This window comes from Thermococcus sp. JCM 11816 (genome assembly GCF_055396515.1).
In genome coordinates this window covers 1,638,682-1,695,122 of sequence record NZ_AP043741.1, presented here as the reverse complement: position 1 = coordinate 1,695,122, position 56,441 = coordinate 1,638,682, and the positions used below count along the sequence as shown (strand labels likewise).

Annotated in this window: 56 protein-coding genes and 4 tRNA genes (2 of these 60 only partly in view); 28 read left to right on the top strand and 32 right to left on the bottom strand. The window is 48.1% G+C overall.

Translation table 11 applies throughout. The features are described 5' to 3' along the window. On the bottom strand, positions 1-586 hold the 5' portion of the coding sequence (gene twy1, locus ACZ5TN_RS09385) for a 4-demethylwyosine synthase TYW1 (protein ID WP_011250622.1). Its footprint begins 416 nt before the window's first position; only the first 586 of its 1,002 coding nucleotides appear in the window; its start codon is at positions 584-586; its stop codon lies off the left edge, out of view. Between the two features lie 168 nt (positions 587-754). Here twy1 and ACZ5TN_RS09380 point away from each other — a divergent pair, with 168 nt between their 5' ends. Then, on the top strand, positions 755-892 hold the full coding sequence (locus ACZ5TN_RS09380) for a hypothetical protein (RefSeq protein WP_011250623.1): 138 nt from the start codon (positions 755-757) through the stop codon (positions 890-892). On the opposite strand, the gene ACZ5TN_RS09375 is transcribed toward ACZ5TN_RS09380, so the two are convergent. Beyond that, positions 877-1,461 carry a HemK2/MTQ2 family protein methyltransferase gene (locus tag ACZ5TN_RS09375; RefSeq protein WP_011250624.1) on the bottom strand — a complete coding sequence of 195 codons (585 nt, stop codon included), beginning with the start codon at positions 1,459-1,461 and terminating at the stop codon, positions 877-879. The two genes, ACZ5TN_RS09380 and ACZ5TN_RS09375, sit on opposite strands and share 16 nt — an antisense overlap. Positions 1,462-1,483: 22 nt before the next feature. Then, complete coding sequence (locus tag ACZ5TN_RS09370) at positions 1,484-2,005, bottom strand: flavin reductase family protein (protein WP_011250625.1); 522 nt, start codon at positions 2,003-2,005, stop codon at positions 1,484-1,486. 245 nt (positions 2,006-2,250) lie between these two features. Here ACZ5TN_RS09370 and ACZ5TN_RS09365 point away from each other — a divergent pair, with 245 nt between their 5' ends. Continuing rightward, positions 2,251-3,519, top strand: a complete 1,269-nt coding sequence (locus ACZ5TN_RS09365; protein ID WP_011250626.1) for a S8 family peptidase — start codon at positions 2,251-2,253, stop codon at positions 3,517-3,519. A gap of 75 nt (positions 3,520-3,594) precedes the next feature. On the opposite strand, the gene ACZ5TN_RS09360 is transcribed toward ACZ5TN_RS09365, so the two are convergent. Continuing rightward, positions 3,595-4,767 (bottom strand): nicotinate phosphoribosyltransferase, encoded by a 1,173-nt coding sequence (locus ACZ5TN_RS09360; protein WP_464917603.1) that lies wholly within the window; start codon positions 4,765-4,767, stop codon positions 3,595-3,597. A gap of 101 nt (positions 4,768-4,868) precedes the next feature. Here ACZ5TN_RS09360 and ACZ5TN_RS09355 point away from each other — a divergent pair, with 101 nt between their 5' ends. Beyond that, positions 4,869-5,660 carry an SDR family NAD(P)-dependent oxidoreductase gene (locus ACZ5TN_RS09355; protein WP_011250628.1) on the top strand — a complete coding sequence of 264 codons (792 nt, stop codon included), beginning with the start codon at positions 4,869-4,871 and terminating at the stop codon, positions 5,658-5,660. Positions 5,661-5,698: 38 nt separating this feature from the next. Here the strand turns inward: ACZ5TN_RS09355 and ACZ5TN_RS09350 are convergent, their stop codons facing one another. The 3 genes from ACZ5TN_RS09350 to ACZ5TN_RS09340 all read right to left on the bottom strand — a co-directional run bounded on the left by ACZ5TN_RS09350 (position 5,699) and on the right by ACZ5TN_RS09340 (position 8,957). Next, on the bottom strand, positions 5,699-7,189 hold the full coding sequence (locus ACZ5TN_RS09350) for a hypothetical protein (RefSeq protein WP_464916592.1): 1,491 nt from the start codon (positions 7,187-7,189) through the stop codon (positions 5,699-5,701). 527 nt (positions 7,190-7,716) lie between these two features. Then, on the bottom strand, positions 7,717-7,848 hold the full coding sequence (locus ACZ5TN_RS09345; protein WP_464916591.1) for a hypothetical protein: 132 nt from the start codon (positions 7,846-7,848) through the stop codon (positions 7,717-7,719). A 209-nt stretch (positions 7,849-8,057) separates the two neighbouring features. Next, positions 8,058-8,957 carry an MBL fold metallo-hydrolase gene (locus tag ACZ5TN_RS09340; protein ID WP_464916590.1) on the bottom strand — a complete coding sequence of 300 codons (900 nt, stop codon included), beginning with the start codon at positions 8,955-8,957 and terminating at the stop codon, positions 8,058-8,060. Between the two features lie 130 nt (positions 8,958-9,087). Here ACZ5TN_RS09340 and ACZ5TN_RS09335 point away from each other — a divergent pair, with 130 nt between their 5' ends. Together ACZ5TN_RS09335 and ACZ5TN_RS09330 are read left to right on the top strand one after the other, a co-directional pair. Continuing rightward, complete coding sequence (locus tag ACZ5TN_RS09335) at positions 9,088-10,017, top strand: hypothetical protein (protein WP_464916589.1); 930 nt, start codon at positions 9,088-9,090, stop codon at positions 10,015-10,017. 75 nt (positions 10,018-10,092) lie between these two features. Beyond that, positions 10,093-10,560 (top strand): hypothetical protein, encoded by a 468-nt coding sequence (locus ACZ5TN_RS09330; RefSeq protein ID WP_464916588.1) that lies wholly within the window; start codon positions 10,093-10,095, stop codon positions 10,558-10,560. 9 nt (positions 10,561-10,569) lie between these two features. Here the strand turns inward: ACZ5TN_RS09330 and gltA are convergent, their stop codons facing one another. Together gltA and ACZ5TN_RS09320 are read right to left on the bottom strand one after the other, a co-directional pair. Then, a complete protein-coding gene (gene gltA, locus ACZ5TN_RS09325) occupies positions 10,570-12,015 on the bottom strand; it encodes an NADPH-dependent glutamate synthase (RefSeq protein WP_464916587.1) in 1,446 nt (481 codons plus the stop codon). Further along, a complete protein-coding gene (locus ACZ5TN_RS09320; RefSeq protein ID WP_011250636.1) occupies positions 12,016-12,870 on the bottom strand; it encodes a sulfide/dihydroorotate dehydrogenase-like FAD/NAD-binding protein in 855 nt (284 codons plus the stop codon). A 203-nt stretch (positions 12,871-13,073) separates the two neighbouring features. On the opposite strand from ACZ5TN_RS09320, the gene ACZ5TN_RS09315 reads away from it, so the two are divergent. Then, positions 13,074-13,859 carry a 4-phosphopantoate--beta-alanine ligase gene (locus tag ACZ5TN_RS09315; protein ID WP_011250637.1) on the top strand — a complete coding sequence of 262 codons (786 nt, stop codon included), beginning with the start codon at positions 13,074-13,076 and terminating at the stop codon, positions 13,857-13,859. A gap of 86 nt (positions 13,860-13,945) precedes the next feature. Here ACZ5TN_RS09315 and ACZ5TN_RS09310 read toward each other — a convergent pair whose 3' ends face one another. The 4 genes from ACZ5TN_RS09310 to ACZ5TN_RS09295 all read right to left on the bottom strand — a co-directional run bounded on the left by ACZ5TN_RS09310 (position 13,946) and on the right by ACZ5TN_RS09295 (position 17,004). Next, positions 13,946-14,767, bottom strand: a complete 822-nt coding sequence (locus ACZ5TN_RS09310; RefSeq protein ID WP_011250638.1) for a cysteine synthase family protein — start codon at positions 14,765-14,767, stop codon at positions 13,946-13,948. Positions 14,768-15,034: 267 nt separating this feature from the next. Further along, complete coding sequence (locus ACZ5TN_RS09305) at positions 15,035-15,766, bottom strand: helix-turn-helix domain-containing protein (RefSeq protein ID WP_464916586.1); 732 nt, start codon at positions 15,764-15,766, stop codon at positions 15,035-15,037. A gap of 1,069 nt (positions 15,767-16,835) precedes the next feature. Next, a tRNA-Ile gene (locus ACZ5TN_RS09300) sits at positions 16,836-16,913 on the bottom strand. Positions 16,914-16,926: 13 nt separating this feature from the next. After that, a tRNA-Glu gene (locus ACZ5TN_RS09295) sits at positions 16,927-17,004 on the bottom strand. Positions 17,005-17,411: 407 nt separating this feature from the next. Here ACZ5TN_RS09295 and ACZ5TN_RS09290 point away from each other — a divergent pair. After that, positions 17,412-19,403: a S8 family serine peptidase gene (locus tag ACZ5TN_RS09290; RefSeq protein WP_464916585.1), complete on the top strand. Its 1,992-nt coding sequence runs from the start codon at positions 17,412-17,414 to the stop codon at positions 19,401-19,403. A gap of 43 nt (positions 19,404-19,446) precedes the next feature. Then, entirely contained in the window at positions 19,447-21,201 is a 1,755-nt protein-coding gene (locus ACZ5TN_RS09285; RefSeq protein WP_464917602.1) for a prenyltransferase/squalene oxidase repeat-containing protein, read from the top strand. Positions 21,202-21,242: 41 nt separating this feature from the next. Here ACZ5TN_RS09285 and bpsA read toward each other — a convergent pair whose 3' ends face one another. Beyond that, positions 21,243-22,298: a N(4)-bis(aminopropyl)spermidine synthase gene (bpsA, locus tag ACZ5TN_RS09280; protein WP_011250642.1), complete on the bottom strand. Its 1,056-nt coding sequence runs from the start codon at positions 22,296-22,298 to the stop codon at positions 21,243-21,245. Positions 22,299-22,406: 108 nt separating this feature from the next. Here bpsA and ACZ5TN_RS09275 point away from each other — a divergent pair, with 108 nt between their 5' ends. From ACZ5TN_RS09275 to ACZ5TN_RS09265, 3 genes are all read left to right on the top strand, one after another. Beyond that, positions 22,407-23,147: an ATPase gene (locus ACZ5TN_RS09275; RefSeq protein ID WP_011250643.1), complete on the top strand. Its 741-nt coding sequence runs from the start codon at positions 22,407-22,409 to the stop codon at positions 23,145-23,147. Between the two features lie 62 nt (positions 23,148-23,209). Continuing rightward, positions 23,210-23,743: a metal-sulfur cluster assembly factor gene (locus tag ACZ5TN_RS09270; RefSeq protein WP_464917601.1), complete on the top strand. Its 534-nt coding sequence runs from the start codon at positions 23,210-23,212 to the stop codon at positions 23,741-23,743. A 142-nt stretch (positions 23,744-23,885) separates the two neighbouring features. Then, a complete protein-coding gene (locus ACZ5TN_RS09265) occupies positions 23,886-24,077 on the top strand; it encodes a ferredoxin (protein WP_011250645.1) in 192 nt (63 codons plus the stop codon). Positions 24,078-24,211: 134 nt separating this feature from the next. On the opposite strand, the gene ACZ5TN_RS09260 is transcribed toward ACZ5TN_RS09265, so the two are convergent. The 14 genes from ACZ5TN_RS09260 to ACZ5TN_RS09195 form a co-directional block, all read right to left on the bottom strand. Further along, positions 24,212-24,385, bottom strand: a complete 174-nt coding sequence (locus tag ACZ5TN_RS09260) for a 30S ribosomal protein S27ae (RefSeq protein WP_054840496.1) — start codon at positions 24,383-24,385, stop codon at positions 24,212-24,214. 10 nt (positions 24,386-24,395) lie between these two features. Next, a complete protein-coding gene (locus tag ACZ5TN_RS09255; protein ID WP_464916584.1) occupies positions 24,396-24,692 on the bottom strand; it encodes a 30S ribosomal protein S24e in 297 nt (98 codons plus the stop codon). Further along, positions 24,682-25,209 carry a GTP-dependent dephospho-CoA kinase gene (locus ACZ5TN_RS09250; RefSeq protein WP_048053746.1) on the bottom strand — a complete coding sequence of 176 codons (528 nt, stop codon included), beginning with the start codon at positions 25,207-25,209 and terminating at the stop codon, positions 24,682-24,684. Before ACZ5TN_RS09250 ends, ACZ5TN_RS09255 begins: the two co-directional genes overlap by 11 nt. 2 nt (positions 25,210-25,211) lie before the next feature. Next, positions 25,212-25,415, bottom strand: a complete 204-nt coding sequence (gene spt4 / locus ACZ5TN_RS09245) for a transcription elongation factor subunit Spt4 (protein ID WP_011250649.1) — start codon at positions 25,413-25,415, stop codon at positions 25,212-25,214. Positions 25,416-25,417: 2 nt separating this feature from the next. Next, on the bottom strand, positions 25,418-25,990 hold the full coding sequence (locus ACZ5TN_RS09240; RefSeq protein ID WP_464916583.1) for a DNA-directed RNA polymerase: 573 nt from the start codon (positions 25,988-25,990) through the stop codon (positions 25,418-25,420). A 36-nt stretch (positions 25,991-26,026) separates the two neighbouring features. Then, positions 26,027-26,563 (bottom strand): inorganic diphosphatase, encoded by a 537-nt coding sequence (locus ACZ5TN_RS09235; RefSeq protein ID WP_464916582.1) that lies wholly within the window; start codon positions 26,561-26,563, stop codon positions 26,027-26,029. A gap of 57 nt (positions 26,564-26,620) precedes the next feature. Further along, positions 26,621-27,583: a DUF5305 family protein gene (locus ACZ5TN_RS09230; RefSeq protein WP_464916581.1), complete on the bottom strand. Its 963-nt coding sequence runs from the start codon at positions 27,581-27,583 to the stop codon at positions 26,621-26,623. Positions 27,584-27,602: 19 nt separating this feature from the next. Beyond that, entirely contained in the window at positions 27,603-28,550 is a 948-nt protein-coding gene (locus ACZ5TN_RS09225; RefSeq protein ID WP_464916580.1) for a hypothetical protein, read from the bottom strand. Continuing rightward, positions 28,547-29,614: a signal peptidase I gene (locus ACZ5TN_RS09220; protein WP_464916579.1), complete on the bottom strand. Its 1,068-nt coding sequence runs from the start codon at positions 29,612-29,614 to the stop codon at positions 28,547-28,549. The genes ACZ5TN_RS09225 and ACZ5TN_RS09220 overlap by 4 nt, the downstream gene beginning before the upstream one ends. Before the next feature lie 52 nt (positions 29,615-29,666). Next, the gene (locus ACZ5TN_RS09215; RefSeq protein WP_464916578.1) at positions 29,667-30,206 is read right to left on the bottom strand and encodes a DUF1102 domain-containing protein; all 540 of its coding nucleotides are present in this window, start codon (positions 30,204-30,206) and stop codon (positions 29,667-29,669) included. Positions 30,207-30,220: 14 nt separating this feature from the next. Next, positions 30,221-30,817, bottom strand: coding sequence for a DUF1102 domain-containing protein (locus tag ACZ5TN_RS09210; RefSeq protein WP_011250656.1), 597 nt, complete (start codon positions 30,815-30,817; stop codon positions 30,221-30,223). Positions 30,818-31,003: 186 nt separating this feature from the next. After that, positions 31,004-31,495: a DUF7344 domain-containing protein gene (locus ACZ5TN_RS09205; protein WP_464916577.1), complete on the bottom strand. Its 492-nt coding sequence runs from the start codon at positions 31,493-31,495 to the stop codon at positions 31,004-31,006. Between the two features lie 6 nt (positions 31,496-31,501). Beyond that, a complete protein-coding gene (locus ACZ5TN_RS09200) occupies positions 31,502-31,723 on the bottom strand; it encodes a hypothetical protein (protein ID WP_011250658.1) in 222 nt (73 codons plus the stop codon). A gap of 399 nt (positions 31,724-32,122) precedes the next feature. Then, positions 32,123-32,198: transfer RNA gene (locus tag ACZ5TN_RS09195), tRNA-Gln, on the bottom strand. A 92-nt stretch (positions 32,199-32,290) separates the two neighbouring features. Between ACZ5TN_RS09195 and ACZ5TN_RS09190 the strand changes: the two genes are divergently transcribed. Further along, a tRNA-Arg gene (locus ACZ5TN_RS09190) sits at positions 32,291-32,368 on the top strand. A 424-nt stretch (positions 32,369-32,792) separates the two neighbouring features. On the opposite strand, the gene ACZ5TN_RS09185 is transcribed toward ACZ5TN_RS09190, so the two are convergent. Then, positions 32,793-33,743, bottom strand: a complete 951-nt coding sequence (locus ACZ5TN_RS09185) for an NAD-dependent epimerase/dehydratase family protein (protein ID WP_464917600.1) — start codon at positions 33,741-33,743, stop codon at positions 32,793-32,795. An 83-nt stretch (positions 33,744-33,826) separates the two neighbouring features. On the opposite strand from ACZ5TN_RS09185, the gene mntA reads away from it, so the two are divergent. The 4 genes from mntA to ACZ5TN_RS09165 are packed head-to-tail and all read left to right on the top strand — an operon-like array spanning position 33,827 to position 36,929. Then, complete coding sequence (mntA, locus tag ACZ5TN_RS09180; protein ID WP_011250660.1) at positions 33,827-34,234, top strand: type VII toxin-antitoxin system MntA family adenylyltransferase antitoxin; 408 nt, start codon at positions 33,827-33,829, stop codon at positions 34,232-34,234. Next, a complete protein-coding gene (hepT, locus tag ACZ5TN_RS09175) occupies positions 34,224-34,655 on the top strand; it encodes a type VII toxin-antitoxin system HepT family RNase toxin (protein ID WP_011250661.1) in 432 nt (143 codons plus the stop codon). Before mntA ends, hepT begins: the two co-directional genes overlap by 11 nt. Continuing rightward, the gene (locus ACZ5TN_RS09170) at positions 34,652-35,647 is read left to right on the top strand and encodes a sugar phosphate nucleotidyltransferase (protein ID WP_464916576.1); all 996 of its coding nucleotides are present in this window, start codon (positions 34,652-34,654) and stop codon (positions 35,645-35,647) included. The genes hepT and ACZ5TN_RS09170 overlap by 4 nt, the downstream gene beginning before the upstream one ends. Positions 35,648-35,681: 34 nt before the next feature. Then, positions 35,682-36,929, top strand: coding sequence for a flippase (locus tag ACZ5TN_RS09165; protein WP_464916575.1), 1,248 nt, complete (start codon positions 35,682-35,684; stop codon positions 36,927-36,929). A 355-nt stretch (positions 36,930-37,284) separates the two neighbouring features. Here the strand turns inward: ACZ5TN_RS09165 and ACZ5TN_RS09160 are convergent, their stop codons facing one another. Further along, positions 37,285-38,358 carry a glycosyltransferase family 4 protein gene (locus ACZ5TN_RS09160; RefSeq protein ID WP_464916574.1) on the bottom strand — a complete coding sequence of 358 codons (1,074 nt, stop codon included), beginning with the start codon at positions 38,356-38,358 and terminating at the stop codon, positions 37,285-37,287. Next, entirely contained in the window at positions 38,355-39,326 is a 972-nt protein-coding gene (locus tag ACZ5TN_RS09155) for a glycosyltransferase family 2 protein (RefSeq protein WP_464916573.1), read from the bottom strand. The genes ACZ5TN_RS09160 and ACZ5TN_RS09155 overlap by 4 nt, the downstream gene beginning before the upstream one ends. A gap of 69 nt (positions 39,327-39,395) precedes the next feature. Between ACZ5TN_RS09155 and ACZ5TN_RS09150 the strand changes: the two genes are divergently transcribed. From ACZ5TN_RS09150 to ACZ5TN_RS09140, 3 genes are read left to right on the top strand one after another with little or no spacing between them, the layout of a single operon-like run. Then, a complete protein-coding gene (locus ACZ5TN_RS09150) occupies positions 39,396-40,583 on the top strand; it encodes a CDP-glycerol glycerophosphotransferase family protein (protein ID WP_232500645.1) in 1,188 nt (395 codons plus the stop codon). Beyond that, complete coding sequence (locus tag ACZ5TN_RS09145) at positions 40,580-41,269, top strand: IspD/TarI family cytidylyltransferase (RefSeq protein WP_011250667.1); 690 nt, start codon at positions 40,580-40,582, stop codon at positions 41,267-41,269. The genes ACZ5TN_RS09150 and ACZ5TN_RS09145 overlap by 4 nt, the downstream gene beginning before the upstream one ends. Beyond that, on the top strand, positions 41,266-42,150 hold the full coding sequence (locus ACZ5TN_RS09140; protein WP_011250668.1) for a glycosyltransferase: 885 nt from the start codon (positions 41,266-41,268) through the stop codon (positions 42,148-42,150). The genes ACZ5TN_RS09145 and ACZ5TN_RS09140 overlap by 4 nt, the downstream gene beginning before the upstream one ends. 22 nt (positions 42,151-42,172) lie before the next feature. Here ACZ5TN_RS09140 and ACZ5TN_RS09135 read toward each other — a convergent pair whose 3' ends face one another. Further along, positions 42,173-44,473 (bottom strand): oligosaccharyl transferase, STT3 subunit, encoded by a 2,301-nt coding sequence (locus tag ACZ5TN_RS09135; RefSeq protein WP_464916572.1) that lies wholly within the window; start codon positions 44,471-44,473, stop codon positions 42,173-42,175. Between the two features lie 263 nt (positions 44,474-44,736). Here ACZ5TN_RS09135 and ACZ5TN_RS09130 point away from each other — a divergent pair, with 263 nt between their 5' ends. From ACZ5TN_RS09130 to ACZ5TN_RS09090, 9 genes are all read left to right on the top strand, one after another. Beyond that, positions 44,737-45,960, top strand: a complete 1,224-nt coding sequence (locus ACZ5TN_RS09130) for an oligosaccharide flippase family protein (RefSeq protein ID WP_464916571.1) — start codon at positions 44,737-44,739, stop codon at positions 45,958-45,960. Continuing rightward, positions 45,923-46,702: a glycosyltransferase family 2 protein gene (locus tag ACZ5TN_RS09125; protein WP_464916570.1), complete on the top strand. Its 780-nt coding sequence runs from the start codon at positions 45,923-45,925 to the stop codon at positions 46,700-46,702. Before ACZ5TN_RS09130 ends, ACZ5TN_RS09125 begins: the two co-directional genes overlap by 38 nt. Beyond that, positions 46,644-47,720: a glycosyltransferase family 4 protein gene (locus tag ACZ5TN_RS09120; protein WP_464916569.1), complete on the top strand. Its 1,077-nt coding sequence runs from the start codon at positions 46,644-46,646 to the stop codon at positions 47,718-47,720. Before ACZ5TN_RS09125 ends, ACZ5TN_RS09120 begins: the two co-directional genes overlap by 59 nt. Next, the gene (locus tag ACZ5TN_RS09115) at positions 47,720-48,379 is read left to right on the top strand and encodes a hypothetical protein (protein WP_464916568.1); all 660 of its coding nucleotides are present in this window, start codon (positions 47,720-47,722) and stop codon (positions 48,377-48,379) included. Before ACZ5TN_RS09120 ends, ACZ5TN_RS09115 begins: the two co-directional genes overlap by 1 nt. Positions 48,380-48,405: 26 nt before the next feature. Next, on the top strand, positions 48,406-49,161 hold the full coding sequence (locus tag ACZ5TN_RS09110) for a glycosyltransferase family 2 protein (RefSeq protein WP_464917599.1): 756 nt from the start codon (positions 48,406-48,408) through the stop codon (positions 49,159-49,161). Between the two features lie 66 nt (positions 49,162-49,227). Further along, complete coding sequence (locus ACZ5TN_RS09105) at positions 49,228-50,346, top strand: glycosyltransferase (RefSeq protein WP_464916567.1); 1,119 nt, start codon at positions 49,228-49,230, stop codon at positions 50,344-50,346. Beyond that, complete coding sequence (locus ACZ5TN_RS09100) at positions 50,328-53,981, top strand: hypothetical protein (protein WP_464916566.1); 3,654 nt, start codon at positions 50,328-50,330, stop codon at positions 53,979-53,981. The genes ACZ5TN_RS09105 and ACZ5TN_RS09100 overlap by 19 nt, the downstream gene beginning before the upstream one ends. Before the next feature lie 134 nt (positions 53,982-54,115). Then, positions 54,116-55,180 carry a DUF8203 domain-containing protein gene (locus tag ACZ5TN_RS09095; protein WP_464916565.1) on the top strand — a complete coding sequence of 355 codons (1,065 nt, stop codon included), beginning with the start codon at positions 54,116-54,118 and terminating at the stop codon, positions 55,178-55,180. A gap of 421 nt (positions 55,181-55,601) precedes the next feature. Further along, a protein-coding gene (locus tag ACZ5TN_RS09090; protein WP_464916564.1) for a hypothetical protein crosses the window boundary here: on the top strand, positions 55,602-56,441 show its 5' portion. Its footprint extends 609 nt past the window's final position; only the first 840 of its 1,449 coding nucleotides appear in the window; the start codon lies at positions 55,602-55,604; its stop codon lies beyond the right edge, outside the window.

Genomic DNA, 56,441 nt, shown 5'->3' with positions numbered 1-56,441 from the left:
GGGCGGTAAGCGAGACGTAGAGCTGGGTCGGGAGCTTATCTTCTCTCTTCATTTCCTCAAGCCTCTCGGGGAGGGTTCCGTTGGTGACTATGAATGTTGTGAAGCCCCTCTTGTGGAACTCCTCGACGAGATCACCCATATAGGGGTAAAGCATCGGCTCGCCAGAGAGGCTTATGGCCGCGTGCTTCGGATTCCAGGCCTCCTCGAACTTCTCCTTTGGGACGTTAGGGTTGCCCTTGTAACCCACGAGGAGCTTCCTCTGAGCCTTTATGCTCTCCTCAACTATGAAAGCCGGATCATCCCAGGGCTGGGGAAGCTCGGTTCCCAGGAAGCCTTCCATCGGGCGCCAGCAAAAGATGCAGTTGTGGGTGCACCAGGCCAAAACGGGCGTCATCTGGAGGCAGCGGTGGCTCGCTATACCGTAGAACTTCTGCTTGTAGCAGAAGCGGCCCTTTGTAAGGCTCTCCTTGAGCCAGTGGCAGAGCTTGACGCCGCTGTGGTGGCCCACTATCGCGTAGTGCTGTTTTTTGAACAGCTCGGCTATCTCCTCGGGCATGTTGGGGGTTGATACGAAAGTTATCGCCATTAGCCTCACCTAATTCCTCTCTCTAGGTTCAACTCAGGGGAGGTTTTTAAAAATGTGATGGGTCAGAGGTGGCCAATTGAGAGATTAATTTTTGCCCAATATTTTATCGTCGAAAAATACTTCGTCAATTTGCGAAAGGTTTAAAAGCAGTCCCTTCCTTCTTCCCCCATGTTCGAGAGAATAAAGCCAACTGGAGAGCTGAAAGCAAGGGAGATTAAAATTGAGTTTTTCGAGGACGATGCCAGCGACGCCGAAAGGCCGAAGGTAAAACTCCTTCACGAGATAAAGCGCTACTCCTTGGCATAAGCGTTTATCAGCACGATGTCCTCAAAGAAGATGTGCCTCTTAGCAACAACCTCAGCGGTTAGTCCCGCTTTTTCCAGCCTTTTAAGAGTCTCTTCCACCCCCGTTATTGAACTCTGGACTATCTGAACCACTCCACCCGGCTTTAGGTAACAGGGAACCTCATCTATGAACCTGTCGAGGACTTCTCTGCCAGTTTCTCCACCAACCAGGGCAAGGTCTATCGGTTCTTCAGGTTCGCCGGGCAGATAGGGGGCGTTGAACGTTATAACGTCGAACTCACCCGAAACGTTCTCAAATAGGTCGCTGAGTCGGAATTCAACGTTGATTATACCGTTTATCCTCGCGTTTTCTCTGGCCAGTTCAACAGCTAGGGGATTAATATCAACCCCAAGGACCCAGCGGGCTTTCCTCGCCAGGAGGAGGGCGATTATTCCCGTTCCCGTGCCCATATCAAGGGCTATGTCCCCTACTTTGACGGCGAGGTTTTCAGCGAGCAGGAAGGTGTCCTCAGCGGGCTCGTACACCTGGGGATGAAGCTTTATCCTGAGGCCTTGATATTCTAGGAACATAGTGAAAAAAAGAAGGGAGAAGTTAAAGCCTTTCCGCCGGCTTGTAAATGCGCTTCTCAAAGGTGACGAAATCTGCCCAGGAAACGTGGGCGAGAAGGCCCGCCTCAAGGTTGACGCTCCTCGGGCTGAAGACGTTCTCATCGTAGGTGTAGTCCACAACTTCACCGACGAAGAAAGTGTGGTCACCGTAGTCCCTCGCATCAACGACCCTGCACTCAAGGTTGGCAGCGGCTTCCTTTATGCTTGGAACAGAGACCTTTTTTGATGGAACCAGTGTGATACTCATTTCCTTCAGCTTTGAGGGGCCGCTTTTAGTTCCCGCGATCCACACGTCATCGAGCATCTTCAGGGTCGGCACGCTGATCACGAACTCCCCGTACTTTTTGATAAGCCCGTGAGTGTACCTTCTTGGGGACACAGCAACGCCCACCATGAAGGGCCGGTGAGAGAGCACCGTAACCCAGTCCGCCGCCATAACGTTGGCTTCCTCGTCCTTTCCAGAGATCACAAGGTAGGTGCGCATGGGGTAGAGCAGACGGTACATTGGAATGCACCTCCTTTAGTTCATATCTGTTATACTCCTGCCTCAAACTTAAAACTTAATCTCACACATGCAGTCAAAATTATTCGGAAGTAATTTGAAATTATGAACAATTTTTGCCAAAGTTCAGGTCAGAATAATGAATTTTCTGGATTGATATTGACAATAGTCCCAAAAGAAAAACAAAAAGCTTATTAGATGTTCTTAAATGTATTTTGTTGCACACTTTAGAACGGAGGTGTCTATAGATGAAGAAATCAATTGCCCTGGTGCTGTCTATAGTGTTGCTGGCGGCGCTCTTTGCAGTCCCTGCAAGTGCCGGAGAGCAGAATACAATAAGGGTTATAGTCAGCGTCGACAAGGCCAAGTTCAACCCGCACGAAGTTCTCGGGATAGGGGGGCACATAGTCTACCAGTTCAAGCTGATTCCAGCGGTCGTCGTTGACGTGCCGGCGAACGCCGTCGGAAAGCTCAAGAAGATGCCCGGTGTTGAGAAGGTCGAGTTCGACCACCAGGCGGTTCTCCTTGGGAAGCCGTCATGGCTAGGAGGCGGAAGCACCCAGCCAGCACAGACCATCCCCTGGGGAATCGAGCGCGTTAAGGCCCCGAGCGTGTGGAGCATAACCGACGGCTCCGTTAGCGTCATCCAGGTTGCCGTTCTTGACACTGGCGTCGACTACGACCACCCCGACCTGGCTGCCAACATAGCCTGGTGCGTCAGCACGCTTCGCGGTAAGGTCTCAACGAAGCTCAGGGACTGTGCGGACCAGAACGGCCATGGAACCCACGTTATCGGAACAATCGCGGCCCTCAACAACGACATAGGTGTTGTTGGCGTCGCCCCTGGAGTCCAGATCTACTCGGTAAGGGTTCTCGATGCGAGGGGAAGCGGCTCCTACAGCGACATAGCCATTGGAATTGAGCAGGCCATCCTCGGTCCGGACGGGGTTGCCGACAAGGACGGAGATGGAATAATCGCCGGCGACCCGGACGACGATGCAGCCGAGGTCATAAGCATGTCCCTTGGAGGCCCTGCCGACGACAGCTACCTCTACGATATGATAATCCAGGCCTACAACGCTGGCATAGTCATCGTTGCTGCCAGCGGTAACGAGGGTGCCCCAAGCCCAAGCTACCCGGCTGCCTATCCGGAGGTTATTGCGGTTGGCGCGATTGACAGCAACGACAACATCGCGAGCTTTAGCAACCGCCAGCCAGAGGTAAGCGCTCCGGGCGTTGACATACTCAGCACCTACCCGGACGACAGCTACGAGACCCTCATGGGAACCAGCATGGCCACTCCGCACGTGAGCGGTGTGGTTGCACTCATTCAGGCGGCATACTACCAGAAGTACGGAAAGATTCTACCTGTTGGAACCTTTGACGACATAAGCAAGAACACCGTGAGGGGAATTCTCCACATAACCGCTGATGACCTTGGTCCGACAGGATGGGACGCCGACTACGGTTACGGTGTTGTGAGGGCTGCCCTTGCCGTCCAGGCCGCCCTGGGCTGATTTAAAACACTTTTTACCCTTTTCTCCATTTACTTTCCTTCCAAAAAGAGATAAAGAAAACAAGAAAGAAGACGCTCAATCAATGCTCAAGTTGAACTTCTTCGCCTGCTCCAGCACGTACTCTCTTATCTCCTTCGCCTTTGGAAGCTCCGCCACTATCTTGCCGTTCTCTATGAGCGGCTTGAGGAGCGGCTCGACCTTTGCACCGCAGACGGGACATTTCTCAAGCTTCTTCTCCACGGGAACGCGGTGGTAGTGGCCGTTCTCACAGCGGTATATCTGCTTCCTGCCGCTGAGCTTACCGCGCTTGGTTATGGGCCTTCCTTCGACTTCCACGATATCAAGGGAGAAGTCAACCGGCTTAGCGCTCGCTATTGCACTGCCCACACCAAAGGCATCGGCCACATCCGCCAGCTCCTTCAGGCTTTCCTCGTTCAGTCCTCCGCTGAGGAATATTTTGACGTGGTTGTACCCCCTTAAATCTAGCTCCCAGCGGACTTCCTCGACGATCTTCCTGAAGTTGCCCCTTCTTGAGCTGGGAGTGTCGAGCCTTACCGCGTTGAGCCTCTCTCCAAGGGCCTCTGCCGCCATTAAGGCCTCAAACTTCTCGTCGCATAGGGTATCCACAAGCGCCGTCCTCGGGACTTCTGGGGGCATAACCTCGTCGTAGTATTTCCAGGCCTTCACCTGGTCGCCGATTGTTAAGATCAATGCGTGGGGCATCGTACCAACGGGCTTTTCGCCTATCATCTCCGCTCCCAGTACTCCCGAAACGCCGTCACACCCGCCGATGAAGGCCGAGCGGTCTATCATTGGGGCTATCGCCGGGTGCATGTGCCTTATCCCGAAGGAGTAGACGGGCTTAAACTTGGCAGCTATCTTGATCCTGAGGGCGGCGGTGGCTATGCCGCTCGCTTGACTGAGCATGCCAAGCAAAGCCGTCTCGTAGATGCCAAACTCGTCGTAGTAGCCCTCTATCTGCAGAACCGGTTCGTAGGGGTGGAATATCGTTCCTTCAGGCATCGCATAGACGTTCACAGGGAGCCCCTCGAGGAGCTTTGCAACCTCTTCTATCCCCGCTAAAACTCCCCACTTCCAGCCGTGCGGAAGTGAAGTCGTTGAAACGTCGGCGAAGACCTTCTTCTTTATCCCTTTCTCTTGAAGGATTTTCTGGGTTCGGATGAAGTAAACGTCGGTCGTTTTGCCCGCCTTTATATCCTCCTCATGGGCAATGTAGAAGTCTCTCATGGCTCTCACCTTGGAAAATAGTTAAGCCCCTCAATATAAGGGATTTTTGGTCTCCACAGACCTTATGAGGGACGAGTTCGTAATAACCCGTGGGGATTCCTATGAGAGATCCCATCTCCAAACTCGTATCCCTCACTGGAAAGAGGGCCCTTATCACGGGAGCGGCCTCTGGGATAGGGAAGGCAACAGCACTCCGCTTCGCCGAGGCAGGGGCTGCACTTGAGCTGGTTGACATAGACGAGCTGGGCCTCAAAGGCGTCAAGAAGGAGGCCGAAGAGTTCGGCGTCGAGGTGAATACCCACCGCGTTGACATCTCGCGTAAGGTCGAGATCGATGCCCTCTGGAAGGCCCTTGAGGGGAGAGAACCCAACATCCTCGTCAACAACGCGGGCGTCTACTGGTTCAAGGACTTTACCGAAGTTAATGAGGACTTCTATGAGAGGGTGATGAACATCAACCTCCACTCCGTCTTCTGGACGTGCCAGCACTTCGTGAGGGCAAGGAAAGATGAAGGCGGCGTTATCGTCAACGTGAGTTCAATCGAGGCATTCCTGCCCTTCGCGAGGGGTCTCGTCCACTACGACGTTGCGAAGCTCGGGGTCGTCGCCCTCACGAGGGCCATAGCCAGGGAGTACGGAAAGAAAATAAGGGCCAACGTCGTCGTCCCAGGGGGTATAGAGACGGAGGGTGTAAAGAGACTCAAAAAGGAGGCGATAATGAAGTTCGACACCGAAAAGATTGGCATATCCTTCCACTTTAACGCACGCCTTCCGATGGGCCGCTTCGGAGAACCCGACGAGGTTGCAAGGGTAATCCTCTTCCTCGCTAGCGATTTAGCAAGCTACGTGAACGGGGCTATAGTTCCGGTGGACGGGGGCTTTCTGTCCACATAGAGAGCACACAGCCAATTATGACACACCACAACTCAGTGTCATCGCTTCCCATCGTTTCTCCGTCTAAGGATGGCGACCGCCACCAACGCGGCAATAGTAGCAAGACCGCTCTTGATAACTGCCCCCAGCGGAATGCCACTCCTTGGTTTTTTATACAGCGCCAAAAGCATCTCCCGAGTTAAGTCGCTGAACTGACCGTTCTTAAAGGCGTACACGCTATCATCGCCGAACACTAACCACTCTCCACAGCAAAACGCCACTTTATACTCACGCCCTTTGAGAGAACCCGGCAGCTCAACGCCCTTCCCCGATGTGAGGTTAAAGACGTGGGTTAGATTAAAAAAGAGAACCGAACTTCCGCCGGAGACCACAAGAGGGAATCCCGGTTCGACTTTCAATCCTGATAGAGTCCACCAGGGCCAGGTCGCTCCGAAACTGCCGTAATCCCTCACGTAAGCTATCCTGACAAACGAATCGTTGACGCTAAGGGAGTTTACCGGATCGAGCGAGAGGTTCCTGAGCTCGAACAGCTCAAGCCTTAGGCTGGCCCCCTCGGAATTCCCGAAAATCGGGGTGGTCGATAGGATGTAGCCCTTATTGGAGGTCACTAACGCGTGGAGTTCATTGTAGTCGTTTTCGTCTTCAAAAGTGCGAATTTTGGCGAAGTCCGTGCCGTTGAACACCCAGACTGTCACAGAGGAATCGTTTTGAGATTCTCTAAAGAGTATCGGGCTCCCGATCCAGAAATCGGGTAGATAAATTCCCGCGTTTTCTGGAGTCCTGTTTTCTAGCCTCCTATTGTAAGTCAACACCAGCGACGAATTCTCTATGGTGAACATTCTAACCCATCCACCGTCAGCCGAGACTACCAGGAAGGTTCTGTTACCATCGACGGCTATTTCAGTTGAGTACCAGCCTGTTTCGCTAATTTTGCGCTTCGTGAGAACATTGCCATTCTCATCAACCAGATAGATCCAGGAATCAGCGAGGACCAACCAGGCGTTGAGCTGGGGCACCCATCTCTCAAGCCCCGTGACGTTGAGGGGTATGAGGGTTCCATCCTTCAGGAGGTAGTCCCTGAACTCGTAGGAACACTCCCCGTGCGCGAGGTCGTCGTTTGGTCCTGCCCCCAGGAAGGTGATGTAGTACTCCCTGCCGTTCCAGGTGATATCAAGGTCGTTGTCGGTGCACGCACTTCCCCCACGGAAGGTGTGTACGAGCTCAAACTTGCCGTGGCGGTAGAGATAGATCTTCACTGTTACGGTGTCCCCCTTCTGAAGGAGCCAGTATTTTCCATTCCAGTGCCTCACGATGTACTCCCTGCCGAAGGGGAGCTTCTCGGCCTCGAAGGAGCGGCCGTCGTAAACCACGCCGTAGAACCCGTTTGAGGTTTCGTTGAGGAGCAGGAACGCAATTTTATCGCCTGCAGGGTAGGCGTTCACGATTTTTAAGCTACTTTCAATGCCCAGTGCCGGAGCGGGGCTCACGATCAGAAAAATAAAGACAAAAGCGAGGGCAGCGCAGGTCACCACCCGGGGCATTTCTCCCTCACCAGGTTAACATTCCTCAGGTTGGTACCGTAGTAGTAAGCTCTATTGGGCCATAGTTCGCTTGTATGGGTATACACCCCATCAAGCCATCCCCTCCAGTAGTCCAAACCTCTGATCCGGGGTTTTATTGTGTAATTTGAGTTCTTAAAGAGCTCCCACTGCTCTTTATCATCCCCGACGAGTACAGGAATCTCGACGAGATAGGGAGTTCAGGGTTTACCTCTTGTTCCAGCCATTGTGCCAGCTGCTTGCCGTCGTTGTAGCCATTATCCTAGGACTGACCTCCTCCCCGCCGTGAATGGCGAGGGTTCCAACGAATTAACCCCTCGCTAAAGGCGGGAAGGTTTACGGGCACATTACCTACTCCCGTTACCGGTTTCGGTTCAGCCCGAGGGCACGGTCTTGTGCCCATTACCCCTACCGCAAAGCGGTTTGGGGTTATGATTTAGAGGCCAAACCCCTTGGTTTTTGACTGTCTCAAAGGGCAGTTTTTTGAAGGACGCTTGTCAGCGTCCTAACCACCCCAAAGCGGAGTGGTAACCGCTCATCGGCATCTGCCCATACTCTCCATCCCTACCAGGGGCATGGAGGACTATCATGTAGTCAACCCCGAGATCCCTCAGCTTAGAGGTCGGCATGTTGGTATCAAAGACCGCGTAGCTCCCGTACTGCGGCTTGAAATACCACAGTACATACGTCGTCGTGATACCACTCCACTTAGTTTTTACCTTAGATACTTATAAATTTTTTGGATTTAGCATTTAAATAATGTGATAAAATTCATGTTTCAATAATAAACTCCAATGCTATGTATCAAGACACAACAGAATAAGGGGGAAAGCGTTGATTACAGTCTGAAAGGAACCTCAGCCCCTTCTCCCTTCTCGATCTTGTGGAGCTCCCGCCTGTATGCTTCAAGCGGCCTATCTTCAACCTTAAGGTAGCCGGCGAAGGTCTTCGGCCTTTTTTCCAGCTCGTCGAAGAACTCAGGATAGCGCTTGTCTCGAACTATGTGGTGATCTAGGATTACCTCGGCGTTCGTCTCCCGGATTATCTCGTTTAGGTTCTTAATGCCGGTTTCCCACGATCCCGTTGCTCTCGGGCCGAGATAAGTTGGGGGTCCGCCGGTTATGAGCAGGTCGGGGTTCTTTTCGATTATCCACTCGATAGCCTTTCTGTTAAGCAGCTGAATGTCGCTGGCGTGGATTACCCTTTTGGAGCCATCGTCGATGAGAACCATTACGACGAAGCCGAGCTTACTTCCCTCGCTTCCATGCGGTACTGCCGGTGAAAACTCGATTGTAACGCCGCCAAGGTCGAAGCTTCTCCCGTCCGCGTACTCGATCTTCTTCGCTATCGCCTCTGCGTTCTTGAGGAACGCCCATGCCCTCTTTCTCTGGCTGAAGTTGATGTTTTCGGTAGGGTGTTTGATGAAGAGAATCTTTCCCGCATAGATTTCCCTCGCGTAATCCTCGCTGGAGCTCTCGTAGAGGCCTTCAAAGAAGGGGGTATGATGGTCGTAGTGGTAGTGGGAGATAGTCACGATGTCGGCCTTCCTCGCGTAGCCTTGCAGTTTCTTCCTCATCTGCTGAAGAGTTTTAAGCTCGACTTCCGCAGGAGGGAGGCCGTAGCGCTTCGGGCCGAGTGCTACACCCGGATCAATCAGTATCCTCAACCCCCCAGCTTCAACGAAGGTCACCAGGCTCCTAACCCCAAGGCTTTCCGATGCGAGTGGGATGACCCTCATTTTATCACCCATTAGCCATGTTGATGAGCTGATTAATAATCCTGACTACTAACTTTCGGGTGTACAAGGCATAAATTTAAATAACATCCATGTATATCATGCGGATGTCATGGGTGTGTATAAAGCGGCTGTGGTTCCTGTGGTAATATTATTCTTCATAACTGGACTACTCGGCCACAATACTGGCCGACTTAGCGATATTCCTGTTATTGGACCCCCCTGGGACCAGTTAACTACCAAAATGATAGACAGTATCTACGATGCCCTCGGAATTTACCTCGGTGTTGTTGGAGCTTTAGATAAGAGCATTTCGGATCATGTCCCCGTTATTGGCTACTATCGGGGGGATGATTATCTATCCCAGAAGCTTAACGGTACATGTGCGTATCCATACTGGAGTTGCACTGGCTTCCCCCGTGAAGAACTACCCGAGATACTTCAGTCAGAAGTCGTTCAAAACTTTGTAACTTCCGTCATTGCGGATGCTGAGAAAAGGGTCGAGGAAGCAAATGTCCCAAGAGAAGATTACCTCCTTTACCTTAGAGGCACTGCATATGAGGCAATGGTAGAGCGAGCAAAGTACTGCGCAGGTGGACCAACGAAAGATCCCCGCTATGTTGTCTCTCACTGTGGAGACTGCGATGACTGGCATGTAATAGCCTACGCAATAATCTCCCGGATAAATGAAAAGCACGATATAAACGCAAGGTATTTCCTCACAATGACTATGGACCACGCGTTTCTGACGGTTTATTATCCGGACGAAGGCATGTGGGAGATATACGATTGGTTCCCTCCGATAGGTCAGCTTTATAGTGAGAACTCTTCAAACTACATAGAGCTTAATGGACATTGCCCGTATCTATATCAACAAGATAAATGCGTAGTAAAAATTAGAAGGTTTGGGAAATATTATGATCTCCAAGATTTTTATGCCCATGAGGGAGAAGGAAATATAGGCTATATCTACGAGTTCCCCAACTTGAGGTACGTCTCTCTGGATGATCTCCTGGCCATAGAAGGAGACCCCGTGGTAAAGCATTTAAGCGGTAACCATTAGGTAATTCCGACCGATGAGGAGTGTCATCCCTCCTGATGTCGAGATGATGACATTATCCCCACCTGAGGTGTTCCCATGCTCGGGCTGTTCAGGAAAAAGAAGGAAAAAACGGGGCCGTTCGTTTATCTGAGCGAGCCTACCCTGCTTTACAACACCAAAACGGAGAAGGCCATAGTTGGGATAATCCGTGAGAAGCTCAACACCGATAATATACTCGTTCCCTCAAAGTACGGAATGAGAGACACCAGCAAATACATCCCCAAGGCGAGCTACTTCGTAGCGATAGCTCCCCTCGGGAAGTTCACTTCTCTAGTCGGAAGGGAAGTCAAGATAGCCCTTGAGAACGGCGTCAAAGTTTACACCCTCCTGATTGCACGGGAAGGGGACGAGCTTGTTTACCTGTGGGTTGAGGGTGTTCCAGAGGACGTCGAGTGGCTTTCACCTGAAGAGACCATGGAGTTCACCAAAAGCTTCCTGAACAGCGAGTTCATGGATATTCTCAAACATGGCCTCGTTTTTGGCTCAAGAAAAAGAGAATGGTAAAGAAAAGGCTCAGGCGTTTGCTTTTCTCTTCGCCTGTATGTATTCGTGGATTGCCTTCGCAGCCTTCTTTCCATCGCCCATAGCCAAGATGACGGTCGCCTCGCCCCTTATCGCATCGCCACCTGCGAAGACACCCGGTATGCTGGTCATGAGGTTCTCATCCACAACGAGCGTTCCGTTGGTGTTCGTCTTGAGGCCGGGGGTCTCGGTGATTATCCTGTTCGGCTCGAGGCCGATCGCTATGATGACGGTGTCCGCTTCGAGGGTTACATACTCGCCGGTACCGACTATCTTTCTCTTGCCCCTGGCGTCCCTCTCTTCGAGGGGTCTCATCTTCTCGAACTTCACAGCCTTGACTCTTCCGTTCTCGTCGCCTATGAACTCAACCGGCTGGAGGAAGAACTCGAACTTAACGCCCTCCTCCTCGGCGTGCTTGATCTCCTCTATACGAGCCGTCATGTCCTCCCTTCCGCGGCGGTAGGCTATGGTAACCTCGCTTCCCAACCTGAGGGCCGAACGGGCCGCGTCCATTGCGGTGTTTCCGGCGCCTATAACTATCGTCTTCTTTCCAATTGCTATCGGCGTGTCGTATTCTGGGAACTCGTAGGCCTTCATGAGGTTGACCCTCGTGAGGAACTCGTTGGCCGAGTAAATCCTATCGAGGAGTATCCCTGGAACGTTGAGAAGCTTAGGCGTTCCCGCTCCAGTCCCGATGAAGACGGCGTCGTACTCCTGAAGGAGTTCCTCAATGGTAACAGTCCTCCCAACAACGTGGTCCGTCCTTATCTCGACACCAAGACGCTTGAGCTTGGCCAGCTCTTGATCAAGTATCTCCTTCGGAAGGCGGAACTCAGGAATGCCATAGGCGAGGACTCCTCCAGGCTTATGGAGTGCCTCGAAGATTGTAACCTTGTATCCCATCTTCGCGAGCTCTCCAGCGGCGGTGAGGCCAGCGGGGCCAGCACCAACGACGGCCACCTTTCCAAGTTCTCCCGTGCATCTCTCCTCGAACTCGCAGAGAAGCTCTTCTTCTATTCCATGCTTCCTCGCATAATCCGCGACAAACCTCTCGAGCTTGCCGATGTTAATCGGGTCTCCGACCTTGCCCATCACACAGACGCCCTCACACTGGTCTTCCTGGGGGCAGACCCTTCCGGTTACAGCGGGTAGGGTATTGTCGTTCCAGATTATCCTCAGAGCTTCCCTAACGGCCTTGTCAGGGTTGTCGCGATACTCAACGAGCTTGCTTATGAATCCTGGAATGTTGATGTGAACCGGACAGCCCTTGATGCACGGAGCGTACTCCACCGGACACTGGAGGCACCTTTCCGCCTCTTTAACTGCTGATGCGAAGTCGTAGCCGAGGTTGACCTCGACGAAGCTCTTTATCCTCTCTTCAACCGGAACTTCGGGAGTCGGAACCCTCTCCTTGATGAGCTTCCTTCTAACGGCCATTCAGATCACCCCCTTCTCGCGGAGCTTGGCGAGGTATCTTTCCCTAGCGAGAGCCTGCTGCTCGGCAAAGCGGGAGTCTCTCCTTATCACGTCGTCCCAGTCAACCTTGTGGGCATCGAACATTGGCCCGTCCCTACAGGCGAACTTTACCTCGCCGTCGTAGAGAATCCTGCACGAACCGCACATCCCGGTTCCATCCACCATTATCTGCCTCACCGTCGTTATCGTGGGGATACCGTAGGGCCTGGTGAGTTCTGCGAGCTTCTTGAGGCTTCCCAACTTTCCACCCGCGAAAACGATGTCAACCTTGTCCTGCTCGATCAGCTCCTTCAGGACGTCAAGATAGTGGCCCTTCCTTCCAACGCTCCCGTCCTCGGTCGTTATGTAGAATTCATCGGCAACCGGCTTCGAGAGGAACTTTTCAGGATAGACGTGGTCTTTGGTCTCAAAGCTGTGAATCGCTATGGTGTAGTTGCCCGCTTCCTTCATCGCCTTGAGTGTGGCATAGCACTCAGCTTGGGCACAGACGGCATCGGCTGCAAAAACAACGTTGCCGTAGTGTTTGACTTCAATTGGCTTCCCAAGCGGCCCGGCAACGCTCAGAAGCTCGTCTCCAACCTGCTTCTCGTACCAGAGCTTGAAGGTCGTGACGCCGTGGCGCCTTATGAACATGCCCACCCTTCCAGTGTCCTTATCCGCATAGTAAACCGACATCGGCACCCTTTCGCCCTTCTCGTCCACGATGAGGACTATAAACTGTCCCGGCTTCCAAGAGCGGGCCACGTGCGGCGCTTCAACCTCCATGAAGAAGTCTATCACTGAAAGGTTCTCCTTGGCCGTTATCTTATATCCCACAGTGCACCACCTCGAACACGTGATCAGATATGTTCACCTTTAGTTTTGAACTCAAGGTTTATACGCTTTTTTTGAACCAAAGGTTTAGAACCCCAATTTTCACCAGAAAAGCCCTGAAGAACCTTCTTCAAAGAAAGGAGAAAGCTCTATTTCGACAGGCAATACTTTTTAGTTAGTTCAGCAAACTGTGAGCAGGTGATAGTATGGTGAACATCCCGAAGAGTCACCCACGCTACTGGAGCCTCTACTACCGCGAAAAGATAATCGAAGGAATGGAGAAGGGAATGACTGCCAAAGCTGGACTAATAGCCCACGGACGTGGAGAGGCCTTCGACTACCTGATCGGTGAGAGGACGATAGAACCAGCTGAGAGGGCCATGAGAGCTGCCGTTGCGAAGTTCCTTCTGGCTGAGCATCCAGTAATCTCAGTGAACGGAAACGTTGCTGCCCTCGTTCCAAAGGAAACGATAGAGCTGGCAAAGGCCCTCAACGCGAAGCTTGAGATAAACCTCTTCTACCGCACGGAGGAGAGGGTTAGGACCATAGCAGAGGAGCTTAGGAAGTACGACCCGGAGATAGAGATACTCGGCATCAACCCGACGAAGAGAATCCCCGGCCTTGAGCACGAGCGCGGGAAGGTCGATGAAAACGGCATCTGGAAAGCCGACGTTGTTCTTGTCCCGCTCGAAGACGGCGACAGGACGGAAGCGCTTGTGAGGATGGGCAAGTTCGTCGTTACCGTTGACCTGAACCCTCTCTCGCGGAGCGCCAGGATGGCCGACATAACGATAGTAGACAACATTGTAAGGGCTTATCCAAGAATGGTAGAGCTCGCGAGGGAGATGAAGGACTACAGCAGGGAAGAACTCCTCAAGATTGTCGGGGAATACGACAACGGCAAAACCCTCAGCGACGTGCTGCTCCACATAAGGGACAGGCTAACGAGGCTGGCTGAGGAGGGGATATGGAGGAGAAAGGAGCTTGAGTGAAGCCTTTCCTTTTGTTACCTTTTTGTTGTCAGCCTTAAAAACAAAGAGAACCCCTCAAGAAGGGATAAGGGAAGATTAAAAAAGATTCACTGGCATTCACGTAGGTATTTCTCAAACACCTCAACGTACTTAAACGCGTCATCTGGAAGTATCAGGATCGCCGTTCCGGGATACCTGTCCCTGACCTTCTCAAGGGCACTGACTACGGCACCAGAGCTGAGGCCTATTAAGATGCCTTCCCTCCTAGCCACCTGGATGGAGCCCTCAATCGCTTCCCTCTGTGTTACCTCGACGACCTCATCAATGCCAGCGTCAAAAAACCACTTAGGCCTTGTTTCGAGCCGTTTTATGCCCGGAATCTTCTCGTTCTTAGCTGGAACCACTCCGATGACTTTCGTGTCGTAGCGCTCCTTGAAGTACTTTGCAATACCCGCTATGTGTCCAGATGTTCCGACTCCAGCGACTATTACGTCAGGGCTTACTCCTATGCTCCTGAGCTGTTCGTCTATCTCCCTCGCGGTGTACCTGTAGTGGGCCTCAAAGTTGTCGTCGTTCTCGAACTGGTTCAGGTTCACTGCCCCAGCTTTCTCCGCCTCATCCCTGACGAATTCAATCATTTCCCTGTCAATTACCTCGAAGTCCGTCTTCACGACCTCTGCCCCGAGGACTTTCAGAAGGGTTACTGTCGCGTCTGGAGTCGGCTTCGGCAGATAGGCCCTGAATTCAACGTTAAAAATGTTCGATATCGCTGCCATTGCTATTCCAACGTTTCCAGAAGTTGCCTCGAAAAGCCGCCTGGTGCCGTTAATGTCCCCGCGCTTCAGAGCCTTCATAACGAGGTTAAAAACAGCCCTGTCCTTTATGCTCCTGCTGAAGGGGTTAAAGAATTCCAGCTTGGCAAAAGACATCCCCCCTCTCGTCCGAAAGGGAAAGCCTGAGCAGGGGGGTCGGTTTGTACTTCTCGAAGAGTTCTATTGGGTTGTTAAAGACGTTCATCTGGAACCACCGAACCTGTTTAAAATACTTGCATTATAAATGTTTTGTTTTCGACTATATTACACAATAATGGGTAAGCCGTGGACATTCATATGGATGTGGATAAACCGCCCATTGAAATATAGAAGCGGGGGTATGCCCTCTCAACGTTAGGGTGGTTGCTAAATTTAAAAAAGCTGTCAAAACTCCTTTTCAGTTTTTTCGACGAGCTTTCTGAGGCCGTTGATTAGCTCGCTCTCGTTTGAGGCCTTGGAGACGACGAGGGGTATCCTTTCACGTTCAGCAAGCTTGACCGCTAGCTCGTCTAACCTCTTGACGCCGTGCAGCACTATCACAGCTGGCTTAAGCCCCTGAACGCGGACTGCTATCATGGGGCTTCTGCCCGTGGTCACCTTTGTAAACACCAGTGCCCTCTCAGTAGTCCATCCGTAGAGCTTAAGAAATTCCTCGCTGCTCATCTCAAGGATCGCCCGTATGCTGTCAACCACCGTGTAACCGTAAATCTTTCTGTCGAGAAAGTCATGGTTTGCCGCAACCTCGCCCTTGACGGCCTCAACAACGGCTCTTATCGGAACTGGAACCGCAAACTCGCGAATATCGAGAATAGCATCCGTCGGAAGTTCGCCCTCGATGGTCTTGCTGAAGGCTCTTATGACGTTCCCGCCCCTTTTCTCATCAATTTCAATGAGGGCCTCAACGAACTTTCTTATCGTTGAAGCACCGGGACTTTTTCTCCTCCCACCCTCATAATCGCTGATGACGGAGGATGAGACTCCAAGGTAATCCGCAAGCTCGGTCTGACTTATCCCAAATATCTCGCGCCACTTTCTCATAGTCTTACCGGGGTCAGAAGAAAGTGTTATCTCTCCCGCGATCCTCTTGGCAAGGGCTTCCTTTTCTTTCTCCAGCATAATCGTTGCTAACTCTAAAATATTATAAGTCTTTCGGCAATTGCAGAAAGGAGTTAGTGCCCAGTTGATACAACAAGAGGGAAAGATAAACCATTTTGGGCAAGACCAACACAGAATTTAATGTTTAGCCTGCAACTAATCTCAAATCTGGGCTTACCTTTAAGAAACTTTGCAAGCAAGCTTTTGGAAAAAGCTTGACCAAAGAAACTTTGCTGGGCAAAGTTTCATCAAAGTTTGTGATGCTTGACTAAAGGGCTGTTTTGATAGGATTTTTCTTTTAGACGTTGTCATGGATTGTGAATTCCCTTTTTATCCTCTTGTTCTGTGTGAGTTTGCTTTTTAATCGACGCCTCAAGGGCGTCAAAGTGAGAGAAACTCCTTTTAGAAGGCTGAAACTTAGAGAAATTCACTGATGTTTGGCTTGAGTATTTTGAAAATCCTTGTAGTGGAGCAATTCTAAGAAGAACCACGAGCCTTGATCAAACTCAACGGGGCTATCGTCCCGTGCGTTGAAGCGGAGCTTCAACGTCGCGCAGGAAGCTTTTAGACAAAAGCTTGACCAAAAGTGCGCCCTTCTTCTCGAACTTGCTCTTCGATGAGTATATGCTTGCTTAGAAAGCAAGTTCGCTTGGGTTTACTCCCAAAATCTCTCGTTAATTGTAATTTCGAACTTTCTTTTTAGCGCTCAAAGAGCGCTATACTGTGAGGAAATCCTGTAAATCTAGCAACTCGGTAAGTAAACCCACTCAAAAGCCAGCTCATTAAAAACGCATACTACTCTTCCGCCATCCTTCAAGGACGCTTGAACGACAGTGAAAGCGGCGCTGAAGCTTTTAGAAAAAGCTTCACCAAAAAGTTTGAATGTCCTCGAGAATTGGCTTGATTCGGATTCTATTCTCTTAGTAGGTGGCCAAATAAATGCGGGTTTTCTTCTTTTTAACGCTCTTCGAGCGTTATATCGTGAGTAAACCCCTTGAAAACCGCTGATTGATGACTGAGAATCACTGGAAAACAGGAAGCTCAAAAGGACATTCTACTTTTGATGAAACTTTGCCCAGCAAAGTTTCTGTGGTGGGCCCGCGGGGCTTCGAACCCCGGACCTCCCGCTTATCAGGCGGGCGCTCTGACCAGGCTGAGCCACGGGCCCGCGAGAAAGGTTTTGGTGCCCCGGCCGGGATTTGAACCCGGGTCGCGGGATCGAGAGTCCCGCATGATTGACCGGGCTACACCACCGGGGCGCGTCCGAGATTAGAGCAGAGGGAGGGTTTATAAACTTTTCGGCTCTCTGTGCCCCAAGTTGCCGCCGTACTTGATGCACTCTTATGTTCTTTAACTTGGTGTTCCGATTTGAATATTTTAATTTAACTTTACTTTATGCCATTTTGTATTTGTTCGCCTCAGATTCCCAATATTGGCAATAACTGTTACTAAATGTCATGTATTTTAAAACAAATAAGTCAGTTCCCGCCGTTGAAAATTATTAACAACGCTATCTCACATAACTTATGTTAAGGAGTATGCAAAATTTTGGATGTTCTCTTTTGAATTTTGATTAATACACAATGTTGCGCAAGACTTATAATTGAAGACCCAATACATCCCTGGATGCCCATATGGGGGCATCCGAGAATATGGAGGTGTCACAATGAAGAAGTTTGGAGCGGTAGTGCTAGCCCTGTTCCTTGTTGGTCTTATGGCTGGCAGTGTCCTTGCAGCCCCCCAGAAGCCGGTAGTTCGCAATGTTTCCCAGCAGAAGAACTATGGTCTTCTCACCCCTGGACTCTTCAAGAAAGTCCAGAGAATGAGCTGGGATCAGGAAGTTAGCACGATAATAATGTTCGACAATCAGGCCGACAAGGAGAAGGCCGTTGAAATACTGGACTTCCTTGGAGCCAAGATCAAATACAACTACCACATTATCCCCGCCCTCGCAGTCAAGATAAAGGTTAAGGATCTTCTTATAATCGCCGGCCTTATGGACACCGGCTACTTTGGAAACGCACAGCTCTCAGGTGTCCAGTTCATCCAGGAGGACTACGTGGTCAAGGTCGCCGTTGAGACCGAGGGTCTCGACGAGTCCGCTGCCCAGGTTATGGCCACCAACATGTGGAACCTCGGCTACGACGGTTCCGGAATAACCATTGGTATCATCGACACCGGTATTGACGCCTCCCACCCCGATCTCCAGGGCAAGGTTATCGGATGGGTTGACTTCGTCAACGGAAAGACAACTCCCTACGACGACAACGGCCACGGAACCCACGTCGCTTCGATAGCCGCCGGAACCGGTGCGGCAAGCAACGGCAAGTACAAGGGTATGGCCCCAGGCGCCAAGCTCGTTGGCATTAAGGTTCTCAACGGTCAGGGAAGCGGAAGCATCTCAGACATCATCAACGGTGTTGACTGGGCTGTCCAGAACAAGGACAAGTACGGAATAAAGGTCATTAACCTCTCCCTTGGCTCAAGCCAGAGCTCCGACGGTACCGACTCCCTCAGCCAGGCCGTCAACAACGCCTGGGACGCTGGACTTGTCGTCGTTGTGGCTGCTGGAAACAGTGGGCCGAACAAGTACACAGTGGGCTCACCGGCAGCGGCCAGCAAGGTCATCACCGTCGGTGCGGTTGACAAGTACGACGTTATAACAGACTTCTCAAGCCGCGGCCCAACAGCCGACAACAGGCTCAAGCCCGAGGTCGTCGCTCCCGGCAACTGGATCATCGCTGCCCGCGCCAGCGGAACCAGCATGGGACAGCCGATAAACGATTACTACACCGCCGCTCCAGGAACCTCGATGGCCACTCCACACGTCGCTGGTATAGCCGCCCTTCTCCTCCAGGCCCACCCGAGCTGGACTCCCGACAAGGTCAAGACGGCCCTCATCGAGACCGCCGACATAGTAAAGCCCGACGAGATAGCCGACATCGCCTACGGTGCAGGTAGGGTCAACGCCTATAAGGCTGCCTACTACGACAACTATGCAAAGCTCACCTTCACTGGATACGTCTCAAACAAGGGAAGCCAGAGCCACCAGTTCACGATAAGCGGTGCTGGATTCGTCACGGCAACCCTCTACTGGGACAACAGCGGAAGCGACCTCGACCTCTACCTCTACGACCCGAACGGCAACCAGGTTGACTACTCCTACACCGCCTACTACGGCTTCGAAAAGGTCGGCTACTACAACCCGACAGCAGGAACCTGGACGATAAAGGTCGTCAGCTACAGCGGTTCGGCAAACTACCAGGTTGACGTCGTCAGCGACGGGAGCCTCGGCCAGCCCAGCGGTGGCGGAAGCGAGCCGAGCCCGAGCCCCTCACCAGAGCCGACCGTTGACGAGAAGACCTTCACTGGAACAGTCCACGACTACTATGATAAGAGCGACACATTCACCATGACCGTCAACAGCGGCGCCACCAAGATCACCGGCGACCTCACCTTCGACACCAGCTACCATGACCTTGACCTCTACCTCTACGACCCGAACCAGAACCTCGTTGACCGCTCCGAGAGCTCCAACAGCTACGAGCACGTCGAGTACAACAACCCAGCTCCAGGAACCTGGTACTTCCTCGTCTACGCCTACGATACCTACGGCTACGCTAGCTACCAGCTCGACGCCAAGGTTTACTACGGGTGAAGTCTTTTAACCCTCTCTTCTTTTCTTCCTTGAGGTGGTTGGAATGAGAAGGGTTCTTGCTACTGTACTAATTGTGGGCTTTATGCTCTCGCTTATCTCCTCACCTATCGTTGTTTCGGCTGAAATCAGGCCGTACGTTTACGAGCCTACCGTTCCGGACACGGCCTTTGCTGTTCTCGCTCTCTATAAGACAGGAGATTACGACAGAGTTCTGGAAGGCTGTGAGTGGCTCATGGCCATTAGGACGCCCTTTGACTCCTGGGGCTACGCTTACAGCGAGGAGCACGAGGCCAAATACACAGCTATGGCAATAATGGCGCTCATCAGAGGGGAGAGCATAGCCAACGGCCGCTATAGAGATGTTATCAACAGCGCCTCCTATTGGCTCATATACAAGCAGAAGGCCGACGGCTCCTGGAACGACTACCTTGATGCCGCTATGGCTGCCATAGCCCTGAAGGAGCTTCTGGGAAGCAAATACGTTGAAGAGAACATGACGGGACTTGAAGATCAGCTCAGGGAAGGTTTGAACAGAGCACTTGGCTGGCTTCAGGTTAATGAACCAGAAAACGACGTGGAGAGAATATTCCGTGACATTGCGCTGGAGGATAAAGATGACCTTGAGAAGCTTAATGTTGAGGGTGAGCTGAAGGCCTACAAAGCCTTTGCACTCGCTTACCTTGGAGAAAAGGTCTCACTGGAAGGGAACTTCTCATCGCCGATGGCCGTTGCGATGGCGCTTTACGCGACAGGGAGTGAAAAATACAGGGAAGAGCTCCTCGATATGGAACACTTCGGCTTCTGGGGAAGGCTCCACTACCGCGTCCTCGACCTGCTCGACGTCTCTCAGATCAGCGGCTTTGAAGAACTTAGGGAAATCGCCTGCCCGTATCTAGACAAAATTCCCGCCACTGAAGAGTGGCAGAAAGCGGTTTATGCCCACTACTTTGTCCTCTGCTCAAAAGAGCCGGAGCTTCCTGAGAACTACAGCTCTCTCCTTCCCTGGCAGGTGGCGGAAGTTGCGAGGATAAAGGCCCTCCTCGGAAAGCCCTACGACGATGCAGTTGAGTACCTTCTCTCCAGCCCGAATAACGGAACCTGGAAGGACTTTTACAACACCGCCTACGTCGTCTGGGTTCTCAAGAGCCTAAACGTTTCCTACGACTACGAAAAGTCTCTTCACTACCTTTCGGCTAATCTCACGTGGATGCTGAACGAAAAGAACTCAAAGACAGGAAATCCTGTTTACTACTCGATACCGACTTACTACTTCTCGCAGGCAGCCATAGTTTTCAGCCAGTTTGGAATGAAAGATGAGCTGGACAAGACTCTCGAAGTCCTGAAGGAAAGACAGTATCCCAACGGAGCTTTCGCTTACACCCACCAGTCTGTAACGGGAATAACGACAACATCCAGAGTTGTCTGGAACCTTGAGGTGGCGGGATTGACTGACATCGAGATTTACAGAAAGGGCGTTGATTTTCTTAGAAAGGTACTCTACGCGGAGATTCCGGAGGTAAAGATGGAGATGGCCAATACCACTTTCCTTATGGTGGATGGCGGGAAATATGTCGGCAACACCACGGGAAGAGTGAATCCAACTGGACTTGACGGGTACGTTGCGATTTACCCCCCAAAGAACCCCCTGATGATAAAGGCAGTTGCTGTGGAGGGCTTCAGGGCAGAGAGCCCGTGGAAGAACCGCGGACTTCAGCATGCTCTAGTAATCGTCGCGGTCGGGGTGCTTCTCGTTGCTATGTACGGCGTAGTCTGGTTTGAGAACAGGAAGAAGAGATGAAATTCTTTCTCTTTTTTAAATTTAAAATAAATCAGAAAGGCTCAGGTAGTCGAGCTCTCCTCGTCGTCGTAGAGCTCCTGACCGACGGTTATCTCGTCCTCGAAGCCCTTCGAGCCCTCAAGGGTCTGGATCCTGAACATGTAGCTCTTGTACCAGTTGTAGCTCGGCTTTACCTTTATCGGAAGGAGCCTCCAAGCCCTCGTCTCCTCGACGTAGCCCCAGTTGACGTACTCATTGAAGTTCCTGATGATGTCGGTAATGACGACGCCGAACTCGTTGAGGAGAACCCTCTGTATCTCCCTCCACTTGTCGAGGGAGCTCTCTCTTCTAGTTATTCCAAAGTAGCCGGCGCAACCTGGCCCCTTGAGGGTCGCTATGCCTCTTCCCACGAAAGCCCTGATGGCTTCAACCGTCTCGGGCGGGTCCGTGATAAAGGTGTCGAACTTGTGGAGCGCGTAGTCGGGGAGCGGCTTCCTGAGGTCGAAGGTGAATATCTCGATGTTCTCGTAGCCTATCTCGTCGGCGGCCTTCTCGATGAACTTCGTGAGCCTCTCGTCTATGTCGAGGACGGCTATCCTCTTCGGGAGACCGCTGAGCATCAAAGCGACGCTCGTGAGGTCATCGTCCCCGAGGACAAAGACCTCCTTGTTCTCAAGGTCGCCCCTGCTGTGCATAAGGGCAACTCTGGCGACGGTGGTCTCTGGAGTGACGTAGGCCTGGTCGAACTGGTGGGCCGGCTCGGGCCTGTCCCTGGTTATCTCCTTGAACTGCTCGAGAAGCTCGGAGAAGGCGTCTATCTCAACCGTCCTTCCCTGGCAGTGGGAGCAGGTGTAGTCAGCCCTGGGGCCGATTCCATACTTCTCCACCAGCTCCTTGCCCTTCCTCGTGAGGATCACCTGGTTGTTCTCAAAGGCCACGTAGCCGAGCTCGTAGAGGGCAGTAACGACAGCAACGACGAGCGGAAGCGGCTCCTCGCTGAGGTCAACGATCCTCCAGACGTCACCGCTGGCCTGAATGGCGCTCAGAACATTCTCTATCGTCCTCTCGTAAACGGGAATGGTCGTCTTCTCCTTGACCCTCTCAATTATCTCCCTCATATCTCACACCTCCAGAAGGATTCTTGGTTCGTAAAAGAACCTTGTGGAGGCCCCTTTTAAGGGTTTTCCCGCCGGCAGATTTTAAAGCTCATTCCTGAATTTAACCCCATGCTGAAGCCGGTTGGAGAGGACTTCGTGAAAAGGTACCGCCTAGAGTACAACCTTGAGGCGCTTAAAAGGGTTAGAAGAGACATCGGAGAGATTGCCCATACTCGTTTGAGAGCCCTGATAGAGTACCGCTTGAGCGGGAAGGACTTCGACCGCTCTCCGACGGGAGCAAAAGTGGCCGTAGCGTTCTCAGGAGGATCTGACAGCACTGCCACGCTGAAGGTGCTTCGCTGGGCCGGTTTTGATGCGATCCCCATAACGGTTAAACTCCCCCAGATGGGAGAAAAGACCCTCGAAAAAGCCCGGAACTATGGGGCTGTTTTCATCGAAATTCCGGAATATTTGGATATCATACGGCCCCAGATTGAAAAAGGTGCCCCGATCTGCGGCAGATGTCACGCTCTTGTAATGAGTGCAGTTGAGGGATATGCCAGAAAATCCGGAATAAAAATCGTTGCCTCCGGGGACATGCTCAGTTCCGGCTTGATCTCTATCTACCAAAAAGAGGACCTTGTAATTCTCAACCTTCCAGCGTTTCTGGCGCTGGACAAGGCTGAAATTATCGAGATAATTGGTGGGGACTACGATCTCAAATTCGGCTGTCCCCTTCTCTGGGAGCTGTTTAGAAAAGCTCCTTCAACCAAGAGGCTTTCCATCCAGAGGGTTCTGAGGGAGACGAGGGCAAGGGCTTTGAGGCCCGGGATGGCCAGGGAACTGATACTCGACATCCTCTCCCGCTGAGTACACATTCCTGTCCCAAAAGGTTTAAATGTGTATTCTCTGAGGCTCTTCAGGTGGTGTTGATGGTCACGAAAGAAGAAGTTGAGAAGGTCGTTAAGTCCATAGTTGATGAGAAGTTCATCCGCTCAATCGATGTCGATGAGAAGGGGAACGTTACAGTCACACTGGCGAAGGACACTCCCGACATTGACAACGTCCTGATAAAGCTCCACTCCGAAATTGGAAAGCTGGAGGGAGTCGGATTAATCACAGTAAACCGCGAGAGGGAAGTTAAGGAAGCCGACGAGAACGTTCAGCTTACCGAGGAAATGATCCTTGAGAAGCTTAAGGAAGTAATCGACCCCGAAATTGGGCTTGATGTCGTCAACCTTGGGCTAATCTATGACCTTAAGGTCAACCCTGACAACACGGTTTACGTCAAAATGACGATGACGACTCCGGGCTGTCCACTTACAATGTGGCTCCTTCGCGCCGTTGAGGACAAGATACTGGAGATTCCTGGGGTTAAGGACGCTGAAATCGAGCTCACCTTCGATCCGCCCTGGACACCCGACAGGATAAGCCCCGAGTACAAGAAGAAGCTGGGTCTCTTTTGACCCATCTGGTCTTTTTTTGTTCACTGAGAGACTTTTTTAGGGCCGTTTATTCTGTTTTACACCCATTTGAGAGTCTCCGCGGTTCTCTCCGCCTACGAAAACTTTATATCCCCTCCAGTTCATTTAACCACGGTGATGTCCCATGGCTTGGAAGGTAAGTGTTGATGTCGACACCTGCATTGGAGATGCCATCTGTGCTAGCCTCTGCCCGGACGTCTTCGAGATGGGCGACGACGGCAAGGCCCACCCGGTAGTTGAGACCACCGACCTTGACTGCGCCCAGGAGGCCGCCGAGGCCTGCCCGGTCGGCGCTATAACCCTCGAAGAGGCCTGAACTGGTTTCTTCTGTTCTTCTTTCCTTGTTGTTATAAGGGTCATTGATTAAGTGCTTCGTAGGGATGGACTTCTTAGAAATCTTGAATCAAAAGAATCTCTGATATAAGTTAAGAATCAAGAAGAAAAGAGAGCTCACTTCTTCCACTCGGTATAACCACATCTTCCACAGGACCAGCGGTCCTTGTGGTTGGCCATAAAGACTCCCGGCCCGCAGCGCGGGCAGAACTTGTTCTTCCTAACGACCTTACCACCCTTGACTTCGTAGAGCTTCCACTTCTGGCTGGTTCTCTTCTTGCCCTTAGCCATCTACACCACCTCACTCCTCCTGCTTCTGGACAAGGCCGTCCCTAACGAGGATGTACTCGGGCTCGATGTAGAGCATCCTCTCCCTCGCCTCGTAGGCCTTGGCGTAGCCCTTGCTGACGTTGCTTCCGAAGTAGCTCCTGATGTACTGAATAACGGTAGTGTTCGGGTCGAGGTCGAGCATCGCGACGAGCTTACCCTTCACCGCTTCCCTGCTCGGGGTAGGCTCGCCCTCATGAAGGACGTCGAAGTATATCTCCTTCCTTCCCAGGAGCTTGTTCTCCCTTATCTCGGTAACCTTAATCTCCATCACGAACCACCTCCATACTCGCGAGTATCTTGGCACACCTGCGCTTGCATTCGGGTGTTACCTTTATAAGCACTACCCCTTCATCGGGCTGGCCGTACAGGACGAGCGTTCCGAGTGGGGCGTACAGGACGGCCGGGATCGCCGCCAGGTCCTCCTCCCCGCTGACTAGGATGTGGACGTTTCTCCCCCTTTCAGCCAGCCCGAAGGCCTTCCTGACGGTGTCTAATAAAGCTTTCGTTATAGTTCCAGGGGGGTTTGTTACGGTCAGAAAAACGGCGGTGTCCTCAATCTCGGGGGAGTATTCTTTTCTCTTTGTCTTGAGATCGTAAAGGGCAATTATTGGCTTGACGCCGATCTTGAGGACGTTCTCCGTGACGACATCCCCAACAGTGACAACGGGGTGTTTCTCGAGCTCACCCCTAACCTTAAGGTAGGGTTCAGGAATCGGCCCCCTAACCAGTTCACCTAGGGGCCTCTTCAGCTCGTCCCTCAGTTCTCTAGTAAGCCTGAAGAACATTTTCACCTTACCCTGATGGCGTACTTGCCGGGAACCTTGGCGGCCTCTGGTATGCTCTCCCTGAGCTTCTTCGCTATCCTTGACTCGACATCTAGGACTATCACTAGGTCGAACCAGTCATCGCTGAGGTCCCTGCTGCCGCAGACGGGACAGCGGTCTTCAGTCGTTATGTAGTGGCAGTGCCTGCAGGCCCTCTCCTTGGCCATATTCACTCCCCCTTGGATTCTTCCTTAGCTTTTTTCTTCTCCTTCTCAATCCACTCGAACTTTCCAAGGCCGGGCTGGCGCATCGTCATGTTTATCTTGTTCTCCCTGATTACCCTGCTCTTGACGCTCACGCCGATTATCCTGGCCCTCACGTAGTCACCGAGCTTGAGAACCCTGTTGGTTTCTTTGCCAATGAACTGCCTGTTCTTCTCGTCGAAGACTACGTAGTCGTCCATGAGCTGGCTGATGTGGACGAGGCCGTCCATCGGGCCGATTCTTATGAAAGCACCGTAGGGCATCATCTCAACGACTTCGCCCTCGACGACCTCCTGGTTCCTCGGCTCCCAGACGAGAACGTTGAATATTACCTCGTGGTAGGTTGCTCCGTCTCCCGGAACGATGACCCCCTCGCTGATTTCCTCAACGTCGAGGATCGCCAGTACAACGCCCTCGTCCCTGTCGTATATGCCCTCGTAGGTCTCCCTGAGAACGAGCTTTGCAGCTTCCTTTGGGTCCATCGTGAACATCCTGGGTGGAATCCTCACGACGTCCTTAACTTTCAGGAGCTTGTACATGACTCAACCTCCTTCAGAAGGGAAAAGGAGAAGGAATCACTCCTTCCTACCAAACTTCTCCTTGTAAAGTTCGATGGCCCTGAGTATCTCCTTCTTGGCCTCCTCGGCGTTGCCCCAGCCCTCAACCTTGGTTACCTTGCCCTGGAGCTCCTTGTACCTCTGGAAGAAGTGGGCTATCTCGTCGAGGAAGGCCTTTGGAACGTCATCTATGTCCTTCCAGTCCTTGAAGTACGGGTCCTCAACGGGAACGGCCAGAACCTTCCAGTCCTTGTCGCCGCTGTCCTCCATCTTCATTATGCCTATCGGCCTCGCCTCGACGATGGTGAGCGGATATACCGGCTCGCGCATGATGACCATGATGTCGAAGGGGTCGCCGTCGTCGTACCAGGTCTGCGGGATGATACCGTAGTCAACCGGGTAGAAGAACGGGCTGTAGAGGACCCTGTCGAGCTTCAGAAGGCCTGTCTTCTTGTCAAGCTCGTACTTGTTCCTGCTCCCCTTCGGGATCTCTATAAGGGCGTAAACGACCTCTGGAACCTCCGGTCCGGGCTCAAGCTCGTGGAACGGGTTCATACCTAACCACCTCTAACCTTTTCTTAGAACTCCTAGCTTTGCTTTCCGGTTCTGCTTTTAAAGTTGTTGGTATTCGTAGACTGTGTCGCCGTCCGCTATCGAATAGACGTCGCCCTCATTACTGCCGTCGTGGACTATCGGCCTGTCCACAAGCTCAAAGACCCTCTTAAGGTCTTCGGGAGTTTTGAGTTCGACTTTTCGTGTTCCTTCAGGGGATTTGCCTTCAACTACATACTTCCTCAGTGAAGCAAGTTCGTCTTTGGGCTTCTTCTCTCTCTTTGAGTAGACAAAACCGAGCGGTGGAACCGCGAAGAGCAGGGCCATGGCGGGAAACACCTTTCTCGCAGTGGAGTCCTTAACGCTCGTCCCAACGAAGCCAACGCTGTTTTCAGTTATGCTTACATTCCTCTCAACTTTCTGGTAGTCCTTGGTCGCTCCGTCAAGGCTCAGCATTCCTGAAGTGTCTTTTTTCAGCTGGATCTTCTGTGTGAAGGGCTCACGTCCATCTACGCTGGCGGTAACGGTCAGATAAACTTCGTTCTCGGCCCTGTACAGGTCAGTGCCTTCCCGTATCTTTTTGAGCTCTTCTCCAAGCGATGTCATGTTAAACTCCACTGGAACCGAGAATGAACCGTCAAAGTTCCCCGATGCTATCTCAGTCGTCCTGTTGAGCAGGTAAACTGGCTTCCTGTTCACCGAGACGTAGTAGTTCGAGTGCATCTCTATTTTATAACTGCCTGAAGCCCCAGGTGATGTTGAGTACCTGTATTCTCCCATTATGACATCGGTTATCCCCGATGGATAATAGTTCAGCGAGGTGCCGTTCTGGTAAACGGTCTCGTTCGAGAAGAGGGCGTAGTGCCTCAGTGAACCACCTTCAGAATAGGCGGTAGTGTAACTAACATCCCTGGTTGAGACCGGCGTGGCGTAAGCTATAACCGAGTAAACACCAAAAAGAACCGCCAGTGAGAGTGAAATTCCAAGGCCCGCAATCAGGGCCTTCTTTTTATTTACCTTCATCTAAACCAACTCCAAATCTTCAATCGTCGTCTGAACAGGCGACGCTAACCTCTATTCCGTTGCTCCTTCCCGGGTAGCCGTCTATAGTTGCCCCGTCGTTGAGTGAGTAAGTGCCGCATGAGGTGAACTCCTGCTGGTTGCCGTTGTTAACCCTTGTGAATATCGTCACATTGATGTGCTCGCTTCCACCGGCAGGCACTAAGACTTCCCACTTCATCTTGGTTGCCGGATGAGAGTTCCCGTTCTGTGAATTTCCGTTCCCATTGCCGTTTCCCTGGTTAGCGGCCCAGAAGCTGTACGTTCCCGAGCTTGCCGAGACTCCCGAGATGCTGACGTTGAACTCAGCTGGTATTGTGTCCCTGACCATTAGGTTCAGGTCGTTGTCAGTTGGGTTAGAGACTTCTATCTGGAACGTCCACACCTGGTAAGTCTTCAAAGGTATGTCGCTCGTGTTTCCCGAGAGCAGAGTCTTCGTTATTCTCGGATCGTCGAGAACGGTAATCTTTACAGGGCAACTCTCAATCACCGCGCCCCCTCCGTCCCAGGTGGCGTAGATCGTAACCGAGACGTAGTACTCCCCCGGCGTGGCCGAGCTGGCCGTAACGTGTCCTCCGAATGTATGAGAGTCCCCGGGTGCTATATCAACCGGTGTTCCAGTACCGCTCTCAACGTCCAGATACACTCCAGCCGGAACGTATGAATAAGCCGGCTCCAGAGTAATGCTCACGTATTCGTTTGTTATGAGCTGGTTCTCCAGCGTCATTACGTCGAAGTCATTTCCTTCCCCATTCAGAACTGTAACTGACGCAATCTCGCCGTCCGAACAGTTAAAACCCACGTATTCGTCCTCGTGGGAAACGACCATTACGCTCGCCGCTCTGGACGATGAATACTCCCTGAAATTCCCGCTGGAGCCCACGATGAGGAAAGCCCCCATCAGGAAAACAAGAACTATAATTGCTTTCATAACCTACCATCCCCTGTTAGTTTGGATAAAATCTTCCCCTTTCTTATTGAGACCATCTCCCCCGAAATCCCGGAGATCCAGTAAAATGCAAGCATCAGTACCGAGAGTGGGATCAGGTACAGCACCAGCGGGAAGTACGGGCTGATTGAGTACGCCCAGTTTATCAGGCTGTAAGGCAACAGAGCCGGGTATGACCACACAGATATTTCTTCCCTGTAAATCCGGGTGTCCACCGGAACGGTCACGGTGAGGCTGAGGTTCTGGGCCTCTCCGCCCCCGAGACGGAAGCCGGTTGTTTTCAGCTCGACCCTACCACTGTCATCCTTGAAGAAGTAGTAGAACGGATAAACCGCGTGGTTCTCAACGCTTAGGTTCTTCTCAAACGTGCTCCCGGGCAAATACCATCCCTCTCTCTGTCCTCCGGCCAGGGTTGAGGAATACGTAAACGCCAGCGTCCCCCAGGATGCAATGATGACCGCCAGAAAACCCGAGATTATGAGGACTGAGACGATCCCGTAGAGCGTTTTTCCCTGGATTCTGATGAACCTCCGGCGTTTTGACCTTCTTCTGCTTCTCTCCTTTGAGCTTCCAGAGAACGTGAGCAGGCCGCCGAGGATCACTATTATAACTATGGCATAGACGTTTGTCAGCCTTTTCCTGAGGTTCACTATGAAATCCCCACCGCCCCTGATCACCAGTGGATGGTTTGAAATCTGGACTACTTTTCCAGCAATATCAACATGCTCAACCTCGGGATACGCCCCATCCTGCTGGTCTGTAGCAACGTTGTGGTCCCCTTTGGTTATGTACTTTCCATCAACAATCGCATAAACCCTATGGACTGTCCAGCCATCTCTTCTGTGGAAGACTATAATATCCCCAACCTCAGCATTCCTTGAAAGGGGGTTTATGAAGAAGAGGTCGCCCTTGTTGATCGTGGGCGTCATGCTCTCAGAATAGGCATAAGATACTAGAATCGGCCTGTCAAGGATGAACCCCACCACTGAGGCTACGAGTATCATAAAAATTACGGCTGTAATAATGCCTTCGAGCAGTTTTTTCATCCTTAACATCTCTTCAAGATTAACAAAGTGAGGCAAAGGCCTCAAAAGGAAATCACGGGCTTCCGCATTCGCCTGCAGCGGCCTCAAAGCTGAGCTGGAACTGATCCATGCCGAGGCTTGCGTTGGTGTTGTCAAAGATCATACCAACTGGCACGGGGTCTCCGTAGTTGACCGTGAACTCGAGGTTGTTTGACGGCCCTGCTATCGGACTGTCGTAGTCTCCTGCAAAGAGCAGGACGTTGTCGTGGTTGCTCTTTATGGTAACACAGATCGGATAGTTTGTCTGGTTGTTCTCCCAAAGGTCGTTGCTTACCTCGAACATTTCCTCAAAGACGTAGGTGGTGTTCGGGCTCATGCCTGTTCCTCCCCAGTCGGGGTGGTTCGGGTTGTATTCGCTTATGTCGACGTAGAGCTTTCCAGCGTCGTAGGTCACGTAGGGCTGGAGTGCGGTCAGGTCAATAAGTTCGTTGTCGTCGGAGACGACATCGAAGCTCGCAGTCCTGTCGGCGGAGTAGTACCTAAAGTTAGCACCCGCGCCGACGGCCAGGAGCATTCCAACCATTAACAATGCCAATCCAAATAGTTTATTCATCTTTCATTCCTCCTTCACGGCTGACCGCAGTTTCCAGCTATCTCAGCGGGCTCTGTGCCGAGCCTGTAGGCTTCAATGTGTACCGCTGCGTTGTTGGTTGTACCTGGTGCGTCGTTCGCGACGGTAAAGTCCATACCGACCTTAACCGCGTCTCCGTTGTTCACAACAAAGCAGACGTCGTTCCTCGCCATGTCGCTGGCGTAAACTGTCTGGCCGGTTGTGCTGTCGTGGACGTCAAACTCATGTCCGTAGAACTGGATCATGGTGTTGTCGCTGGTTATCCTTACGACTATCGGCATTCCCTCTTCCCATAGGTCGTTGCTGACTTCAAACACTTCATCGAAGTTGTACTCTGAGTTCGGGCTCAGGCCCATTCCATATCCTGGGTAGTTCGGGTTGTTCGGGCTTATGTCCACAACTAGGACGCCGCCATCGTTAATGTACGCGTAGGGCTGAATTGGAGTCAGATCGATGAGCTCGTTGTCATCGGTCACGATGTTCCAATGAACGCTCCTGTCCGCGTTGTAGTCCCTGAAGTTAGCTCCAGCCCCCAAAACGAGGCCAAAGGCCACCAACAGGCCAAAAATTCCCAAAGCAAGATTCTTTTTCATTTTTTCGCCTCCTATACGGAGGCACTGTGGTACGGAAGCAGGTCCCAAAATACCAGAGGTGTTTCGACACCACATCGGTGGGCAACACAGTGCCCTTGTGGGCGACCGTTACGGCCGCTCCACAATCACATAGTTTCTTCAGATATATATGAAGTTGGGGATTACCACCTAGTAATCAGTCATTACCTACACATTATCCTCTGATTTTTCAGGGTTTTTTCGCTCCCTTGGTCTGGCTATGAGGTACGTCCTCTTGTGGTGTATGGCAGATACTACCAGATAGGTCACTGCAGCAAAGAGGAGGAGGACGTTGCCGAGCCATAGGGCCATGAGGGCAAAGATAACTGAGAGGCCAGCATAGAACACGCTCCAGCTTATGTCGTTCTTCTGGACAACTTCCATGTAGAGGGTGACGTTGTCAGGAACCTTGAGGAGGGTTATCCTCCCTCTGCTGAAAGTCACAATTCCCTCCCTCTCAAGTTTTGGCAGGTGCGTCTGCATGAGGCTGACGTAGACGCTCTTCCTGTGTTTTCTGTCGGTGTTGCCCTCCCTCTCGGCGATGTACTCCACAACATCCCTGAGCTCAGCGCTCCCGTTTTTCCTCTGGAGGAACTCTATGAGGAGCATCCGCCTCTTGTTGCCGAGTATCATCCTGGAAGGAGCTTTATTGCTAGCCATAGCTTATCATCTCACCCTGTAGTGCTTTCTCTTGTTGTAGAAACCACTGTTGTAAAATGCCTCCACCACACCCCTCGAGACAAGATCCCTCAAGACCCTCTCAACTCGCTGACGGGTGCATTCAACTCCCATCTCGTTCAAGAACCTAGTGATAAAAGCAACGCTTAAGGGGCCCTTTTTCTTCAACAGGGCAATGATCTCGCCTTCAAGGTTTACATTTCCATTCATTCTCTCACCTTCTTGTAATTACATGATTTAAAAATGAGACATCATTCTCAACAAGTTACTAAAATCCCACTTAACACCTATTAGGCGCACCTCCTTAAAAGGGTTCTTAAAAAGTTCGATTTGCGCGCTTTTTAGTCCTGAAACAGTTTTTTGATGGCAAATTATGGGAAAAGTCCAACAGTTGGGCTGCAAGAATAAACCCCTGCCCATTGGGTTCTGCAGTTAAATATCCCCTGAGCTTCTCCCACTGGGAGCTAAGAGGACATTACTTAAACTAGAAAACAACAAAAACTTCAGGGGATTTCCAACTGCAGGGACATAGTATAGTTATTTTCCAGAAGGGGGATTACAAAGGAGAGTAAAACACGGGGTTCGAAGTTCATCTGGAGCCCAGTTGAATGGTAGCCCCGCGGGGATTCGAACCCCGGTCGCGGGATCCAGAGTCCCGCATGCTTGGCCGCTACACCACGGGGCTGTACCCGTTGATAGCTCCGATGGTGGATTTATAAATTTTACTCCTTCTAAAGGCGGTTAGGTTTTTAAGTTTCTTTTCATTTTCCCAGATGTGGGCCGGTGGCCTAGTCTGGACGGGGCGTCGGCCTTCGGAGCCGAAGGTCCCGGGTTCAAATCCCGGCCGGCCCGCCATAGAAACTTTGCTGGGCAAAGTTTCATCAAAAATCGAATGTCCTTTTGAGTGCCCAGCTTTTCAGTGATTCTCACCATAAATTGGAAATCCTCAAGGGGTTTGCTCGCAGTATAACGCCCGAAAGGCGTTAAAAATAAGAAAACCCCTATTCATCTGCAAATTTGTCATGAGAATCCCAATCCTCAGCCAATATCACGAAGACATTCAAGCTTTTGGTGAAGCTTTTTTCCAAAAGCTTCAGCGCCGCTTTCACTAGCGTTCAAGCGTCCTTAACGGATGGCTGAAGAGTAGTATGCGTTTTTAATGAGCTGGCTTTTGAGAGGGTTTGCTTATCTAGTTGCTAGATTTACAGGATTTCCCCACAGTATAGCGCTCGAAGAGCGCTAAAAAGAAAGCAGTATAAAAATTAAAGATAGAGCCGAATCACCCCTCAAGAAGCTCCCTAACCGTTCTTCTGACGGCCTCGTAGCTGTTCATCTTCGGCTTCCAGCCGGTGGACTTGGCCTTGCCTATGTCGAGGAGCATGAGCTTAACGTCGCCCTTCCAGCCCCTTCCGCCGTCAACTCCCCCGGTAAAGCGGAACTCCGGGCTCAGTCCCATCTCCTCGCTAACTATTTCGGCTATCTCCTTCACGGTTATCCAGTCGTCGTTGCCAAGGTTATAGACGTCGTATGTCTCGCCGCTTTTCTTGAAGTGTTCGAAGATGTGGAGCATTCCCTCAACGGTGTCGCTCACGTGAAGGTAGCTCTTCCTCTGGGTGCCGTCTCCAAGGATTTCGAGCTCTTTCGGGTTCTTCCGCAGTTTGTTGATGAAGTCGTATATGACTCCATGGTTCGACCGCTTGCCGATGATGTTCGCCAGGCGGAAGCTCAAGGCCTTAAAGCCGAATATGTGGGCGTAGCCACTTATTATAGCCTCAGCGGCGAGCTTTGCACCACCGTAGACGCTTATCGGCTTAAGAGGACCATAGCTCTCTGGAGTTGGTATGACCTCGGCATCGCCGTAGACCGTCGAGGAGCTCGTGAAGACGAGGTATTCAACGTCGGAATTCCTCATAGCCTCCAAGAGGTTGTAGGTTATCGTGACGTTGCTTTCGTAGAGCTTCTCCGGGCTCTGGGCGCTTATTCTAACCTCTGGGTTGGCCGCGAGGTGGAAGACAACCTCAACGTCTTCAATGGCCTTTTTTACAATCTCGAGGTCAACCATGTCACCTTTTATGAACTCGAAGCGCTCGTTATCGAGCCAGTGCTTTACGTTGTCCAAGCTCCCGGCGCTCAGGTTGTCCAGAACTCTGACCTCATAGCCTCTCCCCATCAGCCCGTCAACGAGGTGGGAACCGATAAAGCCAGCACCGCCCGTAACTAGGACTTTCATGTGCACCATCACCCATGTAGTTATCGAGGTCACGTTATTAAACTTTGGGAAAAGCTTTTTTACTCTAACTTTTAAGTTAAACCATGATGAAAATCTATGACATTCCCCCACAGGGAAGGGAGAAAATAAAAGTGAAAATTCAAGAAGCCCTCATGAGAAGAGAGGAAGTTATATTTGCTTATCTCCATGGTTCTTTCATCGAAGATAGGCCGTTCAGAGACATTGATGTAGCCGTTTACGTGAAGGAGAAGCTAGATATATTCTATGAAATGACGCTGGAGGATGAACTTACTGAACTAACGGGGTTTCCCGTTGACGTCCGGGTTCTGAACGAGGCCCCTATTACTTTCAGGTTTAAGGTCATAGGCGGAGAACTACTGTTCTCGAAGGATGAAAAAGCAAGGTGCAGGTTCGAGGAAGAGACCATGGCAGAGTACCACGATTACTCCTACTACCTCGAACTCTACGGGAGGGAGGCCCTTGGAATATGATAGGGACAGAGTAACGAGGCTGATGGGAGAAGCCAAGAATGCCCTTTTCAACATCCACGAACTTGCAGAGCTTGATGAAGAAGAGTTTCTAAGGAACAAGCATTACATATCTAGCGCAAAGTACAATCTTCTGGTTGCAATTGAGGCATGCATAGACATTGCGTATCACCTGATATCAAAAAACAAACTGAGACTACCGAAAGACTACTCGGACGCGTTTAAGGTTCTCCAGGAAAACAATGTTATAAGCAATGAACTGGCACGCCGCCTTATCTTAATGGCTCGTTTTAGAAACAGACTTGTGCATATATACTGGGACATTGATGACAGGATGATATACAGAATCATAACCGAAAACATAACTGATATAGAGAAGTTCTTAGAGCACATCCGTAAAATCCTCGGAGGGGATAACAAATGAAAGCCGTCATAATGGCCGGTGGCTACGCCACCAGGCTCTGGCCAATCACAAAAGATGTCCCCAAGGCCCTGCTGCCGGTGGGGGACAGGACGATACTTGACCACATATTGGAGAAGGTCGCAGAAACCGGCCTTGAAACGTATATCTCCACCAACAGGTTCTTCGAGAGCAGATTCAGGCCCTTTGCCGAAAAATGGGGTGTCAAACTCATAGTTGAGGACACACTCCACGAGGAAGAGAAGCTCGGAACGATAGGCGCGCTGAAGAAGATAATCGAAGAAATAGGCCTTGACGATTATTTGATCATCGCTGGGGACAACCTCTTCTCCTTCTCGCTCCAGGACTTCCTGAAGAGATACGACGGAAAGCCTCTCATAGCGGTCTATGACGTTGGTAACCCAGAGCTCGCCAAGAGGTACGGCGTTGTGCTCCTAGAGGGGGACAGGGTTGTTGACTTCGAGGAGAAGCCGGCCGTGCCGAAGTCAACTTTGATAAGCACCGGCGTCTACGCCCTCCCCAGGGATGTTATGGCTCTCATTGATGAATACCTTGCAAACGGCCACAGAGACGCACCGGGCTACTTCCTCAGCTGGCTCCTGAAGAAGGGAATCGAGATAAGGGCCTACCGCTTCTCAGAGTTTTGGTACGACATTGGTTCAGCAGACAGTTATCTTGAAGCCCTCAAGACTCTACTCAAAGAGAGCCACATCGAGGAGATCCAGATAAGCCCCTACTCTAAGATAATCCCACCTGTGGTCATAAAGAGGGGGACGAAGATACTGGGCCGTTCCATAATCGGGCCCTACGCGTACATTGGGGAGGACTGCGTCATAGAGAACTCGGACGTAAGCGATTCAATAGTTTTTAGGGGCACTATACTCAAGAACGCGACGATATGGCGCTCAATAATAGACGAAAAGTGCGAGATAAGGAACCTCGAGCTTAAGAAGAGCTTGGTCGGAGGACATGCGAAGATACAGAGGGGGGATTAGGTTTTTAATTTCCTTTCCCTACTGAAGGGTCGCCATGACCGAAAGCCTTAAGCTGAGACTCATTAAAAATGCTGGCTGGCTCTTCGGGGCCGAGGTCATTTCGAAACTCCTGGCCTATGGGGTAATAGTCATCCTGAGCAGAACCCTCGGCCCGGAGGGACTTGGCCAGTACTCGTTCATCTTCTACTATGTTGGACTTCTGGGGATATTCTCTGATCTCGGAGTTGGCTACTACTTCATGCGTGAGGTTGCGAGGGATAGAAGTAAGGCTGAAGAGCTTCTTCCCGATGTGCTTGGGCTTAAGATTGCACTAGCGCTGATCAATTTTGGGATAATTGTTGCCCTAACCCTCCAGCTCCCAAAGCCGGAATGGATGAAGGTTTTGATTGTACTTGCTGGAGCTGAGGCAGTGCTAGGATGGATAGCGTATGTATTTGTGAACATGATGTATGCCCATGAAGTTACTAAATATGAAGCTATTGCAAGAACTATTGAGAGAATCTGGGCGTTTTTTATAGGAGGAACCGTTCTCTATGTTTGCAGATCTCTCTCACCATTTATAATCACACTTCTCATTGGATACGTCCTAAGGGAACTTTTGAGGATAAAATGGGGTAAAAGATTCGTTAGAGAAATCCGCATCCATTTTGAGCCCCAAAAATGGCTCTCCCTTCTCAAGAAGTCCTACCCCTTCTGGTTCATCGGATTATTTACGCTGATCTACTACCGCACTGACATGGTGATGCTAAGCCTAATGAGGGGAGACTACGAGACCGGAATATACCGGGCAGCTTATACTCTAATCGAAGTTTCCCTATTTGTTCCGAATATTGTTGTCCCGACGACTATGCCCTCAATGGCAAGGCTGTGGCAAGAGGATCGAAAAACCCTTGAGATCTTACTGAAGAAGAGCTCTCGGATTTTGAGCGGTTTGGGCATTCTGGGAACGATAGGGTACTACGTTTTTGCAAGGTGGGGAACTATACTTGTGTTCGGAGAAGGTTTCCTGGCAAGCGTTCCTATGCTCAGAATCTTGGCCTTTGCGGTTCCATTTATGTTCTTAAACTCGCTATTTGGGAGCTTTTTGAATGCAACGGAGAGAGAACTAACGTTTACCAAGATAACGGGATTCACTGCGTTGCTGAACGTTGTGCTGAACTATTTCTTGATACTGAATTATGGAGCAAGAGGAGCCGCGATGGCGACGGTGGTTAGTCAGGGGATAGCAAGTGTTTTAAGTTTTAGAGTAGGAATAAAAAACGGGAAATATAACGGTGCCTAAGGTCTCAGTTATTATTCAGACCATCAAAGAAAGAGAAAACTGTTGAAGCATGTTGTTTAGTGTTTCGAATTAAACTTTTGTCAGGATTCTGAGATCATATGATGGCCAATAATAGCCCCATAGACTACCTCTCGATGACAACAGAGTAAGAATCTTGAACTTCTTGGCTCTAACGTATTACAGGCTAGAAACTATAAGATTAAAAATACGCATGAACAATACATTGCGTTTCTTGATGAATAGCCATTTACAAAGCTATTGAGAAGTCAGACTGTTCTACTTGTTTAAACCGCCCTTATGTTATTGACTGAATCCGCCATACGGATAATTTAAAAACAACAGGGCTCTAAGAGGCTTAGTCAATCCAACTGACCTTGCATGATTTGTCCAAAGTTTGTTTATTTTTCTCTGACTTGTAGGTTTCCAAAATTGTAGTAAGAGCTTTTTTGAGTATCTCGTCCCAGTCATACTTTTTAAGGATTAGTCTGGATATTTTCCTGTATCTTTTTTCGTAATAGGGGTAATTTTCCATAACATAGAGGAAGGTCTCATAGAGATCCCTTTTGTCACAACACCTGAATGGAATTGTATACCGCGAAATCTCTGTCTGGATGCTATCACTCACGATAGACGGCACTCCGAGGGCAAGAGCCTCCAATAAAACTAATGGAAAAACTTCATGACGAGACGGCAAAATCAATACCTTAGACTCTTTCATCATCCTCAGTACATCTTTACGTGGGGAAAATGCTTTGACTACTATATTTCCCACAACAGTATATTCTTTGTCAGCTCCAACCATTAAACCCCTATAAGGTTTGTCTTTAAAAGTATCAATCACAAGCTGGGGATTTTTTTCTTCACTAAACCTCCCTACGTAGATAAAATCCCACCTACGCCGAAATTTCCTTTGGTATAACTTCTTGACATCATCATCAATACCATTTGAAATATGGCGTATATTTGAATTTCTCCGTCCATAATACTGAAAACTGTTTTTATTGAGTAGAAGGATCAATGTATTGGGCATAGAAACATATAAATCACGAATCTTTTTGAGTGGATAGTTCAGCAACTTTCCTCTCCAGTTCAGATAAAATTTAAAGAACTTATCCCAATCTCTACCATCTATCATGACTTTTACAGGCTTCTTTACCGGTAAAAGGGATGTGTGTGCAAAAATTATATCAACATCTCTGTATTTTCTTAATGTAGCTAACTTCTGTGCAAGCTCATTTATACTGCCAAGACCATTTAGCATTGGAAGTGTTATCATCTCATCACATGACACGCAGGGGACATCCCCCACATATGAACAGATGAGATACAGATCATATTTTTCCTTAAGCTCAGTAAGAACCTCTGCAACTTTTAGCATGACTCTTTCGGCACCACCCACTGTGCCGCATCCGTGGACGTATATTTTCATTTTTTACTCACCATTTTTCTCAAAAGTGGCCTAATAGGAACGAACAAATCAACAATCCATATCAACGTCAAATATGATGAATGAGACCTAACTGGCCTGTAAGTTTTGATGTAGTCAAAGTATTTCCAAAACAGCTTACGTGCTTCCTTCCTACCGTAAGTATCCGACACGATTGTGATGTAGGTCATAAAGCTAAAAGGTCTCAACTGCCTTGCAACAACGTCGCAGACCTCACGATGTTTGCCTGACACTTCTTTGACTCTTAGACAGAGCTTATTGTAAGCTTCAAGCGTTCCCCTAATCTTCTCTTCTGGGGTTTTGCTTTTGCTTTGGACAGCCGAGCTTCTCCTTACAAGGTGGTAGAAGTCAGGTTTCGGAACAGAATACACCTTCTCAATCAATGACAGATACAAAGTGAAAAAGTATGCGTCCTCCGAGTAGCGAATGTTTTCTGGAAACCGCAAGCCGTAATCATTGATTATGTCTGCTCTCAAAAGAGAGCTACCAACACCAAACCTCGCTTTGAGCATAAGGACATCCTTCCAAGACAGTTCGCCGTGTTTTGAAGCTCTAACGTGGATTTTCTTTCCAGTTTCCTCGAAAACATCGTAGTATTCAGTTGAGACGCCACCAAAACCCTTTATATGGCTCACCGTATCTTCAAGAAAACTCTCGCTCCACCAATCGTCGCTGTCTATGAAAGCTATGTATCTACCAGAAGCAACCTCAATACCCATATTTCTACCGACAGAAACGCCACTCCTTCGCTTTGGCGTCCTTAGAACTTCAACCCTATCAGGATGTTTATCTTTAAAGTCAAGCAAAAGCTCGTAAGTGCCATCATCTGAGTTGTCGTCAACGAGTATAAGCTCCCAGTCCTCGTAGGTCTGCTTCTCTATCGAACTAAGAAGCCTTGGAACGTAGTCTCGCGTGTTGTAGACGGGAACGATGATTGATACCTTAGCCATGCATTTCCCAAATATAGCTGGGGGACAATGGTTAAAAGTTTTAGGGCATTTATCCTGGCGAGGGTGAGAATGGACAGAGTAACCAAACAGCTGATAGCCTCCAGACTCCTTTCACTGGCAAACGTTATTCCAAAAGACGAAAACAAACTCCTCTTCTACTCAACTCCCGACGTATCTGACAATGCCCTAGCACTCTTTAAGTACGTTTCCAGAAAGACCAATGATTACGAGCTGGTCTGGCTCCTGAATAATCCAAGCTCTCCATCCGTTAAGGTCCTCAAGGGAAGGTATTCTGAAGCGAAAACTGTGCCTCTCTACTCAATTAAGGGCCTAAAAGAGCTTTTGAGAGCCAAATTCATCATCACTACTGATGTTCTACCCGTGACGCCCCATTTAGGTCAAAGGGTAATCCAGCTCTGGCACGGACTTCCGGGCAAGAAGACCGGCTACGAACATCCCCTAGGCATCAGGGATCTCTACCTCTACATGGACAGGTGGACGACTGACTTCGTAACAACCTCGGAACTTGTCGTCGGTTCGTTCGTGAGGCAGTTCATGATAAACCCCCGGAAGTTCAGAATCCTCGGACAGCCCAGAAACGACGGCCTCTTTGACCACATGAAGGACTCAAAAGACACGCTCTCGTCAATACTGGGAATTGATGTGGAGGCCTATGATGGCGTTGTTCTCTACGCACCAACTTACAGGTATACCAGCTACCTGAAAGACTTTGAGGCCAGCGTCAGGGCTGTTGAGAGCCTCTTTCGGAGAGACTTCATCGAGTTCATAAGAGAGGAGAACATCCTGCTCGTCATAAAGCCCCACAAACTAGTGGCTGAGGCGGTAAAATCCAAAGTAAAAGTAAGTTCGAACGTTGTTCTCCTCACAGACGAACCGCTTCAGTCACACCTTCTCAACATAAACGACATCATGGGGGCGTTTGATATCCTGATAACCGATTACTCAAGCATCTTTGAGGACTACATACTCCTGAACAGGCCAATTGTATTCTACTTGCCAGATAGGGAAGCATTGGAGCAAAAAAGCGGCTTTCTCTTGCCGTATGAATTTTTTGCTCCTGGGAAGAAGCCCGAAACTGTCGAAGACCTCAAAAGGAGCCTGAGAGAGTACATAGACGATCCCCAGATAGATGCAGAGTGGAGGGAAACTATCAAAAACCTCCTTTACGAAGTTGGGCAGGACAATAAATCTTCGGAGAGGGTTTACAAACACATAATAAAGGGGGAATTTGAATGACAACCCTTATCCTTCTCGCGGGCGGAATCGGAAAACGGGCAAACCTCGGCCTCCCCAAACAGTACTACAGGATCGAGGAGAAAATGATAATAGAGTACACGTTGGAAAACGTGTCAAAAGTCGGAGGCATAGACAGGCTAATCCTCGTCTCCAATCCTCAATTCATGGACACGGCCCTGGAACTGGCGGAAAGCTTTCCAAAGATAGAAACGGTCACGATAGGGGGGAAGACTAGGAACGAATCAATGTACAACGGATTTAAGGAAGTTCCACCGGGAGAGACCAAGGTTATAGTCCACGATGCCGTAAGACCATTCACACCCAGGTGGGTTTTTGAGAAAATAATAGACCTCCTGGACGAGATGGATGTGGTAACAACCGTGAACCCAATAACCGGGAACCTAATAGAGCTGGATAATGGAAAGGTAAAGAGAATCCACGACCGTTCGAGATACGCCATGGGAGAGGCTCCCACAGGATACCGCTACGATGCCCTGAAGAAGACTCTTGAGACGGCACTATCACGGGGAATCCTGAACGAGATTCCCCACGACATCCTTCTCGCGATGGAGGCGGGATTCAACGTCCACGTGCTACATTGTAACTGCTTCAACCTGAAGATTACCTTCAGGGAAGACGTTGAGATCGCGAGGACCCTGATAAAAGTGCTGGAGGAGCAGCGTTGAGGCCCAGGGTCTCGGTTGTCATCCCAACTTACGGCAGGGATAGGCTCCTGAGAAGGGCCATAGAGAGCGTCCTAAACCAGACCTTCGACGATTTTGAGATCCTGATCATAGACGGTGCCCGGAGCGAATCAACGAAGGAGCTTGTGCGTTCCTACGGCGACGGAAGGCTCAGGTACATCCCCCAGCGTGGGAAGGGCATAGCGAACGCCCGCAACATCGGTGTCTTAAAGGCCCGTGGAGATTTCATTGCCTTCCTCGACGATGACGACAGATGGAGAAAGGACAAGCTAGAACTGCAGCTTGAGGCCTTCGGGGAGCTTCCCTCGAATTACGGGCTTGTCTATACCGCCTTCACGTATTACTACTTAGAACGGGACAAAGTTCTGGGGATAAAGCATCCGAAAGCGAGCGGAGACGTTTATGGACATCTCCTAAAGGACAACATAACCGGAACATCCACGATAATGGTTAAACGGGAATGCTTCAAGAAGGCGGGCCTATTCAGGGAGGACTTCGTGACCTGCGAGGACTGGGACATGTGGCTGAGGATGGCCAAGGTTTGCCGCTTTGGGGCGATAGATGAGCCCCTGGTTGACTACTCCATCCACTCCGGCCAGTTCTCATTTTCCAAGTATCTCTCGGGGCGGTACAGGATGATCGATGCCCACGGAGATATAAGACATGATCCCAGGATTCTGAGCTACCATCTTCTCCAAATTGGGGTTTTGAAACTCTTCAGTGGGGATAGGAGCGGTGCGAGGGAAGTACTGGAGGCGTTCAGGTTGAACCCAGTGATGCGTGGCAACATTCGGGATATCTTATCCTCATTCCTGGATGTGAGAACCAGGATATACATCCTCAAGTTTTTGGGGAGGCTTTAGAGAGAGTTTAAAAAGAGAAAAATCAGTCCCTTCTAAACACACCCCTGTCCAAGATTTTCTCGCCCTCGGCATAGGCGTACCTTATCACCGTTCCGTTGACCTCCGCCGGCAGCTCAAACTCTTTCAGCCCTTCGACGTTGTACCACTTCTCAAAGACCTTCGTGCCGTTGTCGAGGAAGCCCCAGATTCCGAGTCTCGTCCCGGTTGCGTTCTCGAACTGAAGGAGTGTCTCGCCACCCCTTCTCTCAACGACAACGTTCGGGTGCTTAAGCCTCAGGATTTTTATGATCCCTCCATCAGAGTAAACCAGCTCATAGGGCCCATCTGGCTTTATGAAGAGCCTCGCCAGGTTAGTGTTGAAGGCCTCCCCGTTCATGAGGATCGCGTAGTTGTAGTTGAGGTTGATGTAAAGGTAAGCCCCAGATTCGGACGGCGTTATGTTCGGTTTTATAATCTTATCTCCGTACTCGACGTAGACCTCCCGCGGTCCAAAGACATGGCCGCTGACGCTTATCTTCACGTCCCATTTTTCGCCAGGTCTTGCAACGACCGTGTAGCCCGAGTTCCTGAACACCAGCGCCCCCGCTGAAGAAACCATGGGCAGGACAACGAGGCCGTAGTTTTCACTCACGTTGCACCTCGAGCACATCATCGCGGTGTCGACTATCGTTCCAAACTTCAGAAAGTCGTAATAGGAGACGATAACGTAGTCGACGCCAAGGCCCATCGCCCAGTTCTCATCGCGCTTGCCGAGGTAATACAGGGCCACACCTGTATTGGGGGCTAGCTCAGCGACTGGTGCGCGTCTGGCATAATAGGTAACCCACGTTCCGTAGTCCCACCAGGCAAGAACGATATCGTTTTCGTTCGAGTTCTCGCCGAGCCACGTTAACGCCCTCTCCCAGTGCTCGTTCATAAACGGCTCCACTGCCGCGACCTTCTCGAAACCGATTGCAGTGTCAACGGCGGGGACGAAGAGGAGAAGCCCAAGTGCAACGGCGAGTCCTTTTCTCCCCTCAAAGCGCGGCAGAATTTCATAAAGCTCCAACAACCCGATTCCTGCCATTAAGGCAACTCCCATAGAACCTATGAATAGAAACCTCGTCCAGGTCTTGATCATGTAGAGGCTGGGAAGGACAAGCCCGAGGAGCATGAAGTCCTGAACTCTGACTTTCCCGGGCCTGAACCGGAGGAAAAAGAGGGGGGCGAGGAAAAGACCAACGGCAAACGCGCTCCAGAGGTCGTGGAAGGTCGACGGGCGGGTCTCGGATATTGGCCATTCATTGAATATTCCAAAGCCAGTTGAGAGGTCTTTCAGCCCTTCAAACCTCGCGAAGAGGAGGTAAACGGCGAGAGCACCGAACACCAGGACTGTCAGGGTCCTCAGCCTTTTGTCCCTGATGAACTTCGAGAGCGCGAGGAGGGCCAGGAGTCCAGCCAGGGCGAGGGGGACCAGGTACTTAAGATGGAAGAGCAGGTAGGCGTCCCTTACCGTGGTGAGTTCCAGGGACAGCTTTTCGGCGACCGTTTTACTCAACCACCTGTCGTACCCGAGCATGCCATAGCCAACCCTGGCCCCAAGGTAGTTCGCAATAAGGGCGCCAATCGCCGTGGAGACTGTTAGGAGTATCCCGTCGAGGATGTACCTGTCCCTACCGAGGAGAAAATCCCCGACTCCCAGAAAGACCGCGCTGGCCAGGAGAAACACGAAAATCGGGTAGTAAGCCTGCCAGAAAGCCGCCGCAAAGCCGCTTGCGAGGGCCGGTACGGCATAGAAGACAAAGCTTTTGTGTTCAAGCTTCTCCCTCATAGAAAACGCGTAGGCGATTCCGAGAAGCGAAATAGAATACCAGAAGAGCATGTAGTTATCGCCGCGGTAGTAGCCGGCCATTGAGCGAAAGACGTGGCCGAAGCTAACCGCTAGAAAGAGCGAAGCAAAAAAGGCCCGCTTTTCATCGTAGAGTTTCAGCAGGGCCCAATAGAACACGGCTATCGTCAAGATCCCGAAGATGACGGGCGTTATCCTAAAAGCATTGTAGAGGGAAAGGCCAAAGATCTTCAGGAGTTTGTAAACATAAGCGGGCGTTGCCCACAGGCCGAGGGGGTGAAATGTCCTCATCTGAAAGCCCCAAGGTCCGTTTGCGATTGTGAAAAAATTGAGCCACTTGCCCGCTTTTAGGGCCTCCTCTATGTAAGCGAGGTGGAAATAAGGGTCGTAGCCTAAGAGATATCTGAACCTTATGGGGATTAACCTGAGAATCAAGGCAACGGCCGTTATCATGGGGAGTGCGATTTTTGGCCTGAAGATTTTATTGAAATCCATTGTTTCTTACCTCCCGTTGTATCAACTCGTTATCATGTTTAAACCTTTTTCCATCACATTCCCACCGAGCGCATAGACTTAACTACTATGGATTCGGACGCTACAAGATAAGGTAAGCAGTATGCATTTAAGCTAATAACATAGTAGTAATATTTATAAAAACTCTCGCTCCACAGTGGCACGGTGAGATTAATAGCATGGCCAGCAGGCCCGTTCAAATCTTTCACATCTGGAAACAAGACTTCTATCGGGACGCCCTTATCATGATGGTCGCGGTCACACTCTCCAACTTCTTTAATTACCTCTACCAGCTCCTAATGGGAAGAATGCTCTCCCCCCAGGAATACGGTGAACTTTTCAGCCTGTTGTCCCTGTTCTACATATTCTCCGTGTTTTCAACAACCATAAACACTTCCATAACCAAATTTACGGCAGTTTACTGGGCAAGAGAGGAATACGGAAAGATAAAATCGATCATAATTAAGGGGACGAAAGTCCTGGGACTCTTCGGTGTCCTGTTGTTCGGGTTGATAGCCCTAATCTCCCCCATGTTTTCCAGTTTTCTCCAGATTGAGGACAACACACTTTTGCTGGTTTTGTTTGCATCGCTTCCCCTCTCAATGGTTCTCCCCATATACCAGGGAGCCTTAAGGGGTATGCAGAGGTTCTCGGCGTTGGGGCTGAGCACGTCTTCCTGGGCGTTCCTTAAGGTGCTCTTCGGTGTTTCCCTGGTTGCACTCGGCTACGGAGTTTTTGGAGGTCTACTAGGGATATTTTTGGCACACGTGGGGGCGTTTTTCTTAACACTAATGTTTCTAAAGGATCTGTTCCAGTATAGGGAAACAGGGGACCTTGAAATTCGAGACATCCTCTCATACAGCGGTCTCGCGTTTCTCGCAGTTCTTGCGTACACAACAATGTGGAATATCGACGTTATTTTGGTCAAGCACTACTTGTCCCCCTTGGAGGCGGGGCAGTATTCCGCCATCTCTGCGCTGGGAAAGATTGTCCTTTTTGCACCCGGAGCGATTGGGATGGTCATATTCCCCAAGGCCGCCGAAAAGCACGAGAAGGGGGAGGAACACTTCCAAGTGCTGCTGAGGGGAATGGGCCTGACACTCCTGATTTCAGGGGGAATAGTTTTGGCCTACGCCCTGTTTCCGGAGTTCATTATCAAAATCATTTATGGGGCAAAATATCTCAATGTCGCCCCGTATCTGTGGAGATACGGGCTGGCGATGATGTTCTTTTCGTTGGCGAGCGTAATGGTTAATTATTCCCTGTCAATAGGCAAGACAGATATTTTTCTTTACCTACTTGGACTGCTGACAACTGAGATAGTCATGCTATCCATTGGAAGTAAGAACATTTCTACGATTATAGACATGTTAATCGGCGTAAGTGCCTTAATACCCATTGTGCTGTTTATATCTATTTGGAGGCAAAATAATGCCCAAGATATCAATACTGATGCCCGCTTACAATGAGGGGGAAAACCTTAGAAAGGCAGTTATAGAAACCATGAAAGAGTTAAAAGGGCTAGACTACGAAATAATCATAATCAACGATGGATCCAGGGACAATACCCCCGAAGTCGCAAGGGAACTCTGCGAGTCATTTAGGAACGTCCAACTAGTGAGCTATTCAAAGAACCGGGGAAAAGGGTACGCTCTAAAAAAGGGCTTCGAAAAGAGCAACGGTGAGATAATCGTGTTCTTCGATGCAGATTTGGATATTCCTCCTTCCCAAATAAAGAGGTTCATAAAGTTTCTTCAAAATGGATATGACGTTGTTATAGGTTCAAAATACCTTCCAGGAGCTAGGGTGAGGTACTCTGAGAAAAGAAGGCTATTCAGCATCTGGTACAGAACGCTCGTTAAATTACTGCTTAAGCTGGACGTTAGCGATACTCAGGTTGGACTCAAGGTGTTTAAGAGAGAAGTCTTGGAAAAGGCATTTTCCAAAGTCCTAGTCAAGAAGTACGCCTTTGATGTTGAACTTTTAACCGTGATAAATATGTATGGATACAAGATTTATGAACTGCCGATTAAGATTGAACATAAGAGTTTTAACTCCTCCATAAACTATAGGGCAATAGCAAGAATGTTTTTGGACACTGCAGCAATAGTTTACAGAAAAAACATCTTGCATTACTACAATGGTGATAAAAATGAGGATACTATGGCTCAACTGGAAGGATATAAGACACCCCGAAGCAGGGGGAGCTGAGGTTTATACTCATGAGATTGCAAAAAGATTAGTTGAAAAAGGATATGAAGTTACCCTCTTCACTTCGTATTTTAATGGAGCTGAAAAGGAGGACGAAATTGATGGTGTCAAAATAGTCAGAAGCGGAAAAATAGTTGGTCTCTTTGATACGGTGTATTCCCACGCAAAGAGGTTCTACAGGGATAACAAAAACGATTTTGATGTAGTAATAGATGAGATAAACACCCGGCCATTTCTAACTCCAAAATACGTTGATAAGCCAATAATAGCGCTGATACACCAATTGGCAGTTGAGTTTTGGGATTATAAGACACCGTTTCCGATCAATACCCTTGGGAAGCACATCCTAGAACCCTACTGGTTAAAGCATTACGTCAATGTTAAAACAATAACTGTCTCCGAATCCACGAGGAACGACCTAGAAAAGCTCGGATTTAAAGATATTGAGATAGTTTACAATGGATTGGATAGAAATATTTTAGAGAAGGTCCCCGAAAAGGAAGACGAGTTTACCGCTTTATTCGTTGGCAGGTTGACCCCAACTAAAAAGCCCGAAGACGCCGTGATAGCCTTTAAAATGCTCAATAAGGGAAAAATGTGGATTGTTGGCAGAGGCGAACTTATGGAAAAGCTTAAAAAAAGACATAATAATGGAAACATCGAATTCAAGGGGTTCATCCCTGAGAAAGAAAAAATTGAACTCATGAAAAAAGCCCACGTATTGTTGGTTCCAGGAATAAGAGAGGGCTGGGGGAGGGTCGTGATCGAGGCCAATGCCCTGGGAACCCCAGCAATCGGTTATAACGTTCCTGGACTCAGGGACTCAATAAAGCATAGATACAACGGCTTACTGTGTGATCCAAACCCCAAGGCAATGAGCGAGGCCCTTAGAGTATTGCACGAAGATGAAGAACTCAAAAGGAGATTAAGTGAAAACGCTTTAAAGTGGGCCAAAAGGTTCAGCTGGGATGAGAGTGCGGAGAAGTTTGAGAGAGTTTTGGGAGTGGTGGTAAGATAATGGATAAATTATTAGAACAACTATTAGGTCTCAAAGATAAATGTGCAAAATATCAGGATGAGATTAGCAACAAATCGGAAAGAGGTAATTGTATAAAAGCAGGATGTTTTGGCATGATACATAACTATGCTGTAGCAACGCTTGAACTACTAAATTTCTACAAGATGATATGGGAGAATCCCAAAATACTCGGGTTAGAGGTTCCAAGAATGGATGAAGATCTCGAAAGAGCCAGAAAAGAAAATGCGGAAAGAATCATAGAGGCCACAAAATGTTTGTTTATTAAAAGTTTATCAGCTATTGAATACTGTGCGAAAGAAACAATTAAAGATAAAAGACATCCTTTGCATTCATGGTATCAGGAACAAAAGAGTAAAAATAGAAGAATTTATTTAAGTAAAATAATCTCTGAGTCCTATAAAAGAGGACTGATCAATAAAAAACAAAAAGAAAGTTGGGATTGTTTGATAGATATGAGAAACATTATCGTTCACAACAATGGAATTGCTGATAAAAATGTAAAATATAAAATCAATGATTTGGAAATTGTATTTGAAGAGAACAAAATGACAAAAGGAAAGCTGGATACTTTCGTTAAATTAACGAACATTGCAGTAGATTTATACTATAGTTGGGTTTTGGGTCTCGGAAAAGTATAAACTAAGAAATCTGGCCGGTGAGTGAGATGGAGAATAAAGAGATGCCGCTGGTCTCTGTGATTATTCCCACGTACAACTCAGAAAAAACTATTGGAAAGTGCTTAGAATCAATCAAAAACCAGACCTACAAAAACATAGAGGTTATCGTCGTTGACAATTTTTCCCAAGATAAAACGGTTGAGATATGTAAAAAATACAATGCAAAAGTTATCCAAATCAAGAGCGAGAGGACAAAAGCGAAGAATATCGGGTTAAAAAAGGCAAATGGGAAATACGTCCTTTTTATTGATTCTGACATGGGATTAACTCCAAAGGTTATAGAGGAGTGTGTTATGTTAATTGAATCAGATCCCAAAATCGGGGGGATAATAATCCCAGAGCGCTCTGTCGGTAATAGTTATTGGGTGAAGGTTAGAGATTTCGAGAGAAGTTTCTATACTGGAACTGAAATAGAATCCGCACGATTTTTCAGAAGGGATTTAGCTCTACAAGTAGGGGGATTTGATGAAGACGTTGTATTTTTTGAGGAATCTACACTCCCTCAGAAGATTGAGAAACTTGGATTCAATGTCAAAGCCAGAATAGAATCCCATATTATTCACCATGAAGAAAACTTTTCACTAATAAAATGGCTCAAAAAGAAGTATTATTATGGACAGACAGCCAGAAGATATAAATCGAAATATAGGGAGTATGGAAACAAGCAGATAAGCTTGTTTTACAGGTTTGGGTTGTTTTTTAAAAGGAAGAGATTTTGGAGCAAACCTCATTTGGCTGCCTGAGTAATTGTTTTAAAGGGATTGGAGTATTTAGCCGCAAGTGCAGGACTAGTCATGGGGGGGAAGAAAGTGAAAATCGCAATTTTCCTAACACACGCAGACAAACCCTATGAGGGTGTTGTTAGACCCTTTATGACTTGGGCTAAAGAACTTTCTAAAAGTCAAGATGTTTATTTTATTTTGTATAATTGTAGTAATAAACTAACAAATTTTATCAAGGAAAATTTAGAATATACTCAAGTTAAAAACATCAAAAACTTCAACGAATTACTAAATTTTGTAAATGATACCATGCCAGACATCCTTATTTTAGATGATGATATCCGGAGACTTAGGTGGGCATCAAAGCTAAAAAAGAAAACAGAAATAAAAACGGCAGTATACGTGCAAATTCTGTTTGGTATACATGCTATAGGAGATGTGTTTAGCAATGACTATTTAACATTTAAAGAGAAGCTGTTATATACAATCCCAAAAATTATACCATTTGATATTGTAAAGAGACCATACAAAAAATATCTAGGAGAACAGGACATAATTATAGCTAATAGTAACATAACAGCAACACTTTTACATATTCTCTATGGGATTGAGCCTCATGGGATTGTCTATCCTCCAGTAGACACAGACATTTTCACTCCTAAAACTGAAGAAAAAAAGAATCAAGTGTTACTTTATCTGGGATCTAATGCAGGGGACACAGATGAAGACGTTGTAACGAGAGTTTGTGAGATTCTAAGAGAAAATAATATTGAAATTCTCGTTATGGGTAACAGGGTTCTTAAAGAGAGACTGCAGAAAAAGTATAGAGTTACCCCAGTTTCTGGAGTTTCTGATGAAAAACTAGCAGAAATATACTCCAGTTGTAAACTGACTATATGTCCACAAAAGTGGGAAATGTTTGGTTACGTAATAGCAGAATCTATAGCATGTGGAACACCTGTATTAGCGTTTAATGTGATGGGTCCCCAAGAAATCGTTCTAAACGGAAAAACGGGATGGTTAACGCAAAATAAAGAGGAATTTATAACATTTTTGAATTCAATTTTAAATGACGGAGATATTAAACTTGATTATAAGTTAATAAGAGATCACTCCAAGCAATTCTCAAGTAGGGAGTCTACGAAAAGGCTACTAAACATAATTAGTAATAGAATAGGTGATAAATTATGGGAAAATATCTTATGAAATTAATTATTCTCATCCCATATTTACTAAGTATGATAACAATATTTTATGAATATTCCCCACTAATTTCCCCATTGTTCAACGACAGGCTACACTTTATGTATGGAGACTTTTCTACAATTGTAAATCCCTACTCAGGAATTGACAGATTTAATCAAACGTTCTATGTATTCAATCAACACTTAGGTTCACAGGCTCTTGACGTCAATCGAGCACTCCTGCTAGAATCATTAAGTGCACTCTCAAAAATATTCAACTTGACAGATAGTCAAGTTCAAAGTTTAATCATACTGCTCTCCGTATCATTAGGATTATATGGAATTGGAAGTTTGATTAAATTATTCATTGATGATACCAGGGCTCAATATATTCTATTTTTTGGATTATCAATCTTCTATTACCTTAATTTATGGAGCACAGAAAGAATAGGACACTTTTGGATATGGACCGGATATGCAGTATTTCCCCTTTTGTTATACTTTGGAATGAGCTTCATTTCAAGAGGCGATAAAAGGAATGTTATCTTGTATGCTATCATTTTTGCCATATATGGGATAATACCACATACTTTTATATATATCTCTATGCTTACATTTATGCTTGTACTTATCGGAATATGCAAAGGGGACTTTAAACGAGCTACTTCTTTTGTGGTAGGAGTGTTTGGATTGTATTTTTTACTAAATTCAGGCATCTTCCTTGTGTTATTTAATTCCGCGAGCGGGGGGTATCCCATTCCTATTACTCTCCAAGAACTTCAGATGTTATCAAGGTATGGAACTATGATCAAAGTACTTAGTTTTTCCAACAATTGGTGGCCACAAGTTCCTCTTGAATTTATACATCAAAATATTCTCTTCAGGATATCTGGAATCATAATATTTTCAATCGTTTTATCGATTGGACTTTTAAATTCACAAACAAAAAGCAAGCTTTATATTTTATTACCTGCTATTACATTATTATTAATAACACTATTCTTAGTCCAAGGTACCAATAATGTTCTCTTATTAAGTATTCTTAAGATATTCGAAAATACTAAAATCCTAAATCTATTTGCCCCATTTAGAGAATGGGGTAAACTTAGTGTCCTTATTCCACCAATATTGACTCTCACGAGTATTGTAGGTATCAGCTCAATAAATAAACCACGAATAAAACAATTATCGATAATTTTATTGTTGATATTGGTCATGGTCAATATTTTTAGCTCGCCCTTCAAGCTGTATATCTCAGAAGTATACTCACCAACGCAGATACCTACAGAGTATTATGATGCCTATAATAAAATAAATACCAATTGTAAACTCTTATGGATATACCCAAAAGAAGCCACATCGGTACTGGGAACATGGAGATATACGTGGAATTCTAGCAAGGCCGTTTCTACTAATCTAGAATTTTCTATAGGATCAGAGTACAATAGGAATTTTGAATTTATAAAGCTCTTGCAACAGAAAGAAGCACCATATAATTTATTATCATCCCTCAACATTATGTACATAGTTTACAGAACAGATATTTTAGGAGCGAAAAATTTTGCTGTAAACTACACTTTCGAACAATCATCACTCCTCAATAAAGGATATTTAACAGTCTGTTCTCTAAAAAACTCATCTTCAGACGTATTTACTAGTTACAACTTACTTAATTGTGCAGAAGAGAATGGTAATTTATTGTATAGCCTGTTTTATTCATTTTCCCCCAATGCATTAGTGATGATTAACAATAGGGACTCGTTTAGTCTATGCAAGTATAAAAGTAGAGCCTATATTACAAGTCTTGGATCACTGATTAAAGAGTACATTGGCTCACAGTTTGTATCTACATATCATACCAGTAATAGTATACTCCTCCCATCAAAAGACTGGACAAATAACGGTGCACCTGAAAGATATTGGTCTATTGCATATACTTCTGATCCCCTCCATGGGGAATTTCATCCCTATCTTAAGGAGTTCAATATTGAAAACTGGCAATCTGACTACAATTATGGTGTGGTATTCACTTGGGCACAACGAGAATTCCTACAAAGTATTCTTAAGGATATTCCCCCTAGCGTAAATTGGTCATTTAATAATAACTATTCAATTAAAGTATGGAAGAATTATACGCCTCATACTCAATGGGGAGTAAATCAAAGCTTAAAATTTGATCCAGAGTATAACGCTCTTAGGGCTGAACTATATGGATCTTCATGGGGTTGGAAAACAATAAATTCTCCTTTAATACCTGCTAACTCTAGCAGGGTATTTTACATAACCTTAAAAATAAAAGCACAAAATGCCCATGAAGTACATATCAAAATTTTTGAATTGAATGAATCTAAAAAAATTATCTCAGGAAAATATATTACGGGAGTTGGATCCGGAACTTTCAACTGGAAAACAATTTCTTTCAACTACCAGCCCCAAAGTGAAGATACCCGCTATATCCAACTCCAGATATGGCATGGCCACGAAACAGATAAACCGCTACCTAACATAATCTGGATAGATGACGTGAAAGTCTATGACATAACAAACTACACCAAACCCGTAACTCTTGACATCCCATTCAAAGTCGATAAAACTGACAATTACAAGCTCTTCATCCGCTACTTTAAGAACCAGAAGGGCGGCGCAATAAGGGTTTATTTAGATGGAACTCCAATTTATATCAAGACCAAAGACCAGCTTAACAAATTCGTTTGGGAAGATCTAGGAACATTCAAGCTTGAAAAAGGAAAACACAAGATAATCCTTGAGAACGTTAGGGGATTTAACGCAGTTAATCTATTTGCGTTAATACCTGAAAAAGAGTACAATAAAGCAAGAAAAGAGGCCATAGAACTATTGCAGAACAAAACCATAATATATCTCTTCGAAGCAGAATCCGATTTATACAGGGAAAACACCGAGATTATAAAAGACTTCAACGCAAGTAACGGAGAGGCCATAAAATTCGACCAGAAGGGAAAAGCATGGCAAAACGTGGAGATAGTGAAGAACAGTACCTACAGACTTGCATTAAAGGGCAATGGTACATTTAATATATCCATAGGAGACTATAAGTATGTTTTAACTGTAAACAATTCAACATTTGAATATACCCCACTGTTCTACTTGAGAAATGGAGAATACAAATTAGAAATAACCCCTACATCAAAGGACGCCCTCTTGGACGTGGTCTGGCTCTACTCAACTGATAAAAACGAAACACTCGAAGAACTCTTCCAAACAAATGAAACTCCCGCCACAGTCCAGGACTACACAAAGATCAACCCAACCCTCTGGAAGGTCAAAGTCAACGCAACAAAGCCCTTCATGTTAACCTTCGCCGAATCCTATGATCCGCTGTGGGAGGCGAGAGTCTACAAGGATGGCAAACTCGTGGAAAAAGTCTCCCCAGTTCCGGTATACGGAGTCATCAACGGCTTCTGGATTAATCAGACAGGGGACCTTGAAATAGTCCTGAGATACACTCCTCAGGACTGGTTCGAGAGGGGACTGATGGTATCCTTAACAACTTTCCTCCTCAGTGTATTCTACATCTTCTATGACTGGAGAAGAGAAAAGGGAGACAAATGGGCCAAGAGGCTAGAGAAGAAGTTCAAAAAACTAACCGGCAAAGTTAAACGAAAATTATGCCCTTAACTAGAGAAAGTTTCGGGTCACGAGTTCAGCTTTGTGAAACTTTTCACGTTGATATTTCAAGAACAATAAACAGACTGAAGATTTGTAAAAAATTTAATAAATCCCATAGGAGATACTCAGATCGGGGAAATCACATGACGGATAAAATATTGTCTGCAGACTCAAAGTCACTTGTTATTGTACGTAAAAAGCAGTTTAAGGCAAACATTGGTGTCGCTTTATTGTTCGAAGACCCCAAAAAATTCAAAGAGAATTACATCAACTATTTTGAGAGCCTTAAAGGTAATCTCAACACTAAGAATCCAAGATACGTATTCAAAAGCAAAGACATAAAGTCGCTCTTTGGTCATGATAAATCTAACGAAATTATAGAGGACTTTGTTTCCCTGATCAATGAATCTAAAGTCACCGTTAGTTTTGTGTTCTCTATATTCAACACGAAGCGTTTAAGGGAGGTTAAATATTACTCCAAGGACAATACAGTAAAGACGGAAAAGCCCATGAAGTTTATAGACAAGCTAACGAGTTATTTCTCATACATAACCGCATGGAAATCAATAAGAGAGCTTGGACTTAACAGCATCAAAGTTTATCTGGACAATTTCGATGAACAGGAATATACCTACGCATGGGATGATATAACAGTATCTAACCGGCCAGTTATCTTCCCAAAGGGGGATCAAGTTAATCTTTTTATCTCCACTGCAGACATCATAGTCGAATACGTTTATAGGAAAATTATGGAACAAAACATCCGCCTGGGAGTTAGAGAGATGTATGAGCTTAATGAAAAGCACTTAGGTCTTGATAATTTTAAAGTATCTTATAGTGGAAACAGAGATGTTAAATACCTAGCACCATATTCACACAGGAAGATTCCAATTAGAGACTACCTCGCAAGGCCAATGCTTTATGTTTTAACCGAAGGATTAATGGGAAAGGAAGAAAGAACAGTTATAGAGAATTCCCCGTCCTTCCAATATCTTCTTAGATTTGCCTCCGATATTGGGGGAGGGTTGAAATTTATATCGCTTGAAAAAGATGCCTATAATATAAGAGAGAATGATATTATTGTTTGCTTCGGAGATGAAAGCAAGAAAAGAGCTGAGTATCTTAAAAAAGTACTTAAATATCCAATAGAGATACATTCTATATTGGAAATCATTGAACGCTACGAGACAAACGCTAACGGGGTCTGACCGATAGATTTTTATACCTGAAGATTAAACGTCATAATGAGGGTGCACTCCCGGTAGGGAGTGTGCCCGTTATCTGATCTCATATCCCCGTACTTTCTATTGTTTTATAAATGGTCTGTTCTCAAAGACTCTCCCAGAAGCAAAATATCCCCGATAAGTGAAGCCTGATCCCCTTCCGCCCCGAAGGGTGAGGCTTTCAAAAGAAAAAAGTAAATGAACAAAGAAGCTAGTCATCCGCCGGTTTTTTACGCTGATCTAGCGATAGAACGTTAGTATCACCAGAGATCTCGTGTTTCTTCTCTATCCCTATCTGTTTCTTTTCTTCCCAAAATCTCCCACATTAAGAAAATTTTAAAGCTCATGACCAAAATTGGGACATAAAGACTTATGCAAGAATCAAAGACTTTAATAGGTGAATCCTATGAAAAAGTTAGTCTCTCTAATGTTAATCACTATGTTGTTCACTTTCGCTCTGGCCCAGGAAGAATGGATGGGCCATGGCGTTAATATAACCCTGATGGAAAATGGAATAATAAAAGCAGCCTCCACACGGAGCGGGCTTAACACCCTAATCTCCCCGCTATTTCCAATAAATACAACCCTAAAATATTCCTTCTCAATAAGGAGCGAGGGTACTAAAGAGGTTTTAGCGGAGATTGCCTATTTTGCCGAGAACAGAACTTTCATGTTCGCCAAGAACGTTACAGTCCTAGGAAACGGCTCGTTTGGATGGAAAAACGTCGAAATAGTCGCCCTACCAGCTGAAGGGGCGACGTTTTCTTCCCTGGTGATTGCGATAAACGGCACTGGGATGGTTTACATTGATAACTTCACCGTCAGCGAAGCTAAGCCAACAGAAAAACCAGAGATGGAGAGCATGACTCAAACTAAAACCGGGGCACCAAAAAAGACCGAAACCACAACATCTCAAGAAATTGGAAAAGGAACCATACCCTATGAAAACTCTCAAAAGCTTTCAATTGACGATGACGATATCAAAGTCGAAGTCTTTCTAAACAAAACCTACCACCCCGGGGATACCATAAGGGCGGACTTCTACATAACCAACAAAAAGGGAGTAATCTATGAGATAGACATAAGGCTCGATGTGTATTACCTTGGAATCAAAGTGTTCTCGTACGAGCACCCCTCCTGGCGCGAATACAGGGAGGGAAAAACTGTCCACATATTCCAGGAATCCAAACTCCCAGTGATCACTCCCCCCGGCAGATACACCCTGAAGTTCTACATAACTCCCGCG

Bases quoted from the DNA above. Each gene is read 5' to 3' on its own strand.
- ACZ5TN_RS09290 (WP_464916585.1), top strand. From the start codon at position 17,412: ATGAAGAAGTTTGGAGCGGTAGTGCTAGCCCTGTTCCTTGTTGGTCTT.
- ACZ5TN_RS09135 (WP_464916572.1), bottom strand. From the start codon at position 44,473: ATGGATTTCAATAAAATCTTCAGGCCAAAAATCGCACTCCCCATGATA.
- ACZ5TN_RS09375 (WP_011250624.1), bottom strand. From the start codon at position 1,461: ATGTTCCTAGAATATCAAGGCCTCAGGATAAAGCTTCATCCCCAGGTG.
- ACZ5TN_RS09380 (WP_011250623.1), top strand. From the start codon at position 755: ATGTTCGAGAGAATAAAGCCAACTGGAGAGCTGAAAGCAAGGGAGATT.
- ACZ5TN_RS09255 (WP_464916584.1), bottom strand. From the start codon at position 24,692: ATGGAGATTAAGGTTACCGAGATAAGGGAGAACAAGCTCCTGGGAAGG.
- ACZ5TN_RS09225 (WP_464916580.1), bottom strand. From the start codon at position 28,550: ATGAAAGCAATTATAGTTCTTGTTTTCCTGATGGGGGCTTTCCTCATC.
- ACZ5TN_RS09270 (WP_464917601.1), top strand. From the start codon at position 23,210: ATGGTCACGAAAGAAGAAGTTGAGAAGGTCGTTAAGTCCATAGTTGAT.
- ACZ5TN_RS09205 (WP_464916577.1), bottom strand. From the start codon at position 31,495: ATGGCTAGCAATAAAGCTCCTTCCAGGATGATACTCGGCAACAAGAGG.
- ACZ5TN_RS09330 (WP_464916588.1), top strand. From the start codon at position 10,093: ATGCTCGGGCTGTTCAGGAAAAAGAAGGAAAAAACGGGGCCGTTCGTT.
- ACZ5TN_RS09305 (WP_464916586.1), bottom strand. From the start codon at position 15,766: ATGCTGGAGAAAGAAAAGGAAGCCCTTGCCAAGAGGATCGCGGGAGAG.
- ACZ5TN_RS09120 (WP_464916569.1), top strand. From the start codon at position 46,644: ATGAGGATACTATGGCTCAACTGGAAGGATATAAGACACCCCGAAGCA.
- ACZ5TN_RS09310 (WP_011250638.1), bottom strand. From the start codon at position 14,767: ATGTCTTTTGCCAAGCTGGAATTCTTTAACCCCTTCAGCAGGAGCATA.
- ACZ5TN_RS09285 (WP_464917602.1), top strand. From the start codon at position 19,447: ATGAGAAGGGTTCTTGCTACTGTACTAATTGTGGGCTTTATGCTCTCG.
- ACZ5TN_RS09100 (WP_464916566.1), top strand. From the start codon at position 50,328: ATGGGAAAATATCTTATGAAATTAATTATTCTCATCCCATATTTACTA.
- ACZ5TN_RS09165 (WP_464916575.1), top strand. From the start codon at position 35,682: ATGACCGAAAGCCTTAAGCTGAGACTCATTAAAAATGCTGGCTGGCTC.
- ACZ5TN_RS09345 (WP_464916591.1), bottom strand. From the start codon at position 7,848: ATGCCGACCTCTAAGCTGAGGGATCTCGGGGTTGACTACATGATAGTC.
- ACZ5TN_RS09315 (WP_011250637.1), top strand. From the start codon at position 13,074: ATGGTGAACATCCCGAAGAGTCACCCACGCTACTGGAGCCTCTACTAC.
- ACZ5TN_RS09115 (WP_464916568.1), top strand. From the start codon at position 47,720: ATGGATAAATTATTAGAACAACTATTAGGTCTCAAAGATAAATGTGCA.
- ACZ5TN_RS09170 (WP_464916576.1), top strand. From the start codon at position 34,652: ATGAAAGCCGTCATAATGGCCGGTGGCTACGCCACCAGGCTCTGGCCA.
- ACZ5TN_RS09340 (WP_464916590.1), bottom strand. From the start codon at position 8,957: ATGAGGGTCATCCCACTCGCATCGGAAAGCCTTGGGGTTAGGAGCCTG.
- ACZ5TN_RS09275 (WP_011250643.1), top strand. From the start codon at position 22,407: ATGCTGAAGCCGGTTGGAGAGGACTTCGTGAAAAGGTACCGCCTAGAG.
- ACZ5TN_RS09125 (WP_464916570.1), top strand. From the start codon at position 45,923: ATGCCCAAGATATCAATACTGATGCCCGCTTACAATGAGGGGGAAAAC.
- ACZ5TN_RS09215 (WP_464916578.1), bottom strand. From the start codon at position 30,206: ATGAATAAACTATTTGGATTGGCATTGTTAATGGTTGGAATGCTCCTG.
- ACZ5TN_RS09260 (WP_054840496.1), bottom strand. From the start codon at position 24,385: ATGGCTAAGGGCAAGAAGAGAACCAGCCAGAAGTGGAAGCTCTACGAA.
- ACZ5TN_RS09200 (WP_011250658.1), bottom strand. From the start codon at position 31,723: ATGAATGGAAATGTAAACCTTGAAGGCGAGATCATTGCCCTGTTGAAG.
- ACZ5TN_RS09145 (WP_011250667.1), top strand. From the start codon at position 40,580: ATGACAACCCTTATCCTTCTCGCGGGCGGAATCGGAAAACGGGCAAAC.
- ACZ5TN_RS09185 (WP_464917600.1), bottom strand. From the start codon at position 33,743: ATGAAAGTCCTAGTTACGGGCGGTGCTGGCTTTATCGGTTCCCACCTC.
- mntA (WP_011250660.1), top strand. From the start codon at position 33,827: ATGATGAAAATCTATGACATTCCCCCACAGGGAAGGGAGAAAATAAAA.
- ACZ5TN_RS09250 (WP_048053746.1), bottom strand. From the start codon at position 25,209: ATGTTCTTCAGGCTTACTAGAGAACTGAGGGACGAGCTGAAGAGGCCC.
- ACZ5TN_RS09230 (WP_464916581.1), bottom strand. From the start codon at position 27,583: ATGAAGGTAAATAAAAAGAAGGCCCTGATTGCGGGCCTTGGAATTTCA.
- ACZ5TN_RS09150 (WP_232500645.1), top strand. From the start codon at position 39,396: ATGGACAGAGTAACCAAACAGCTGATAGCCTCCAGACTCCTTTCACTG.
- ACZ5TN_RS09355 (WP_011250628.1), top strand. From the start codon at position 4,869: ATGAGAGATCCCATCTCCAAACTCGTATCCCTCACTGGAAAGAGGGCC.
- ACZ5TN_RS09130 (WP_464916571.1), top strand. From the start codon at position 44,737: ATGATGGTCGCGGTCACACTCTCCAACTTCTTTAATTACCTCTACCAG.
- ACZ5TN_RS09360 (WP_464917603.1), bottom strand. From the start codon at position 4,767: ATGAGAGACTTCTACATTGCCCATGAGGAGGATATAAAGGCGGGCAAA.
- ACZ5TN_RS09365 (WP_011250626.1), top strand. From the start codon at position 2,251: ATGAAGAAATCAATTGCCCTGGTGCTGTCTATAGTGTTGCTGGCGGCG.
- ACZ5TN_RS09370 (WP_011250625.1), bottom strand. From the start codon at position 2,005: ATGTACCGTCTGCTCTACCCCATGCGCACCTACCTTGTGATCTCTGGA.
- ACZ5TN_RS09265 (WP_011250645.1), top strand. From the start codon at position 23,886: ATGGCTTGGAAGGTAAGTGTTGATGTCGACACCTGCATTGGAGATGCC.
- ACZ5TN_RS09240 (WP_464916583.1), bottom strand. From the start codon at position 25,990: ATGTACAAGCTCCTGAAAGTTAAGGACGTCGTGAGGATTCCACCCAGG.
- bpsA (WP_011250642.1), bottom strand. From the start codon at position 22,298: ATGAGGGAGATAATTGAGAGGGTCAAGGAGAAGACGACCATTCCCGTT.
- gltA (WP_464916587.1), bottom strand. From the start codon at position 12,015: ATGGCCGTTAGAAGGAAGCTCATCAAGGAGAGGGTTCCGACTCCCGAA.
- ACZ5TN_RS09095 (WP_464916565.1), top strand. From the start codon at position 54,116: ATGACGGATAAAATATTGTCTGCAGACTCAAAGTCACTTGTTATTGTA.
- ACZ5TN_RS09220 (WP_464916579.1), bottom strand. From the start codon at position 29,614: ATGAAAAAACTGCTCGAAGGCATTATTACAGCCGTAATTTTTATGATA.
- ACZ5TN_RS09235 (WP_464916582.1), bottom strand. From the start codon at position 26,563: ATGAACCCGTTCCACGAGCTTGAGCCCGGACCGGAGGTTCCAGAGGTC.
- spt4 (WP_011250649.1), bottom strand. From the start codon at position 25,415: ATGGCCAAGGAGAGGGCCTGCAGGCACTGCCACTACATAACGACTGAA.
- ACZ5TN_RS09210 (WP_011250656.1), bottom strand. From the start codon at position 30,817: ATGAAAAAGAATCTTGCTTTGGGAATTTTTGGCCTGTTGGTGGCCTTT.
- ACZ5TN_RS09160 (WP_464916574.1), bottom strand. From the start codon at position 38,358: ATGAAAATATACGTCCACGGATGCGGCACAGTGGGTGGTGCCGAAAGA.
- ACZ5TN_RS09110 (WP_464917599.1), top strand. From the start codon at position 48,406: ATGGAGAATAAAGAGATGCCGCTGGTCTCTGTGATTATTCCCACGTAC.
- ACZ5TN_RS09155 (WP_464916573.1), bottom strand. From the start codon at position 39,326: ATGGCTAAGGTATCAATCATCGTTCCCGTCTACAACACGCGAGACTAC.